Source organism: Pseudarthrobacter naphthalenicus (genome assembly GCF_029076445.1).
GTDB classification, from domain to species: domain Bacteria; phylum Actinomycetota; class Actinomycetes; order Actinomycetales; family Micrococcaceae; genus Arthrobacter; species Arthrobacter naphthalenicus.
Genome location: NZ_JARESG010000007.1, coordinates 55,359 through 112,323, shown reverse-complemented (window position 1 = coordinate 112,323; position 56,965 = coordinate 55,359). Strand labels below are relative to the sequence as shown.

54 protein-coding genes, 3 tRNA genes and 1 pseudogene (2 of these 58 only partly in view) are annotated in these 56,965 nt (G+C 65.3%); 14 read left to right on the top strand and 44 right to left on the bottom strand.

The annotated features are described in order from the left end of the window. Both PY310_RS09110 and PY310_RS09105 read right to left on the bottom strand, forming a co-directional pair. Positions 1-294: the beginning of an endonuclease domain-containing protein gene (locus tag PY310_RS09110; protein WP_275214060.1), read on the bottom strand. 666 nt of this gene lie to the left of the window's left edge; 294 of the gene's 960 nt are visible here — the first part of the coding sequence; its start codon is at positions 292-294; its stop codon lies beyond the left edge, outside the window. A 132-nt stretch (positions 295-426) separates the two neighbouring features. After that, positions 427-1,074 (bottom strand): TrmH family RNA methyltransferase, encoded by a 648-nt coding sequence (locus tag PY310_RS09105; protein WP_275214147.1) that lies wholly within the window; start codon positions 1,072-1,074, stop codon positions 427-429. 196 nt (positions 1,075-1,270) lie between these two features. Here PY310_RS09105 and PY310_RS09100 point away from each other — a divergent pair, with 196 nt between their 5' ends. Then, positions 1,271-2,101 (top strand): HAD-IIA family hydrolase, encoded by an 831-nt coding sequence (locus tag PY310_RS09100; RefSeq protein WP_275214059.1) that lies wholly within the window; start codon positions 1,271-1,273, stop codon positions 2,099-2,101. Here PY310_RS09100 and PY310_RS09095 read toward each other — a convergent pair. The 21 genes and pseudogenes from PY310_RS09095 to PY310_RS08995 form a co-directional block, all read right to left on the bottom strand. Then, complete coding sequence (locus tag PY310_RS09095; RefSeq protein WP_275214058.1) at positions 2,098-3,147, bottom strand: thioesterase domain-containing protein; 1,050 nt, start codon at positions 3,145-3,147, stop codon at positions 2,098-2,100. The genes PY310_RS09100 and PY310_RS09095 overlap by 4 nt on opposite strands. Positions 3,148-3,229: 82 nt before the next feature. Further along, positions 3,230-3,871 carry a hypothetical protein gene (locus PY310_RS09090; RefSeq protein WP_275214057.1) on the bottom strand — a complete coding sequence of 214 codons (642 nt, stop codon included), beginning with the start codon at positions 3,869-3,871 and terminating at the stop codon, positions 3,230-3,232. 38 nt (positions 3,872-3,909) lie between these two features. Further along, entirely contained in the window at positions 3,910-4,725 is an 816-nt protein-coding gene (locus PY310_RS09085) for a GAF and ANTAR domain-containing protein (protein ID WP_275214056.1), read from the bottom strand. A 96-nt stretch (positions 4,726-4,821) separates the two neighbouring features. Then, on the bottom strand, positions 4,822-5,394 hold the full coding sequence (gene pyrE, locus PY310_RS09080) for an orotate phosphoribosyltransferase (protein WP_275214146.1): 573 nt from the start codon (positions 5,392-5,394) through the stop codon (positions 4,822-4,824). Positions 5,395-5,469: 75 nt separating this feature from the next. Then, positions 5,470-6,681: pseudogene (locus PY310_RS09075) on the bottom strand (FAD-dependent oxidoreductase); the annotation flags it as partial. A gap of 156 nt (positions 6,682-6,837) precedes the next feature. Then, positions 6,838-8,043 (bottom strand): fatty acid desaturase family protein, encoded by a 1,206-nt coding sequence (locus PY310_RS09070; protein WP_275214055.1) that lies wholly within the window; start codon positions 8,041-8,043, stop codon positions 6,838-6,840. 64 nt (positions 8,044-8,107) lie between these two features. Next, a complete protein-coding gene (locus tag PY310_RS09065; RefSeq protein WP_275214054.1) occupies positions 8,108-8,830 on the bottom strand; it encodes a TetR/AcrR family transcriptional regulator in 723 nt (240 codons plus the stop codon). Positions 8,831-8,976: 146 nt separating this feature from the next. Continuing rightward, entirely contained in the window at positions 8,977-11,283 is a 2,307-nt protein-coding gene (locus PY310_RS09060) for a gluconokinase, GntK/IdnK-type (protein ID WP_275214145.1), read from the bottom strand. Positions 11,284-11,353: 70 nt separating this feature from the next. Continuing rightward, the gene (gene manD, locus PY310_RS09055) at positions 11,354-12,583 is read right to left on the bottom strand and encodes a D-mannonate dehydratase ManD (RefSeq protein ID WP_275214053.1); all 1,230 of its coding nucleotides are present in this window, start codon (positions 12,581-12,583) and stop codon (positions 11,354-11,356) included. Positions 12,584-12,627: 44 nt separating this feature from the next. Beyond that, the gene (gene uidB / locus PY310_RS09050; RefSeq protein ID WP_275214052.1) at positions 12,628-14,046 is read right to left on the bottom strand and encodes a glucuronide transporter; all 1,419 of its coding nucleotides are present in this window, start codon (positions 14,044-14,046) and stop codon (positions 12,628-12,630) included. Between the two features lie 274 nt (positions 14,047-14,320). Next, the gene (locus tag PY310_RS09045; RefSeq protein ID WP_275214144.1) at positions 14,321-15,694 is read right to left on the bottom strand and encodes a mannitol dehydrogenase family protein; all 1,374 of its coding nucleotides are present in this window, start codon (positions 15,692-15,694) and stop codon (positions 14,321-14,323) included. Positions 15,695-15,801: 107 nt separating this feature from the next. Then, the gene (uxaC, locus tag PY310_RS09040) at positions 15,802-17,208 is read right to left on the bottom strand and encodes a glucuronate isomerase (protein WP_275214051.1); all 1,407 of its coding nucleotides are present in this window, start codon (positions 17,206-17,208) and stop codon (positions 15,802-15,804) included. Between the two features lie 84 nt (positions 17,209-17,292). After that, positions 17,293-18,351, bottom strand: coding sequence for a LacI family DNA-binding transcriptional regulator (locus PY310_RS09035; protein WP_275214050.1), 1,059 nt, complete (start codon positions 18,349-18,351; stop codon positions 17,293-17,295). A gap of 107 nt (positions 18,352-18,458) precedes the next feature. Further along, positions 18,459-19,625 (bottom strand): Gfo/Idh/MocA family protein, encoded by a 1,167-nt coding sequence (locus tag PY310_RS09030; protein ID WP_275214049.1) that lies wholly within the window; start codon positions 19,623-19,625, stop codon positions 18,459-18,461. A 43-nt stretch (positions 19,626-19,668) separates the two neighbouring features. Further along, positions 19,669-20,538: a sugar phosphate isomerase/epimerase family protein gene (locus PY310_RS09025; protein WP_275214048.1), complete on the bottom strand. Its 870-nt coding sequence runs from the start codon at positions 20,536-20,538 to the stop codon at positions 19,669-19,671. Positions 20,539-20,587: 49 nt separating this feature from the next. Then, positions 20,588-21,493, bottom strand: coding sequence for an ATP-binding cassette domain-containing protein (locus PY310_RS09020; protein ID WP_275214047.1), 906 nt, complete (start codon positions 21,491-21,493; stop codon positions 20,588-20,590). Next, positions 21,490-23,355: a dipeptide/oligopeptide/nickel ABC transporter permease/ATP-binding protein gene (locus PY310_RS09015; protein WP_275214046.1), complete on the bottom strand. Its 1,866-nt coding sequence runs from the start codon at positions 23,353-23,355 to the stop codon at positions 21,490-21,492. Before PY310_RS09015 ends, PY310_RS09020 begins: the two co-directional genes overlap by 4 nt. Further along, positions 23,352-24,293, bottom strand: a complete 942-nt coding sequence (locus tag PY310_RS09010; protein WP_275214045.1) for an ABC transporter permease — start codon at positions 24,291-24,293, stop codon at positions 23,352-23,354. Before PY310_RS09010 ends, PY310_RS09015 begins: the two co-directional genes overlap by 4 nt. 102 nt (positions 24,294-24,395) lie before the next feature. After that, positions 24,396-25,922, bottom strand: a complete 1,527-nt coding sequence (locus PY310_RS09005) for an ABC transporter substrate-binding protein (RefSeq protein WP_275214044.1) — start codon at positions 25,920-25,922, stop codon at positions 24,396-24,398. Positions 25,923-26,139: 217 nt separating this feature from the next. Further along, the gene (locus tag PY310_RS09000) at positions 26,140-27,153 is read right to left on the bottom strand and encodes a Gfo/Idh/MocA family protein (RefSeq protein WP_275214043.1); all 1,014 of its coding nucleotides are present in this window, start codon (positions 27,151-27,153) and stop codon (positions 26,140-26,142) included. Further along, on the bottom strand, positions 27,150-28,010 hold the full coding sequence (locus PY310_RS08995) for a sugar phosphate isomerase/epimerase family protein (protein ID WP_275214042.1): 861 nt from the start codon (positions 28,008-28,010) through the stop codon (positions 27,150-27,152). The genes PY310_RS09000 and PY310_RS08995 overlap by 4 nt, the downstream gene beginning before the upstream one ends. A gap of 215 nt (positions 28,011-28,225) precedes the next feature. Here PY310_RS08995 and PY310_RS08990 point away from each other — a divergent pair, with 215 nt between their 5' ends. From PY310_RS08990 to PY310_RS08980, 3 genes are all read left to right on the top strand, one after another. Then, on the top strand, positions 28,226-29,242 hold the full coding sequence (locus PY310_RS08990) for a LacI family DNA-binding transcriptional regulator (protein WP_275214143.1): 1,017 nt from the start codon (positions 28,226-28,228) through the stop codon (positions 29,240-29,242). A gap of 92 nt (positions 29,243-29,334) precedes the next feature. Further along, on the top strand, positions 29,335-30,156 hold the full coding sequence (gene nadE, locus PY310_RS08985) for an ammonia-dependent NAD(+) synthetase (RefSeq protein WP_275214041.1): 822 nt from the start codon (positions 29,335-29,337) through the stop codon (positions 30,154-30,156). A 92-nt stretch (positions 30,157-30,248) separates the two neighbouring features. Then, positions 30,249-30,755 carry a MarR family winged helix-turn-helix transcriptional regulator gene (locus PY310_RS08980; RefSeq protein ID WP_275214040.1) on the top strand — a complete coding sequence of 169 codons (507 nt, stop codon included), beginning with the start codon at positions 30,249-30,251 and terminating at the stop codon, positions 30,753-30,755. Positions 30,756-30,757: 2 nt separating this feature from the next. On the opposite strand, the gene PY310_RS08975 is transcribed toward PY310_RS08980, so the two are convergent. The 5 genes from PY310_RS08975 to PY310_RS08955 form a co-directional block, all read right to left on the bottom strand. Beyond that, positions 30,758-31,537 carry an enoyl-CoA hydratase gene (locus PY310_RS08975; RefSeq protein WP_275214039.1) on the bottom strand — a complete coding sequence of 260 codons (780 nt, stop codon included), beginning with the start codon at positions 31,535-31,537 and terminating at the stop codon, positions 30,758-30,760. 47 nt (positions 31,538-31,584) lie between these two features. Next, positions 31,585-32,508 (bottom strand): 3-hydroxyisobutyrate dehydrogenase, encoded by a 924-nt coding sequence (gene mmsB, locus PY310_RS08970; RefSeq protein ID WP_275214038.1) that lies wholly within the window; start codon positions 32,506-32,508, stop codon positions 31,585-31,587. Beyond that, positions 32,501-33,577, bottom strand: coding sequence for an enoyl-CoA hydratase/isomerase family protein (locus tag PY310_RS08965; RefSeq protein ID WP_275214037.1), 1,077 nt, complete (start codon positions 33,575-33,577; stop codon positions 32,501-32,503). Before PY310_RS08965 ends, mmsB begins: the two co-directional genes overlap by 8 nt. Beyond that, positions 33,577-35,076 (bottom strand): CoA-acylating methylmalonate-semialdehyde dehydrogenase, encoded by a 1,500-nt coding sequence (locus PY310_RS08960; RefSeq protein ID WP_275214036.1) that lies wholly within the window; start codon positions 35,074-35,076, stop codon positions 33,577-33,579. The genes PY310_RS08965 and PY310_RS08960 overlap by 1 nt, the downstream gene beginning before the upstream one ends. Positions 35,077-35,169: 93 nt before the next feature. Continuing rightward, positions 35,170-35,958, bottom strand: a complete 789-nt coding sequence (locus tag PY310_RS08955) for an IclR family transcriptional regulator (RefSeq protein ID WP_275214035.1) — start codon at positions 35,956-35,958, stop codon at positions 35,170-35,172. A gap of 199 nt (positions 35,959-36,157) precedes the next feature. On the opposite strand from PY310_RS08955, the gene PY310_RS08950 reads away from it, so the two are divergent. The 4 genes from PY310_RS08950 (at position 36,158) to PY310_RS08935 (ending at position 39,246) form a co-directional block, all read left to right on the top strand. Next, complete coding sequence (locus PY310_RS08950) at positions 36,158-36,874, top strand: CoA transferase subunit A (RefSeq protein WP_275214034.1); 717 nt, start codon at positions 36,158-36,160, stop codon at positions 36,872-36,874. Positions 36,875-36,902: 28 nt separating this feature from the next. Continuing rightward, positions 36,903-37,598, top strand: coding sequence for a CoA transferase subunit B (locus PY310_RS08945; RefSeq protein ID WP_275214033.1), 696 nt, complete (start codon positions 36,903-36,905; stop codon positions 37,596-37,598). Beyond that, a complete protein-coding gene (locus PY310_RS08940; protein ID WP_275214032.1) occupies positions 37,595-38,791 on the top strand; it encodes an acetyl-CoA acetyltransferase in 1,197 nt (398 codons plus the stop codon). Before PY310_RS08945 ends, PY310_RS08940 begins: the two co-directional genes overlap by 4 nt. Positions 38,792-39,042: 251 nt before the next feature. Next, positions 39,043-39,246 carry a cold-shock protein gene (locus PY310_RS08935; RefSeq protein ID WP_013599688.1) on the top strand — a complete coding sequence of 68 codons (204 nt, stop codon included), beginning with the start codon at positions 39,043-39,045 and terminating at the stop codon, positions 39,244-39,246. A gap of 100 nt (positions 39,247-39,346) precedes the next feature. On the opposite strand, the gene PY310_RS08930 is transcribed toward PY310_RS08935, so the two are convergent. After that, on the bottom strand, positions 39,347-40,480 hold the full coding sequence (locus PY310_RS08930; RefSeq protein ID WP_275214142.1) for an acyl-CoA dehydrogenase family protein: 1,134 nt from the start codon (positions 40,478-40,480) through the stop codon (positions 39,347-39,349). A 161-nt stretch (positions 40,481-40,641) separates the two neighbouring features. Between PY310_RS08930 and PY310_RS08925 the strand changes: the two genes are divergently transcribed. From PY310_RS08925 to PY310_RS08915, 3 genes are all read left to right on the top strand, one after another. Continuing rightward, the gene (locus PY310_RS08925; RefSeq protein ID WP_275214031.1) at positions 40,642-42,438 is read left to right on the top strand and encodes an AMP-binding protein; all 1,797 of its coding nucleotides are present in this window, start codon (positions 40,642-40,644) and stop codon (positions 42,436-42,438) included. Between the two features lie 93 nt (positions 42,439-42,531). Further along, positions 42,532-43,338 carry an exodeoxyribonuclease III gene (locus PY310_RS08920; protein WP_275214030.1) on the top strand — a complete coding sequence of 269 codons (807 nt, stop codon included), beginning with the start codon at positions 42,532-42,534 and terminating at the stop codon, positions 43,336-43,338. Between the two features lie 34 nt (positions 43,339-43,372). Next, positions 43,373-44,320, top strand: a complete 948-nt coding sequence (locus PY310_RS08915; protein ID WP_275214029.1) for a DUF8083 family protein — start codon at positions 43,373-43,375, stop codon at positions 44,318-44,320. Between the two features lie 36 nt (positions 44,321-44,356). On the opposite strand, the gene PY310_RS08910 is transcribed toward PY310_RS08915, so the two are convergent. From PY310_RS08910 to PY310_RS08890, 5 genes are all read right to left on the bottom strand, one after another. After that, on the bottom strand, positions 44,357-45,409 hold the full coding sequence (locus PY310_RS08910) for a LacI family DNA-binding transcriptional regulator (RefSeq protein ID WP_275214028.1): 1,053 nt from the start codon (positions 45,407-45,409) through the stop codon (positions 44,357-44,359). A gap of 100 nt (positions 45,410-45,509) precedes the next feature. Continuing rightward, a complete protein-coding gene (locus tag PY310_RS08905) occupies positions 45,510-45,779 on the bottom strand; it encodes a hypothetical protein (RefSeq protein WP_275214027.1) in 270 nt (89 codons plus the stop codon). After that, positions 45,776-46,672: a carbohydrate ABC transporter permease gene (locus PY310_RS08900; protein WP_275214026.1), complete on the bottom strand. Its 897-nt coding sequence runs from the start codon at positions 46,670-46,672 to the stop codon at positions 45,776-45,778. The genes PY310_RS08905 and PY310_RS08900 overlap by 4 nt, the downstream gene beginning before the upstream one ends. Next, positions 46,669-47,706, bottom strand: coding sequence for a carbohydrate ABC transporter permease (locus tag PY310_RS08895; RefSeq protein WP_275214025.1), 1,038 nt, complete (start codon positions 47,704-47,706; stop codon positions 46,669-46,671). The genes PY310_RS08900 and PY310_RS08895 overlap by 4 nt, the downstream gene beginning before the upstream one ends. A 6-nt stretch (positions 47,707-47,712) precedes the next feature. Next, entirely contained in the window at positions 47,713-48,999 is a 1,287-nt protein-coding gene (locus PY310_RS08890; RefSeq protein WP_275214024.1) for an ABC transporter substrate-binding protein, read from the bottom strand. A 103-nt stretch (positions 49,000-49,102) separates the two neighbouring features. Here PY310_RS08890 and PY310_RS08885 point away from each other — a divergent pair, with 103 nt between their 5' ends. Beyond that, positions 49,103-50,950 carry a glycoside hydrolase family 13 protein gene (locus PY310_RS08885; protein ID WP_275214023.1) on the top strand — a complete coding sequence of 616 codons (1,848 nt, stop codon included), beginning with the start codon at positions 49,103-49,105 and terminating at the stop codon, positions 50,948-50,950. A gap of 29 nt (positions 50,951-50,979) precedes the next feature. On the opposite strand, the gene PY310_RS08880 is transcribed toward PY310_RS08885, so the two are convergent. The 8 genes from PY310_RS08880 to PY310_RS08845 all read right to left on the bottom strand — a co-directional run bounded on the left by PY310_RS08880 (position 50,980) and on the right by PY310_RS08845 (position 53,789). Further along, the gene (locus tag PY310_RS08880) at positions 50,980-51,591 is read right to left on the bottom strand and encodes a hypothetical protein (RefSeq protein ID WP_275214022.1); all 612 of its coding nucleotides are present in this window, start codon (positions 51,589-51,591) and stop codon (positions 50,980-50,982) included. Further along, entirely contained in the window at positions 51,588-52,157 is a 570-nt protein-coding gene (locus PY310_RS08875) for a DUF6286 domain-containing protein (RefSeq protein WP_275214141.1), read from the bottom strand. The genes PY310_RS08880 and PY310_RS08875 overlap by 4 nt, the downstream gene beginning before the upstream one ends. Positions 52,158-52,231: 74 nt before the next feature. Next, positions 52,232-52,612: a hypothetical protein gene (locus tag PY310_RS08870; protein WP_275214021.1), complete on the bottom strand. Its 381-nt coding sequence runs from the start codon at positions 52,610-52,612 to the stop codon at positions 52,232-52,234. Then, positions 52,609-52,800, bottom strand: a complete 192-nt coding sequence (locus PY310_RS08865; RefSeq protein ID WP_275214020.1) for a hypothetical protein — start codon at positions 52,798-52,800, stop codon at positions 52,609-52,611. The genes PY310_RS08870 and PY310_RS08865 overlap by 4 nt, the downstream gene beginning before the upstream one ends. Then, complete coding sequence (locus tag PY310_RS08860; protein WP_275214019.1) at positions 52,797-53,267, bottom strand: Asp23/Gls24 family envelope stress response protein; 471 nt, start codon at positions 53,265-53,267, stop codon at positions 52,797-52,799. The genes PY310_RS08865 and PY310_RS08860 overlap by 4 nt, the downstream gene beginning before the upstream one ends. 160 nt (positions 53,268-53,427) lie before the next feature. After that, positions 53,428-53,503, bottom strand: a tRNA-Phe gene (locus tag PY310_RS08855). Between the two features lie 48 nt (positions 53,504-53,551). Next, positions 53,552-53,625: transfer RNA gene (locus PY310_RS08850), tRNA-Asp, on the bottom strand. A 91-nt stretch (positions 53,626-53,716) separates the two neighbouring features. Beyond that, a tRNA-Glu gene (locus tag PY310_RS08845) sits at positions 53,717-53,789 on the bottom strand. Positions 53,790-53,957: 168 nt separating this feature from the next. Between PY310_RS08845 and PY310_RS08840 the strand changes: the two genes are divergently transcribed. Then, positions 53,958-54,977, top strand: a complete 1,020-nt coding sequence (locus PY310_RS08840) for a PHP domain-containing protein (RefSeq protein WP_275214018.1) — start codon at positions 53,958-53,960, stop codon at positions 54,975-54,977. Positions 54,978-54,986: 9 nt separating this feature from the next. Here the strand turns inward: PY310_RS08840 and PY310_RS08835 are convergent, their stop codons facing one another. Continuing rightward, positions 54,987-55,712 (bottom strand): DsbA family protein, encoded by a 726-nt coding sequence (locus PY310_RS08835; RefSeq protein WP_275214017.1) that lies wholly within the window; start codon positions 55,710-55,712, stop codon positions 54,987-54,989. Positions 55,713-55,835: 123 nt separating this feature from the next. Here PY310_RS08835 and PY310_RS08830 point away from each other — a divergent pair, with 123 nt between their 5' ends. After that, positions 55,836-56,777 (top strand): DMT family transporter, encoded by a 942-nt coding sequence (locus PY310_RS08830; protein ID WP_275214016.1) that lies wholly within the window; start codon positions 55,836-55,838, stop codon positions 56,775-56,777. On the opposite strand, the gene PY310_RS08825 is transcribed toward PY310_RS08830, so the two are convergent. Then, positions 56,774-56,965 carry the 3' portion of a class I SAM-dependent methyltransferase gene (locus PY310_RS08825; protein WP_275214015.1) on the bottom strand. 438 nt of this gene lie beyond the right edge of the window, so only the last 192 of its 630 coding nucleotides appear in the window; the start codon falls outside the window, past its right edge — the gene reads right to left on this strand; its stop codon occupies positions 56,774-56,776. The genes PY310_RS08830 and PY310_RS08825 overlap by 4 nt on opposite strands.

Sequence of the window (56,965 nt, the reverse complement as noted above, 5' to 3'; positions counted from 1 at the left end):
ACCGCGGCGCCTTGCCAGATGGATACGCCAGTCGCCTTCCTGTGGAGCCGGCACCGGTATCCCTATCATCCGCGCGGCTGAGCAAAGGGCGAGTATCGATGCGTCATCCACATCCGTATAGGCCCGCAGCGCGTCAGCACCGGATGGCTGTGCGGACAGCGGAACCCGTATCCCGCGGGACACCGGCACGAGATCCTTTGCCCTGGTCCGGGTGCGTGTCACGCCTGCTTTGTCCGACGTCCGCAGGGCAAAGGCCACGCCCTTGAGATGGTCTGGCAACTCAGCTTTGCGCATGCCTCCAATTGTTGCCCTGGCGCACTGCCTCGCAGGAGTTATCCACAGCCTTGGGCTCGTCGGGTGGAACGAAAGCGCACTTCGCGCTGGTCCAGGGCAACTCGACTAGCGCGAAGTGCACTCTCGGCGAGGTTAGACATGCTGGTTGAACACGTGCCGGCGGATCCAGGCGTGCATCGCGATGGCCGCTGCCGAAGCAGCGTTGATGGACCGGGTGGAGCCAAACTGCTCAATGGACAGGGTGGCCAGCGCGGCATCGTGGACCTCCGGGGTCAGGCCCGGACCCTCCTGCCCGAACACCAGGACACAGTCCCTGGGGAGTTCGTAGGTCTCCAGCGGCACGGAGTCCGGAAAGATGTCGATGCCGATAATCGCCAGCCCCTCGCCCTGCGCCCATGCCACAAAGTCCTCCACCGTGGGGTGGTGGCGGACATGCTGGTAGCGGTCGGTCACCATGGCCCCGCGCCGGTTCCACCGGCGTCGGCCGATGATGTGGACTTCCTTGGCGAGGAACGCATTGGCGGTCCGCACCACGGTCCCGATGTTCATGTCGTGCTGCCAGTTCTCGATGGCGATGTGGAAGTTGTGCCGCTTGGAGTCGAGGTCCGCCACAATCGCGTCATGCTTCCAGTACCGGTACTGGTCCACCACGTTGCGCCGGTCCCCGTCCGCCAGCAGCTCTTCGTCCCAATGGTCCCCTTCGGGCAGCTCACCTTCCCAGGGGCCGACGCCGATCTCCGGCTTCGGCGCGTATTCCTCCTCAGGAGGTGGCACGGGCAGGGGCGTTGGGGAATGGGTTTGGGGGTGGTCAGTCACCCTTCAACTCTAGCCGGGGTCAGCCTCCCGGCATCCAGCGGTTGGCCTGGCGGGAGTCGGCGCCCGGCGCTGGCCGTTTTGTTTGCCGGCAACGCGTGCTCCGGGCCCAAAGAATGACAGACTGGACCAGCGAACAGCGCCTATCTTGTGGAGGTAAAACGTGGCAGACGCAGACGAGGTAACCGGAAACCCGGCCGTATACCGCAGTGGCCAGGAGATCGAATGCTGGCTGACGGACATGGACGGTGTGCTCGTTCACGAAAACCATGCTGTGCCGGGCGCCGCGGAACTGATCCAGCGCTGGGTGGATACGTCGAAGCGCTTTTTGGTGTTGACCAACAACTCCATCTTTACCCCGCGCGACCTTGCGGCCCGGCTGCGTGCCTCCGGCCTGGAAGTTCCCGAGGAGAACATCTGGACGTCCGCGCTGGCCACCGCGCAGTTCCTCAAGGACCAGGTGCGGGGCTCAGGTTCGGGGAACCGCGCCTACACCATCGGCGAAGCAGGGCTTACGACGGCGCTGCATGAGGCCGGCTTCATCCTCACCGATCAGGACCCGGACTTTGTGGTGCTCGGCGAAACCAGGACGTACTCCTTCGAGGCAATCACCATGGCCATCCGGCTGATCCTTGCAGGGGCCCGCTTTATCGCCACCAACCCGGACGCCACCGGCCCCTCCAAGGACGGGCCGATGCCCGCCACAGGCGCCATCGCCGCGCTGATCACCAAGGCCACCGGGCGCGAACCTTACATTGTGGGCAAGCCGAATCCCATGATGTTCCGTTCCGCCATGAACCAGATCGACGCCCATTCCGAAACCACCGCGATGGTCGGCGACCGCATGGACACGGACATTGTTGCCGGCATGGAGGCCGGGCTGCACACGGTGCTGGTCCTCACCGGCATTACGCAGCGGGAGGATATTGCGGCGTTCCCGTTCCGGCCCAACCAGGTGCTGAACTCCGTGGCTGACCTGAAGAACCAGATCTAGAAGACGCTGACTTTCGAGCCGCCGCGGGGCAGCGGGAAGAATTCGTCCATCAGCTTTTCCACGATGGGCCGGTAAACGAGCGGACTCCAGCCCGGGCTCGCGTGTGCCGGTAGGGCGCCTTCGGTCTGCAGGTCGGTGGACACCATGTTGCCTGCGAACGCGACGGACCACGCGCCCCTGGCCGCCGGGTACCGGACGGTACGGTCATTCGGGTTGCCGATGTACGCCATCCGGGTGCCTCCCAGCCGGTCCACAAAGCGGCTGCCGTCAAAGTGGTAGATGTACGCGGATTCAGACTGGATCAGCACGCTGGAGGGAGCGATCGGAGACAGCTGCTCCCACGACTGGTCAATGATCTGGCGCCAGGTCCGCTCGTCCTTGTGGATAACGCGCTCGCCCAACTCGTAGCCGCCGCGGAGCACGGACGGAAACCGGAAGCCGCTCTCGTAGAGGAGCACCACGCCGTCGAACCAGCTCTCGTCGAGCACGTCGCTCCGGCTGTACGGGGTGGAGTCCAGCAGGATGAACTCAACCTCAACCCCGTAGAGCTCCCGCAGCCGCGCGGCCACCTGGGTGGCCACCATGCCGCCGAAGCTGTGTCCGTAGAAGTAGAGCTTGGTGAGCTTCCTGGCGCGCACGTACTCGATGACCGCGGTCACCACCCGGTCGATGTCCAGGCCCTGGTTGGAATAGCCGACGGCGGCGAGCTGGCCCCGCTTGTTCAGCGCCCCCCGCAGGGCGTTCAGGATCCACTGCGCTTCTTCCCAGCTGGTCTTGAAACCGGGAAAGAGGAACCAGCTGGCGTTCGGATAATAGGCGTCGGCGAAGTCGTCCGGCACCTGCAGGATCTTGTTGACCCGCCGCTCCGCCTGGACCCGGCGGGTGAAGAGCATGTCCGCGGCGAGCACGGTTGACAGGCCCGCCCCGGTCAGGAAACCGCGGCGGGAAAACCGCTTGAGGGCAGCGGCATCGGCAAGCAGCCGGGCTTGTTCAGCTCCCGGCCGCCTGCGCTCCTCCAGCGGTTCTGCTTCCTCCCTGTACGGCACATCTCTACCGTAGCCACAGGAGAAGCCGCCCCCGCAACCCGGTTTCCATCTTGCTGATCTCCGGGCAGGGGGCGAGGCACCGTCAGCTGGCGGCTTGCCGCTCGCCGGCGGGGTTCAGGAGCTCACTGAGCGGGGTGCGGCGCAGAATTTCCTGCCCAATGTCGTTGTACCGGCCCAGGAGGTCCGGGCCGCCCACGGCCTCGGGATCGTCAAGCAGCGAAAAGACTTCGTCGCTGGCGAGGAAGAGCTCCTCGTCGGTGTATTCCTCAAGCGGGCGGAGGGACAGCGGCACAGGCGGCCGTTCGCTGGTCCCGTTACCACTTGCTTCAGCTGTCGCGGCTTCCACGGCAGTGGCAAATTCGGCCTCGAGTTCCGCGGAGATTTCCCGCAGGGCCACCACGGTGTGGTCTTCCGACTGTTCGGCGTCAACGCCGGTCAACACCAGGGAGACGCCGCCACCGAGCGTTCCCGGGGCGCCCTCCATGGCGTTCAAATCGCTGCGAAGACCCGCCAGCGCGGCTGACTCCACGCGGACGGCAGCGGACAGGTCCACTCGGATGTGGGATTGGATTCCCCGGCTGCGGAGCCTTTGAATCATGGTGACGAGGGACGGCCGGGTTGCGTGGTCGAGGCTTCCCAGGACGTCGATCCGGACGGTGTCTGTCGGCTCGTCACGGTTGGTGGTGGCCTGAAGGCCGGCGCTGCCTTGTGAGGTGCGGTCCATAGGTACTCCAAATAAAGGGGGTGTCTATGGCCGACGGCTCAACCTCCGTAAGCGTAACCTTCGGATTGACCCTGCACAAGCACAGTCGGCTCGCGGGAGCCGGCCGGCGCCTGGCCCGGCTGCTGGTAATGGGTGCGGGTGCCGGTTCCGCCCACGGAATCCACAAGGGCCTTGGCAATGTCCCGCAGCTTGGTATTGCTGTTGCTTGAGGCGTCGGTCAGGATCTGGACCGCTGCATCCTGGCTGCAGCGGTTCTGCGCCATCACCACGCCAATCGCGATGTCGATGACGGTGCGGGATTCCAGCGTGGCGCGGAGGTTGGTGGCGTTGTCGCTGTGGACGGCGAACCTGACAGCCAGCTGCAGGGCCTGGGAAATCTCCCGGGTGAATCCGCGGGCTTTGGCTGCAGCATGTTCATCGAACTTGTGCGGCACGTCCGAGTATAGGTTCATGGCTGCCCGCGCCTCGCCCTGAAGGTTGAAGGGCACCGAAAGAACTGACCGCAGCCCGTGGGAGGCCACGGCATCGGCGTAGGCCGGCCCCCAGCGGTCCTCCTCCAACAGGTCCGGCACGTTCACTTCCCGCTGTTCCTCGGCCGCCGTCAGGCAGGGACCCTGTGCCAGGGAGTACTGGATCTGGTCCACGTCGCGGGCGTCGTCGCTGCTCCAGCCGATGGTGGCGGCCTTGCGGTCACGGAGCAGCGTGATTCCGCACAGGGCGTCATCGCCGTCGCCTGCCATCTGGTGGGCTGAAAGCCTGGCAAGCTCGTTGAGGAACTCCTCGAAATCAGCACTTTCCAGGATGAGGCCCTGGATCTGTTCGGTGGTGTTCAAGGGTGCGTCGGGTGAGAGCATGGTGCATTTCTCCAAATGGTGCGAAAAGGCCTGAGAATATGATACCGGCCCCTCGCGCTTCTCCGCCCTGCTTCCCCCCTCGTGATGCTGCGGCTGTTAGGAAAGTCCCAACTCGTCCTTGCCGAACGCGAACAGGTACGGCACCCCGGTCTCGGCCTCAATTTTCTCCTTGGCCCCTGTGTCCCGGTCAACAATGACGGCCACAGCGACCACATTGCCGCCTGCTTTGCGCACGCCTTCGACGGCGGTCAGCGCCGACCCGCCGGTGGTGGACGTATCCTCGAGCACCAGCACCTTGCGCCCCTCAACGGACGGCCCCTCAACCTGGCGGCCCATACCGTAGGACTTCTGGGCCTTGCGGACCACAAAAGCGTCCACCGGCCGGCCGGCGTCAACGGCTGCATGCATCACCGCGGTGCCCACGGGGTCAGCACCCATGGTCAGGCCGCCGGCGCACTCAAAGTCGATCCCGGCGTCGTCGGCCAATGCCAGCATGACCTGACCCACCAGCTTGGACGCTTCGTGGTGCAGGGTGATGCGGCGCAGGTCAATGTAATAATCGGCCTCGGCGCCGCTGGACAGGGTCACTTTGCCGCGGACAACGGCAAGTTCCTTGATCAGTTCCAGGAGGCGGGCATGTGCGGCTGCGGCATCAAGAGGGGAAGTCATGGTGTCCACTTTAGTGGTTTCCGGGTATGTGACGGCGCGCCCGGGTGCGGCCGGCAACGGACTGCGGCGGGCAAAAGCCGGCGCATGCTCGGGCCTGGGCCCGAAGGCGATCATCCGGGGCATGAGCCGCCGCGCCACTGGAACATGCCGGACCACAAACAGCACGAACGGCGGCACCCCGGTGCGTTTCCCGGCGAACAGCGGAACGAACACCGTCCGGTGCATGAGGCGTTGGACGCTCTGAACAACAACGGTGGGCATCCTCCGCCGCCGCTGCACCGCAGCCAGGTCCTTCACCGGCACACGCCCCCGGAGCAGCGCCGGAGCCAGCCTGGCCGCCGCCGCGACGGCATCCTGGATGGCAAGATTGATGCCCACACCCCCGGCCGGCGACATGGCGTGCGCGGCGTCCCCGATGCACAGCAGCCCGTCCACGTACCAGCGCTTCAGCCGGTCCAGGCGCACATCCAGCCAGTGCAGGTCCTCCACTGAACGGATGGCATCGACCCGGTCGGCGAGGTCGGGACGCAGGGCGGCAACCCGCTCCCTGAACCGCTCCACGCCCTCAGCCCGGATTTGCGCGTCCATGCCTTTCGGACCGAGGTATCCCATCTGGTAATAGTCGTCACGGAACAGGGCAATCATGGCCTCCCGGTCCCGGAATGCGGGCACGATGCCGGCCACCTCGCCTTTCTCGGAGGCAAAGCGGGGAAGCCTGAACCACCACGTATCGAACGGCACCGGGTACTCCTTCGGCTGCAGCCCGGCATCGCGGCGGACCACCGAATGCCGGCCGTCGGCGCCCACCACCAGATCCGCGGACAGTGTCCCTTCACCGCCATCACCTGTCCGGTAGCGGACACCGGTGACGCGGCCGCCGTCGAAGGTCAGTGATACCGCCTCATGCTCCATCAGCAGGGTGAAGGTCGGTTCGCGCGCAGCCGCGCGGGCCAGGAAGTTCAGGAAGTCCCATTGCGGCATCATGGCGATGTAGTTATACGGGGGCTCGAGGGACGCGAAGTCGCCGAAAATGAGAAGACCGGCGCCCGGGACAGGCAGGGCAACAGTGTTCAGCCGGCTCTGCGGAAGTTTACGGAATCCGTCGCCGAGTCCCAGTTCGTCGATCAACCGGATAGTGGAGGCGTGGACGGTGTCGCCGCGGAAATCCCGGAGAAAGTCGCCGTGCTTTTCCAGGACCGTGACGTTCACCCCGGCCCGGGCCAGCAGGAGTCCCAACATCATGCCTGCCGGGCCTCCGCCCACAACAGCGCACCCGGTTCGCTCCATGCCCTAACGCTACGCCTGGGAGCCCACGCTGGGTATGGGCCCCAGGTGCCGTTTTGTCGAGCCGTCTTTAGGTGTGGGCGGCAACTCCCCGACCTGTCGCCCTGGCACGCATTCGTGTCCAGACAGGCTTGAGTCTCACCGCAGAGTCTTTCTCAGTCAGGCTTTGCGCGGCGGCAGTGCGAGCTTGCAGACCTTCGCCCAGGTAGAGCCGACCTGCTTCCAGATGGGGCCGGTGGTGTAAATCAGGCCGTAGCGCTGGCATATTTCGCGGACCTGTGGCGCGATCTCGGCGTACCTGTTCGAGGGCAGGTCCGGGAAGAGGTGGTGTTCGATCTGGTGCGAGAGGTTGCCGGTCATCAGGTGCATGAACTTGGATCCGGAGATGTTGGCGGAGCCGATGATCTGGCGGACGTACCAGTCGCCGCGGGTTTCGCCTTCCACCATGTCTTCGGTAAAGGTGTCCGTGCCCTCGGGGAAGTGGCCGCAGAAAATCACGGCGTGCGCCCAGAGGTTACGGACGGCGTTGGCCGTCAGGGTGCCGTAGAGGGCCTGTTTGCCGGAGCCCGTGAGCATGGCGACGACGGGCGTGGCCGCGTAATCCTTGGTGGACTGGGTGACCACCTTGCGGCCCAGTGCTTTAAGGTCCTTGAAGAGGGCTTCCTTGGTCTTCCTGCCTTCCTTGAATTCGGTCAGCTCAAGGTCATAGATGGCGATGCCCCATTCGAAGACGGGGGCCAGGAGTGCGTTGTAGAGCGGGTTGCCCAGGTTGTAGGGCGTCCACGGCTGGTTCTCGTCCATGCGGAGGAGGTTGAATCCGACGTCGTTGTCTTTGCCCACGACGTTGGTCCAGCGGTGGTGCGAGTCGTTGTGGGTGTTCTGCCAGGCGCGCGAGGGGGTGACGAAGTCCCATTCCCACGTGGTGGAGTGGATGTCCGGGTCCCGCATCCAGTCCCATTGCCCGTGCAGGATGTTGTGGCCAAGTTCCATGTTTTCCAGGATCTTGGCCAGGCTCAGGAAGGTGGTGCCGGTGACCCAGGCTGCCTTGTTCTTGCTGACCAGCAGTGCCGCGCGGCCCGAGATCTCCAGTCCGCGCTGGATCTTGATCATGCGCCGGATGTAGGCGGCATCCGCAGCGCCACGTTTGGCCAGGATGTTGTCGCGGATGGCGTCGAGTTCCCGGCCCAGCTCGGCGACCTGCTCGTCAGAGAGGTGCGCCGCGGACGGCGGCCTCCGCGTGGGGCCGCCGGACTTGGCGAGGGCGCCGGGCCGGATTTTCGCCGCAGCGGGCGCCTTCTTCGTGTGGGCATCGTTCGGCACTGCACCGTCCCCGGAAACATCAGGCTTGTTGGTAATGATCGTCATGTACTGGTACTCCTCAGAGGTCGAGGTTCACGGGGTCCGGCAGTTGCCGAAACGCGCGTCTGGATTAGTTGGTCCGGTCCGCATGGACCTCGCCGGGGCCCGCGTCACCGGAATGGCTGGCCCGAAGCGAAGAAGAGGTTGGCTGCTCGCTGTCTGTGGTTGCGGCCCTGCCGTCCGCGTAGAAGAGCCAGGGCGGCATGAAGCTCACGAGTTCGCGCGCCAGATCGTGGGCGGTGGAGGGCTGGCCGGTGCTGAAGGCGTGCATCACTCCACTCACGATTAGCCCGCCGATCGAGCTCGCCATGAGGTCGATTCTCGCTTCCGGCCACTGTGGTTGGGAGATCGCAATGATCGGACGGGCGCCCCGGGCGAACCCGTTGATGGCTCTCGCTACTATGCCGCCGGTGCCCTCGGAGAGCAGCAGGTGCTCGTAAAGCTCCCCGTGCTCGAAGACTGACTGGAGAATGAGTTCGAGGGCGAACTCGGAGACAGCTCGTCCCTTGGCACCGCGCACGGTCCGGGCCTCAAGGTCGAGGGCACCAATCTCGAGGATCAGGTCGTCAAGGATGAACAGTGCGAGCTCGTCGACGCTGGCGAACTGCTCGTAGAACCCGCTCCGGCTGAGTCCCGCGTCGCGCGCGATCCGGGTCACGGACGCGGCGCCGAAGCCTTCCGCCTTAACGACCGCCGTCAGCGCTTCGACTAGACGGCGCTGCGATGTGATGGCCCGGGGATCGGTCGATCCCCTCCTGGTCATGCGGGCGTGACTGCGTCCATGCTGTGCCATAAACCCATTCTAAAGGCATTTACAGCACATGTGTGCAGTAGTCTGCGGGGAGGAAAATGGCAGGTGATGCGGAAATGGCCTGGCCCTGCGCGTGTCCGCGCAGCGCCAGGCCAGTTGCGTTTCCTCCAGTACGGAAGCCCGTTGGGTCAGAGCCGGGTGTCGAAGGAATCGCAGAAGACGTTCTCATTGAACGTCCCCTGGAACTCGGACCTGCCCATGATCTTTTCGATCGTGGCCCGGATGGCCTCCACGGAATCGGCGTGCGTGTGGATGGCGGTCTTGACCATCGGCACATCGATGAGGTGGTTGGGCTGGTTCAGCGACACCAGCACAGTGGGAACCTCGGTGACGTACCACGGGATCTCGGCCGCCATGGGGGTGGACCACTTGATGCGGATAGCCGCTTCCTGGGCGAAGCCCTTGACGTTGGCGAAGACGAACGCGGCGTCATACTTGTCCGCGTAATCCCCTGTGGCTTCCTCGGAGATGACGGTCATGAAGTTGATGCCGGTCTCCCCCGCGGCTTCACGCTGGGCTGCGGTCTTGAACAGGTGCACCTCGAAGCCGGCTTTCTCCAGCTCAACCTTGACCTTGTCCAGGTAGGCCAACGGGTCAGCGCGGGTGAAGTCCGAGTCACCGGAGATGCCGTACAGGCGGATCCGTTTGTGCGTTTCCGGCGTGATGGGCAGGTTGTTCGCGGTGTCCTTGACGAGGGTGACGGTCTTGTCCGCCACCTCGGCGGCAACGGCACGGTGTGCCGCGCTGCCGATCCTGGCCAGGGCCTCCACCGGCGGAACCAGTTCGCTGCGTTCCTTGCGGTGCAGCCCCAGCGAGGCCTTCAGCGCCAGGATGCGGCGCAGGGCGTCGTGCAGGCGCTGCTCGGTGATGATGCCGGACTTGTAGCCGTCCAGCATGTACTGGAAATCCTCCGCCGGGTTGCGGAAGAACAGGAACATGTCGCACCCCGCGGCGATGGTGGCAGGGACCAGGTCCTTGCGCTTCATGGCCTGGGTCAGCCCGATCATCTGCGAGGCATCCGTCAGGATCAGCCCGTTGAAGCCGAGCTCGCCGCGGAGCAGGTCCTGCAGCAGTTCCGGGGCCAGCGTGGCGGGCTTGATGTCCTTGTCCGCCATGCCCGGACGGAAGTGCCGGGACAGCCCGGGCGCGCCGATATGGCCGATCATGATCGACTGCACGCCGCGCCCGATCATCTCCCGGTACACGTGCCCGTAGGTTTTGTTCCACTCCTCATAGCCGAAGGTGTTGTAGGACGTAACCACGTGCTGATCGCGCTCGTCCACACCGTCGCCGGGGAAGTGCTTCATGGCGCAGGCGGTGGGTGACTCAGTGATGCCGTCGAAGTACTCCTTAGCGCGCTCCACCACGATTTCCGGGGTGTTGCCGAACGACCGGGTGGAGATGACCGTGTTGCGCCAGTTGTAGTGGATGTCCACGATCGGCGCGAAAGCCCAGTTGCAGCCCAGGGCGGCAGTCTCAACCCCGGCCACCTGTCCCATCTTGCGTGCGATGGACTTGTCCGGGTGCGATCCGGCCTGCAGGTGCGTGGACACAAACGTGCCGTCATCGCAGCTTCCGGCGCCACCCATTTCCGGGTTGGACGCCACCAGCAGCGGCACTTTGGACTTGGACTGCGCGTAACGGATGTGCTCCTGGACAGCGCCCGAGGGCCCCGGCCGGTAACGCATGCCGCCCACGTGGTAGTTCTCCAGCACACCGTCGAGGTACTCCGGGGAGTAGTCGTTGTTGTGGTTGATGAAGAGCTGGCCGATCTTCTCCTCAAGCGTCATGGATTCCAGGGTGCTGTTCACCCACTCAACCGCAGCGTCATCGAGGTTGAACGGCGCGGCCTTAAGGTCGACGTCGAACTGGCGGGCCTGGGTGCCGACGGCAGCGGGGGTGCCGCTCCCGGAGGTACCTGCCGGGCTCCCGACGGCGGGGCTGCCGCTGGCTGCCTTCGCTGCGGTGGCGATTCCCGCCAGCGCGTCGGCCATCACCTGGGTCACCGGCCCGGCGATGTCCACCACAACGCCCACCTCGTCCGCTTCCAGCGGTTCGAGGGTGGCGAGCTGTGATTCGAGCAGGGCAGGCGGCATGAAGTGCCCGGAACGGCCTTCGGTGCGGGCTTTCAGGACCTCTTTGCTGCCGTGCAGGTGGAGGAAGATCGTGTCCGGCGCCTCGGCGCGGATGGCGTCCCGGTAGCTGCGGCGCAGGGCCGAGCAGGCCAGGACCAGTCCGCCGCTGCCGGCGGCCGCCAGTTCCGAACCCACCGTGGCGAGCCACGGCCACCGGTCCTCGTCGGTCAGCGGGGTGCCGGCGGCCATCTTGGCGACATTCTCCACCGGGTGCAGGGAGTCGCCGTCCAGGAACGGCACCCCCAGTTCACGGGCCACAAGGTCACCGATGGTGGTCTTGCCGCAGCCGGAGACGCCCATGACGATGACGCGCGGGCCCGGCCTGCCTTCGGGGGCAGGGGCGGTGTTGTTGCTGATCACCACGGGTGCCTCACCAGTCATGCACAGTGCCGTCAACCAGGCGGTTGTATGGCAGGTAGGCCTGCTGGTACGGGTAGGCCGCTGCGGCTTCCTCGTTGAATTCGACGCCGATGCCGGGCTTGTCGCCCGGGTGCAGGTAGCCGTCAACGAATGTCATGGACTGTTCGAAGACCTCGTTGGTCTTGTCCGAGTGCTGCATGTATTCCTGGATGCCGTAGTTGTGGATGGCCAGGCCCACGTGGAGCTGGGCCGCGAAGCCCACCGGGGAGATGTCCGTGGGGCCGTGGAAGCCTGACTTGATCTGGTACTGGGCCGCGAAGTCCATGACCTTCTTCAGCGGGGAGATGCCGCCGAAGTGGGTGGAGGCTGCGCGGACGTAGTCAATAAGCTGTTCCTTGATGATGGTCTGGTAGTCATACACGGTGTTGAAGATTTCACCGATGGCCAGCGGGGTGGTGGTGTGCTGGCGGACCAGGCGAAGGGCTTCCTGGTTTTCGGCCGGGGTGCAGTCCTCGAGCCAGAAGAGGTCGTACGGTTCCAGGGCCTTGCCGAGCTTGGCGGCCTGGATGGGGGTCATGCGGTGGTGGCCGTCGTGCAGGAGCGGCAGTTCCGCGCCGAACTCGTTGCGCACGGCTTCGAAAACGGTGGGCAGGTGGCGCAGGTAGGCGCGGGTGTCCCAATCCTCTTCCACCGGGAAGGCACCGCGGCCGGCGGGCTCGTAGTCGTAGCGTTCACCTGAGGCTTGTGCCTGCGCAGCAACACCGTAGACGGCCTTGATGCCGGGGACGGCGGTCTGGATGCGGACGGACTTGTAGCCCAGTTCCAGGTGCTCGCGGACGGAGTCGAACAGCGACTCGATGTCCGAGCCGGATGCGTGGCCGTAGGCGCGCAGGCCGTTGCGTGAGGCACCGCCGAGGAGCTGGTAGACGGGCATGTTGGCCATCTTGCCCTTAATGTCCCACAGGGCCATGTCCACGGCGGCGATGGCCGCCATGGTGACCGGGCCGCGGCGCCAGTACGAGCTGCGGTACAGGAACTGCCAGGTGTCCTCGATCTTGTGCGGATCCTTGCCGATCAGCAGCTGTGCAACATGCTCCTTGAGGTAGGCGGCGACAGCCAGTTCGCGGCCGTTCAGCGTGGCGTCACCGATGCCGGTGACTCCATCGTCCGTTGTGATGCGCAGGGTCACGAAGTTACGCGACGGGCTTGTCACGAACACCTCAGCGGCAATGATTTTCACGGCAGATCCTTTCGGGGACAACAGGTAGTTGGTCGTGGGTGGAGTTATCGGCCGGCGGGCGTGCCGGCGTGGGCTGGGGTGGCAGCATCGGCCGGCTGGCCGGCGTCGGCCGGAGTGCCGGCAGATGCCGTTTTGGTGCGGCGGGACTGGATTTCCTGGAGGATTTCCGCGTGCTTGGCGTCAGTGAGGGTGTACTTGGTCATGACCAGTACCGCAAGGATAGTCAATACGGCCGGGAGCGCACCGGCAGCAATCTGGATGCCGAACACGGCATCGGCAGTCTGCGTCGCGCCGCCGGACTTGTAGCCGCCCAGGGCGAGGGCGTAGGCGGCGAGGGCGCCTCCCACGGCCTGGCCGGACTTACGGGTGAAGGAGAACAGTGCGTAGGTGATGCCCTCGGTGCGGACGCCGGTCTTCCATTCGCCGTATTCCACGGTGTCCGCTTCCAGGGCCCAGACCACGATGTTGACCGCCAGGACGCCCACCACGCTGATGACCAGGCCGCTGAAGCCGAGCCAGACCTGGCTGGCCGGGGTGAAGAAGATGATCGCGCCGCCTGCCACGCTGATGAGCGAGGAGTAGATGTAGACGCGCTTTTTGCCGACATTGCGGACCAGTTTGGGCATGAACGCGGCGAGCACGAAGGTCAGGGCCAGCTGAATGATGGACAGGACGGGGTAAAGGTCCAGCCGGCCCAGGACGTCGCGCAGGTAGTACAGCTGCACGGACGTGAGGGCCAGGTAGCCGGTGAGGAAGAAGAAGGAGCTCAGGCACAGCATCAGCAGGGGCTTGTTGGTCTTGAGCGTGTCCAGGCTCTGCTTGAGGGTCACGTTGGGGACCTCGCGGTGGACGCGTTCCTTGGCGGTCAGTGCCGTGAAGAAGTAAAGCGCCGTACCGATCACGACAAAGACCAGGGTGATGGTGGTGAACGTGGTCTGGAGGTCGGCGCCGGGCTTGATCAGCGGTGCCACGAAGATGCCCAGGCCGGAACTGACCAGCAGGGCACCCACCATGCGGGCCGAGCCGAGTTTGGCGCGCTCACCCGGATCCTGGGTCATGGCGCCCGCCAGCGAACCATAGGGAATGTTTACGAGGCTGTAGGCCAGGCCAAGGGCGGCGTAGGTGACATACGCGTACAGCAGGGCGCCGGATTCACCGATCTGCGGGACGGAAAAGACTGCCATGCTCAGCAGGAGCAGCGGAATGGAGCCGAACATGATGAAGGGGCGGAACTTGCCGAAGCGCTTGCTGTAGGTCCGGTCCACGATCCGGCCGGCGAAAACGTCAGCGAAGGCGTCAAACAAACGGACCACAAGCAGCAGGGTTCCGGCGGCCGCTGCGGAGATACCGGCGACATCCGTGTAATACACGAGCAGGAACATGGTGGCCGTAGTGAAGGCGAGGTTGTTTGCGGCATCACCGGCGCCATAGCCGACAATGCTGAGCTTGTTTAGCTTTTTCATGATTGGGCTCCTTTACCCTTGCCGCCTTGGGGGCCGGCGAATTTTGAAATGCTATGCAGCGGTGAACCCTCGGCCATGCCTCAACCGGAAATCCACGGGGGACGGCAGTGCCGCCGCCTGTAACTCGTTGTTGTAATCCTAATCACTTGGCAATCAAATGGCAAGCGGTTGCCATAAATTTCTGTTGAAAGTTCATGAAACTGCAAGTCAGCAGAAACAGCTCTGCCCGGTCCGTAACTCCGGACCGGGCAGAGCCATTCTGTTGGACTCCTGGCTAGGAGCCTGCGGTGAAAGTTCCGAGCAGGCCGGCAACGAACTCCACCACGGCCTCATCGGCAGCCAGGGCCGGATCAATGAGCGCCAGCAGGGCCCCAACCCGTTCGGCGCCTTCGAGCGTGTTGGCCGCCGAGACCTCGGCCGCGAGCGGATCATGGAACGCCTCGGCTGCTGCGGTGAAGTCCATCCAGGCGGCAATCATCAGTGCGGCAGCAGCTCCGGACCGTCCTTGGGCGCGCTCGGCCAGCAGCACCGGCACCGCCCGCATCCGGAGTTTGGTACTGCCGTCCATCGCGATCTGGGCCAGGTGGTGGGCGATCCGTGCATTGCTGAACCGGGCCAGCAGGGCGTCGCGGTAGGCCGGAATCTGCAGGTCGGCGCCGGCGGCTGCCGCGCCGGACAGGTTGCTCTCCGCCTCGTCCCAGAACGATTCCACGGCCTTTCGGCACTCCGCGTCGGCCAGGGCTTCGGCCACGGTGGTGTGGCCGCGGAGCTGACCGGCGTACGCCAGCAGGGAATGGGCGCCGTTCAGGAGCCACAGCTTGCGGTTCTCGAAAGGCTCGATGTGGTCCACGAACACCGCGCCGGCATCTTCCCAGCGCGGCCGCCCGGCCGGGAAGTCCCCGCTGAGCACCCAGTTGGTGAAAGGTTCGGCAACAACCGGCGAGTTGTCGTGGTACCCGCATGCGGCCTCGACGGCGGCGATGTCGGCTTCGGTGGTGCGCGGCGTGATGCGGTCCACCGACGTGCTGACAAAGCTGACGTTCGCCTCAATCCAGGCGGCGAGGTCCGCGTCCCAGGCAGCGGCGAGGCCGGTCACGGCGTTGTGGGCAACGGTGCCGTTGTTGGCGAGGTTGTCACAGCAGACCACCGCCATGGGTCCGGTTCCGGCAGCCCGGCGGGCGGCGAGGGCAAAGACCAACCGGCCCAGCGGCGTCGACGGGTTTCCGGTGCCTGACTTCAGCAGCTCAAGGTCCGCCGCGACGTCGGACGCGTTGACATCAAGCTGCCCGTCGGCACCGAGCCGGTACGCGGCTTCGGTGACGGTCAGCGTGACCATGGCGGTAGCGGGTGCTGCAACCAGTTCGGCGAGCCGCGGCACGTCCGCGCCGTCCACCGCTTCGGCAATGCTTCCGACGACGGCGAACGAGTCGCCGCTGTCAGCGCGCTCCACCAGCGTGAAGAGTCCGTCCTGCTCGGCAAGTGCCAGGGCGGCGTCCGGGCGGCGTCCCGTGAAGGCCGCGATGCCCCACTCCGCGGCGTCGCCGGCCTGGCTGGTGAACCAGGCCTGGTGCGAGCGGTGGAAGGCGCCGAGCCCGAGGTGGACGATCCGGACCGGCGGCTTGGGGGCCGCGTGGAGGGTCCGGTTCAGCTGCGGAAGGTCTTTCGATCCGGCGGCTGAACTGACCTGGTCGGGGCTGACATGGTCGGTGCTGGTCTGGTCGGGACTGGTCTGGTCGGGACTGGTCTGTTCGGTAGTCACAGTTTGAATACCCTTCGCGGGGACGAATCGACGATGTCCACGATAATTTCGTGGGCACGGTCCTCACTGACACGGTGCTCGGCCACGAGCCGGGCCAGGAAAGCGGCTTCGATCCGGCGGGATGCGTCGTGGCGGGCGGGGATGGAGCAGAAGGCGCGGGTGTCATCGATGAAGCCGGAGGAGCGGGAGAACCCGGTGGTCTCCGTGACGGCGGAGCGGAAGCGCAGCATCGCATCGGGAGCGTCCAGGAACCACCACGGTGCACCAAGGTAGACGGACGGGTAGAAACCCGCCAGGGGCGCGAGTTCGCGGGAGAACACGGTCTCGTCCAGCGTGAACAGCACCAGGTGGAAGTCCTTCGCCGTGCCGAAGTCCTGCAGCAGCGGGCGGATGGCCTCGGTGTAGTTCACGGCGTATGGGATGTCATGGCCGGTGTCGGCGCCGAATGCCTCGAACGTGGGCGTGTGGTGGTTGCGGAAGGAGCCCGGGTGGATGGTCATGACCAGCCCGTCCTCCACCGACATGCGGCCCATCTCGTACATCATGTGGGCTTCGAAGGTGTTGCGGTCCTCAGCAGTGGCCTTCCCGGCCCGGGCGAGTTCGAAGATCCGCTCAGCCTCGGCACGCTCCAGCTTCAGCGTGGCGGGGGTGGCCACGCCGTGGTCGGCGGAGACGGCGCCGTGCTCCACGAAGTACCGGCGGCGGTTCTCCAGGGCCGTGATATAGGCGCTGTAGCCGGTGGCGCCGTCGCCGGCGGCGTCGATCAGCCGGTCCACGTTGGCGCCCCAGGCGGGGTGCGCGATGTTCAGGTACTGGTCCGGGCGGAACGTCGGCAGGACCCGGCCGGCGAAGGTCGGGTCCTCGGCGATCGCCTTATGGCTGGCCAGGTTGTCCAGTGGATCGTCGGTGGTGGCCAGGACCTCGATGTTGAAGTCCTTGAAAAGCTGGCGCGGACGGAACCCGGGCTCAACCAGCTTGGCGGCAATGGCGTCGTAGCTTGCGTCAGCGGACATCTCGCCGAGGTCTGCGCCCAGCTCGAAGACGCTGTCGAACTGGGTGCGCAGCCAGTAGCCGGACGCCGTGCCCTCGAAAAGCGGCCACGCTGCAACGAAGGTGCGCCAGATATCCCTTGATTCGGGCGTGCTGGTTCCGCCCGCGCGGAGCTTGTCCAGGGGGACGCCGCTGGCGTGGATCAGCCGGGTGACGTAGTGGTCCGGGCTGACCAGCAGCGCCGCCGGATCAGGAAAGGAGGTGTTGTTTTCGATGACAGCAGCGTCAACGTGGCCGTGCGGGGAGATGATGGGGAGGTCCTGGACGCGCTGAAGAAGGTCGCGCGCGATGCTGCGCGTTCCTGGATCCGCGGGCAGGAGCCTGTCTGGGTTGGCAGCAATCGACTGTGACATAGGTCAATAATCCGGCCTGGTCCCCGCTTTTGTCAACCGGTTGCCAAAAATTGCCAAGTGAAGCTTGCGGCCGCCCTCGGGTGGTCAGGCGGACAGCATCCGTCCGCTCGAACCGCGGAGGACAAGCTCCGTCTCCACACTCAGGGTGCCGGCCGGTTCGCCGGTTCCGTGCAGCAGATCCAGGAGGCGGGTGGCGGCGCCGGCGCCGCACTCCCCCAGCGGCGAACGCACGGTGGTCAGTGGCGGCGTCGTGAAGTCCGCACCGAAGATGTCATCGAAGCCAACGATGCTGATCTGGTCCGGCACCGATATCCCGGCGGCCTGGAGTTCCTGCATGAGGCCAATCGCCAGAAGATCGTTGTATGTCAGCACTGCCGTGGCACCGCTGGCGCGGACATCACGCGCCGTCTGCCGGCCGCCGTCGACCGTTGGTTTGGTGGATTCCAGCCGGACTGCCTCGAGCCGGGACCATTCGCTGGCCGCCTGCACGCCTTCCCAGCGCCGCTCGGACATCCAGGACTCCGGCGGCCCCGCAACGTAGGCGATCTTGTGGTGGCCGTTCCCGGCCAGGCTGCGGACTGCCTCGCTGAGCCCCTTGTGCACGTCCGGCACTACGCACGGCACACCCTCCACTTCGCGGTTGATGACCACTACCGGCTTGTCCCGGGCCAGGGCGCGGATATTGTCGTCGTCCATGCGGGGGCTCGCCAGGATGAGGCCGTCCACGGTGGCCATCAGGCGGCGGGCGGCGGTCAGTTCCGTTGCCGGGGACTCGGCCGATTCGGCAAGCACCAGGGTGTAGTCACGGTCCGTCGCGGTGGTTTCCGCGCCGCGGATAATGTCGAAGAAGGTGGGGTTGGTGATGTCCGCGACGATCAGGCCGAAGGTGTTTGTCTTCCCGGTGGGAAGGGCGCGGGCAAACGGGTTCACGTGGTAGTTCAGCTCGGCGGCCGCATCCTCGATCAGCTTCTGAGTTTTGGGACTCACCCGGCCGGGCTTGCTGAGTGCCCGTGAAACCGTGGAGGCGTTGACGCCGGCAATCCTCGCGATGTCGTAAATCGTTGCGTTGGATTTTCCGTCCCGGCCGTGTTTTTTGGCCGCGCCGGCAGCGGTGCCGGCATCCGGGGTCTTGGGTTCAGTCACCGGCCCATCTTAGCGATGAAAGCGCTTAACGCGACGGCGGCTGCGGCCCGTTTTGAGGTTCCAAAACGGGACGCAGCCGCCGCGAAGTGCCGCTGTTCAGCCCGGCGTCAGGCGCGCTGCGGGAATTTGCCCTCTTCGGCGATGCGCTTGTTGAGCTCCGCGAGGAACTCGTTTTCGTCGAAGTCCAGTCCCACTTCCTTGCCGGTCCAGGCGGAGAGGTGGATGGCGTTGGCCAGCCGCACACCGTTGATGCCGTCCGAGCCCGGGGCCAGCAGGGGGGTTCCGTCCAGGATGTTGGCGGCGAAGTTCTCCAGCACGCCGGAGTGCTGGGCACCCCAGGCGGACTCAAACTCGATGACCTCGGTGGTGTAGTACTGCTCCGGGTTCAGCTCGCCCATAAAGAGCTTGCGGACATCGTCCATGTCCATGCCTTCGCTGAGCTCGCGCTCGGGCTTGTGCAGCCGGGTGACGGTGGCCGTCTTGCTGTTTTCGACCACGATCTTGCCCTGGTCGCCCAGGATTTCGAAGCGGTCCGTGCCGGTCAGATCGTGTGTGGCCGTGACGAAAACGCCGGTTGCGCCGTCGCCGTAGTCCACCACTGCCGTCACTTCATCCTCGACGGCGATGTCGCGCCGGAAGCCGAACGCCACCTTCGCGTACACCGACTTGGGCACGCCGCAGATCCACTGCCACAGGTCCAGCTGGTGCGGTGCCTGGTTGACCAGGACGCCGCCGCCCTCGCCGCCCCACGTTGCACGCCACGCACTGGAGTTGTAGTAGCCCTGCGGCCGCCACCAGGTGGTGATGATCCAGTTGGTGCGGCGGATCTTGCCGATCTCGCCGTTCGCCACAATCTCCTTGAGCTTCTGGTACAGCGGGTTGTTGCGCTGGTTGAACATGATGCCGAACGTCAGCTCCGGCTTGGTGGCAGCGAACTCGTTGAGTTCCTTGACCTGCTTGGTGTACACGCCGGCCGGCTTCTCCACCAGGGCGTGGATGTTGCGCTTGAGCGTCTCGATGCCCATCTCAGGGTGCAGGAAGTGCGGAACGCAGGTGACGACGGCGTCCACGTCACCACTTTCCAGCATGGTGATGTAGTCCTCGTAGAAGGGCACGTCCGGGTAGGTGGAAGCTGCAAGCTCCTTCTTGGCCGGGTCGATGTCGCAGATGGCGCCGATCTCCATGTTGGGGACCAGTCCGTCCGTGATGAACTTGGCGTAGGCGCCGCCCTGCTGGCCCAGGCCGATGATGCCGAGGCGTACTTTCTTGCTCATGAATTGAATCTCCTTTTTCTGTGGTGCGTCGTCGGGGACGGGGTTAGAAGAGTTCGGACTGGCCCAGCGCAACGAGGTTGTCGTAGGAGGTCTGCAGCGCTTCCCAGACGGTGCGGCCGTAGAGCTCGTCCTGTTCCACCAGGAGGTACTCGGCGCCGGCGGCCTGCGCGGCCGGGATGATGGCGGCAAAGTCAAGGTTGCCCTCGCCTACTTCGGCGAACTGGACAACGTTCTTGAACTCGGTCATAAAGCCGGCGAAATCCCCGGCATCCAGGAGCCCCAGTGCGGACTCCGGCATGACCCCGATCCGGTAGTCCTTAAGGTGCACCATCGCCGTGCGGCCGGCGTACTTTTCCAGGGTGCGGACCGGGTCCAGGCCGCCGCGCTGGACCCAGTGCACGTCAATTTCCATGCCCATGGCCGGGGAGTTCTCGGCGATGATGTCCAGCATGTACTTGCCGTCGAACTTCGCGAACTCGATGTGGTGGTTGTGGTAATACAGGCCCAGGCCCTGCTCCTGAAGGCGTTCGGCGTAGTCGTTGGCCTGTTTGGCGAAGTCAACCACCGCCCCGATTGAGGTCATGGCCGAGAACGGCAGCATGCCGATCCGCAGCAGTTTGGAGTCCAGCCGCTTGGCGTCCTCAACGATCTTGTCGAAGTGCTCCGCCAGCGAGTCGCCCGGGCGTCCCTTGGGGGTCTCCATGGCCACGGACAGTGCCGCGATGTCCATGCCCAGTTCGGTGCGGGACCGGTCCAGCTCAGCCACGTTCTCCGGCGTCATCGGGATCTGGGAGATCTCGACGGCGTTGTAGCCGATTTCGCTGACCTTGCGGAGCGTTTCGAATGCCCCGGCTTCGGCGAAGCTGTCCTTCAGCATCATTGCCTGTACGCCAATTTTGGCTGATGTGGCCATGTTAGCCCTCCATTGTTGTTTGCTGCTGTTGAGTTGGTTGCGGGACGGCCTAGGCGGGGACGCCGGCCTGTTCGGCCTGCTGCCGCTGTTCTTCGAGCAGGCGGTGGCGGTCAGCGCGGCGCTTCTCCTGGCGGTCCGGATCCGGCACCGGGGAGGCGAGGAGCAGTCGCTGCGTGTAGGGGTGCTCGGGGCTGCGTGTGACAACCTCTGCCGGCCCCTGCTCCACGATCTCTCCACGGTACATCACGGCCACACGGTGGCTGATGTGGCGGACCACGTCAAGGTCGTGGGAGACAAACAGGTAGGAAACGCCGGTGTCCTTCTGGATCTGCAGGAAGAGATCCAGGACGCGGGCCTGCGTGGAAAGGTCCAGTGCACTGACCGGTTCGTCGCAGACGATGAGCTTGGGAGACAGCGCCAGTGCACGGGCAATCGCTACGCGCTGGCGCTGGCCGCCGCTGAATTCACGCGGCAGGCGGTGGATGGCGTCCGAGGGCAGGCCAACCTGGTCCAGCAGTTCCTGCACACGCTTCCTGGCCGCTGTGCCTTCCATGCCCTGCACGCCCAGGGGCTCGGCGAGGATCTCGCCGATCTCCAGGGCCGGGTTCAGCGAGGTGTAGGGGTCCTGGAAGACCACCTGCATGTCCCGGCTCAGGACGCGGCGCTCCTTCCGGCTGGCATGGCTGATGTCCTTGCCCTCGAAGGTGATCCTGCCGCCGCTGACCGGGGCCAGGCCCAGGACCGCGCGGCCGAGGGTGGTTTTGCCCGAACCGGACTCCCCCACCAGGCCCAGGGTCTCACCCTGGCCGATATGAATGTCGATGTCCGTCAGGGCGCGGAACTTCCGGGCCCGGAAGCCCTTGCCCGCATAATCCACCACCAGGTTTTCCACGCGCAGGAGTCCGTCGCGTGCCGGGACGGACTCCGCGGCATTGAGGGCTACAGTTTCGGTCACAGCACGTTCTCCTTTGCCATTGAGGGCACCAGCATGGTCATCGGTTCCTTGCCTTCGAGCATGGAAGCCAGCAGCGTCTGGGTGTAGCGTTCCTTCGGTTCGTGCAGGATCTCCCGGACGGGGCCTTCCTCCACCAGGCGTCCGTTCTGCATGACCACCACGCGGTCGCACAGGTCAGCCACCACACCGAAGTTGTGGGTCACCAGGATGACGCCGACGCCAAGGCGGCGCTGGAGGTCGCGGATGAGGTCCAGCACATCGGCCTGCACCGTCACGTCCAGGGCAGTGGTGGGCTCGTCCGCGATGATGAGGTCCGGTTCGCAGCTGATGGCACCGGCGATCAGCACGCGCTGGGCCATGCCGCCGGAGACCTCGTGGGGGTAGGCCTTGAATGTCCGCTCGGGGTTGACGATGCCAACGTCCGAGAGCAGCTTCATGGCACGGGTGGTGGCTTCCGCCTTGGAAATTCCGAGGACCCGCACCATGGGGGTGACCAGTTGGTAGCCGATGGTGAAGGCCGGATCCAGGTTGCTCATCGGTTCCTGCGGAATGTACGAAATCCGCTTGCCGCGCAGCTTGGACAGCCGGCTCTGGTTGACTTTGTCCTCCCCCGGCGCCACCGTGTACTGGCCATCGAACTGGATGGCACCGGCCACGATCCGTGCAGTGTCCGGCAGCAGGCCCAGGATCGAGAAGGCGGTCTGGGACTTGCCCGAACCGGACTCGCCCACGATGCCGAGGATTTCACCGCGGTCAACGTGGAACGAAACGTCGTCCACCACCTTCTTGATGGAACCGTCGGCCTGCGGATAGCCGACGCCCAGGTTGGTCACCTTGACCAGGTGGTGTTCCGTGCCGGCCTCTACGGCGGCAATGGTCTTGCGTGCTGCCTTGGCGGCGCTGGCGGCAGCCGCGTCCCGGGCCGCGTACGTTTTCTTCCTGCGGTGCCTGATCTTCTCGCCGTCTTCAAGGGCATCGCGGACTGCGTTGCCGAGCAGGACCAGGGCTCCGATGGTCAGGGCCATGGCGAAAGCTGGCCAGAAGAGCAGGGACGGGGTGAGGTAGACGTTTTTGAAGCCTTCGCTCAGCATCACTCCCCAGGTGGCCTTGGCCGGGTCGCCCAGCCCCAGGAATTCCAGCGCGGACTGGATGGCAATGGCAACGCCGGTGATGGCTGCGGTCTGGATGATGATCGGAGCACGGACCACGGAGAAGATGTGGCGGCTGATGATCCGGACGTCGGAAAGGCCGGAGACGCGGGCTGCGTCAACATAAAGCTCGTTGCGTACCGACTGCACGGCGGAGCGCACCAGGCGGAAGTACGACGGGCTGATCAGGACGCCGAAAGCGATCATGGCAATCCAAACCGACGGGCCAAAGGCGGAACGGATGGTCATCAGCACGATCAAGCCGGGAAGGCTCATCAGGATGCCCACGATCCAGTTGGCCACCGCTTCGAACTTTCCGGCATAGTAGCCGGCCACGAGGCCGGCGGGCAGGCCGATCAGGATGGCGACGGCGGCGCACAGAAGCGCCGAAAGGAGCGTTAGCTGGGCTCCGTAAAGGAGCCGGCTCCAGACGTCGCGGCCGGAGCTGTCCGTACCGAGGATGTTGACCCCGTCGGGGGCGGCCAGTGTTTTGGAGATGTTGGCGAAGTTCTGGTCGAACGGCGCGAGCACATTTGCGAACGCTGCGAGCAGGATCACGCCCAGCAGGATGACCAGGGCAACCACACCCAAGGGGTTCTTCAGGATGCGTTTGAAGGCTGAGGACCGGACCACGGTGCCGGTCTGACCGGACGTTCCTGGTACGGGACTGCCTGGGGGCGGCGTGAGGGCTGAGGTTTCGACGGACTCGGTCACGAGACACGCACCTTCGGGTTGAGCCAGCCGTTGAGCAGGTCAACAATCAGGTTGACCACAATCACCACGGCGACGGTGTACATAACGACGCCCATGACCACCGGCTGGTCGCTCTGGATAGTAGCGGTGACAGCCATGGGGCCCATGCCGGGCAGGGCAAAGATCGATTCGAGGATGACGACGCCACCGAGCATGCCGATCAGTTGGAGGCTCAGCACGGTCAGCCCGGCAGGAGCGGCGCTGCGGAGCACGTGCTTGAACAGGACCTCCCGCTCGCCGATGCCGCGGCTGCGCAGGGTGCGGACGTAGTCCCGTTCGAGCTGCTTAATGACGGCGCTGCGGATCTGCTGCGCACCGCCGGTAACGCCGTTGATGAGCAGGGCGATCACCGGAAGGGTCAGCGACAACACCCAGGTGGATGCGTCCACGCCGGGTGCAATGGTGCTGGTGGCGGGGAACAGGCCCATCTGGATGGCCAGGATGGTCACCAGGATGATGCCGATGACGAACCCGGGGATCGAGTCGCCGATGATGGCACCGATCTGGACCACACGGTCCACCCATCCCCGCTTGACGGCCGCGGCCACGCCAATGAGGGTAGCGATGATGGAGATGAGGATCATGGCCACCACCACCATGGTCATGGTCACGGGAATGCGGGTGGCCAGGGCATTGGCAACAGGTTCGGAAGTGAACCAGGAGGCACCCAGGTTGCCGCCCAGGGCGTCCGTCAGCCAGCTGATGTAACGCGTGATGATGGGCTGGTCAAGCCCCAACTCGGCTTCCTTGACGGCCAGCTGCTCGGGTGTGGCCTGGTCGCCCAGGATGTTCCGTGCGATGCTGCCGCTCGATACGTAGAGCAGGGAAAAGGTGAGGATCGAGACGGCAAGCAGCACTACGACTCCGCTGCCGAGGCGTTTGAGGATGAAGGGGATCATTGCTGGCTCCATTGAACAGGCATGGTATTGAGTGCCCGGTCCGGCGGCCCGCCGTGAAGCGGACCGCCGGACCCGCGCCGGTTTGAGGCTGCTGGCCCGCTGCTAGGAGGCGGGAGCGTAGTTGTAGATCGAGGGAACGGCCTGCTGAATCTGAGGCGTCACCGTGACCTTGGAGTTGTGGTAATACATCTGATTCACGCGGAACATGGGTGCGAACCAGGCCTGCTCCACCACGTACTTGTTGACTTCCTGGGCCAGCTTGCCCGCGTCCTTGCCGCCGGTCTGGACGGCATCGATCTTGGCCTGCAGTTCAGGGGTGGTGTTCTTGAACGCGTTGTACAGCGCCTTGGTGGAGACGATCTGGTTGATGGCCACCCACGGCTCGCCCTGGAAGAGCGAGAAGTACATGGTGGTGAACTTCTGTGCTGCGATGTCCGAGGTGAAGGTGTTGGTAAGGGCAGAGCCTACGTTCAGCGTGATCCCAACGTCAGCCAACTGCTGCTTGACGACCGCGAGCTGGGTTTCGAAGCCCGGAACCGAGGGGACTTCGAGCGTCACTCCGGTTTCGTAGCCCGCTTCCTTCAGGAGCTGCTTGGCCTTGGCCGGATCGTAGGAGTAGTAGTTTTCAAGTTCCTCGGTCCAGGCTCCGCTTTCCTTGCCGAAAGGCTGCGAGGTTGGTGTGCCCTGGCCCAGCAGGACCTGCTCAAGGATGGTCTTGCGGTCGAACGCGTAGTTGATGGCCTGGCGGACCTTCACGTTGCCGAGCGGGGCGTTTTTGGCACCGTCGCGGTCCATCAGCAGCAGTCCCTGCCAGTCGACCTGGTTCGCGGCGAGGGTCATCTTGGCGCCCTCGGCCTGCTTGCCCGTCTTGGGGTCCAGCAGTGTGGCATCCACCTGGCCCGAGACGAGGGCGTTGGTGCGGGCAGTCAGGTCGGTCAGGGTCTTGAAGGTGACTTTCTGGAACTTCTGGAGGTCCTTGTTCCAGTAATCCTTGCGTGCGGTGAACACGGACTGGGAGTCCTTGACCGTGGCGGCCTTGTCCATGACGTAGGGGCCGGAGCCCACTGGTTCGGTCTTAATGGCTTCGGTGCCGAGGGCCTTGGGGCTGCCCATCAGGCCGGCAGCCTGGCTCAGGTAGAACTCCAGCGAGGGGTCCGGGGTGGTGAGGTTGAGCTCGATCGTGTCGGCATCAACCACCGTGACGCCGGTGACAGCGGTCAGCTGGGCCATCTGCGGGCCGTTGGCCGTCTTGAAGTGGTCCAGGTTGGCTTTGGCGGCTTCGGCGTCGAACTTGGCTCCATCGCTGAACGTCACGTCCGTGCGGAGGTCCAGGGTGAGCTTGGTGTTGGTGTCGTTGTACTTCCACGCGGTGGCCAGCATGGGGCTCAGCTTGCCGTCCGGCTGCCTCAGGAGCAGGGAGTCATACGCTGCCTGGTAAGGCTGGAGAATGTGGCCCACGTGAGCCTGCGCCGGGTCCCAGGAACGGATTTCCTGGACGGTGCCCAGCGTCAGGGTGGTCGTCTTGGCTGCGGCCGGGTTGGCGCCCGTGGCGCCGCCTCCGCAGGCGGTCAGCGCCAGTGCTGCACTGACGATAAGAGCGGCTGCTGCCGCCTTGGGACCTAACTTCATTGTTGGCTCCTGAATCTGTGGAACGTGAGAGAGACGAATCCGATCGGTGTGGCCTGGACCACACCGACCTTGCGAGATTCAGAGTACGCATGATTGCCACGTTTGGCAACCGATTGTCACTAATGTTGCACGATTGGAAATTTAAGGAGTCAGGATGCACGTAAAGGCAACCTACAATCGGTTGCCCTGACTACGGTGCAGCTGCCGGGACCGCCCGTTAGGAGACCTTATCCAGGGCGTCCGGATAGCTCTGCCGGTAGATTTCCTTGACGATCCGCAGGGACTTTTCTGCCTCTTCCGGGTCTATCCAGAAGTGCCCCGCTTCACCGAGCCTGCTGTAGAAGTCGGCGATGAGCAGCTCGTGTGAAACGCCCCAATAGGCACGTCCGCCGGACTCCACCACACGCTCGGGCACCACGTCAACGCGGCCGTCCGCGTGGGAGACGGTCAGGTCCCCGCGCAGGCTGAGTGTGGCTTTTTCCGTGACGATATCCAGCGTGACGGGCGCGTTCACGGCGTTGGCCAGCGTGGCATAGAAGGCACTGCGGACGCCGTTGGCATGCTCTGCCACGAATTCCGCCGTGTCCTCCACTTCAATGGTGTCGGCCAGGAACCTCGTGGCCGCATGGCCGGACAGGGAGACGACATCGCCCACCAGCCACTGCAGCAGGTCCACCGTGTGGATGGCCTGGTTCATCATGAGGCCGCCGCCGCCGCCCGCCCAGGTGCCACGCCAGGGCCGGCTGCGGTAGTAGTCGGCGTCGCGGTGCCACATCACGGTGGCCGAAGCGCCCACTACCGCGCCAAGCTCACCGGAGGAGAGCAGGGCGTGCATGGCCTGGGCGGTGGCGTTGTAGCGGTTCTGGAAGCAGACGGCAATCTTGGCGTCGCTTGCCTTGGCAGCCGCCACCAGCCGGCGCCCCTCTTCAAGGGTGTGTGCCAGCGGCTTCTCCACAATGACGTTGACGCCCCGGCCGAGGCAGTCCGCTGCAATCGCGGCATGCGTGTTGTGCGGGGTGGTGATGTGCACAACGTCCGGCCCCACGGCATCAATGAGGCTGGCGTGGTCGGAGAATCCCGGCACGCCGTGGGCGGCCACGGCGGCGGCGAGACGGCCGGGGTCGGTGTCGCACACCGCGGCCAGCCGGGCGCCGTCGAGCTTTGCGATGGCTTCGAAGTGAACCGCGGAAACGTCCCCGCAGCCGATGACCGCAGCCTTGAGTGCCGTCACGAAAGTTCGATTCCGTTCTTGGCCGCGAGGGTGGCGAAGGCGCGTGCGGCGACGCCGAAGGCAACCGGTCCGGAGAAGCCGCCCAGCTCATGCTGGATGGCCAGGTGCGGCTCCAGCGAGGCGAAGCCAGCATAGCCGTCTGCCTTGAGGGCTGCGATGGTGGCGTCCAGTTCGCCGTCGCCTTCGCCGGAGGGCACAACCTCGCCCGTGGCCATAATGGCGTCCTTGACCTGCAGGTACTCAAGGTAGGGGCGGAGCATGGCGTAACCGTCGGTGTACGGGCGGACGCCCACCTGGACGAAGTTGGCGTTGTCCCAGGCAACACGCAGGGCCGGGGAACCCACCGATTCCATGATGTCCAGGACGCGCTCCGGCGTGTCGCCGTAGATGTCCTTTTCGTTCTCGTGCAGGAGGACGACGCCGGCACTTTCGGCTTCGGCGGCGAGGGCCCGCATGCGGGTGATGACGTCGTCGCGGATCTCTTCCGGCGTCTGGGTTTCACCCCGGTAGAAGGAGAAGATGCGGATGTATTTGGTGTCCAGGCCCCTGGCCACGGAGATGATCCGGCGCAGGCGCTCCACCTCGTGCTCCACGGGCAGGCTGATGTCCACCTTGCCGATGGGGCTGGCCACCGCGGACACCTTCAGTCCCTTGGCGTCGAGGATTCCCTTGAGCTCGGTCACCTGCTCCGGCGTGAGTTCGGAGACGTTCACGCCCCAGGCGCTGCGGACCTCAATATGGCTGGCGCCCAGGGCCAGCATGACTGCGGCCTGGACCGCCGGATCGGGATCCACTTCGTCGCCGAAGCCGGAGAGCTGCCAGGCGGTGGGTGATGCTGCGCTGGATGGTGCGGACACGGGGATCTCCTTAGGTTTGCCACGGCCGGACGGCTTGGAGCCGCGCCGGCGCGGGTGACTTGGTTCACAAAGTTTCTGCACTAAGTCTAGACACCGGCACATTCGATGACAACCGATTGCCAAATGTTGACATCCTGTGGCAATCTAGGAGCATCAGGGCTGTGGCTATGGTCACAGTGCCCGTATTGTCCCGTTCAGAGAGGAACGCCATGGCGATGCAAACAGCCGGAACAGAGCGTCCTGCCACCATTCATGACATCGCCGCCATGTGCGGAGTGGCCGCGTCCACTGTTTCACGCGCACTTTCCACCCCGGACCGGGTCAACATCCGTACCCGCGCACGCATCGAAGCGGCGGCCGCGGAGCTGAACTACACTCCCAACAGCCAGGCGAAAGCCCTGAGCTCGGGACGGACGGGCGCCGTGGGCGTCCTGGTACCGGACATCACCAATCCGTTCTACTTCGACCTGATCAGGGGCACCCAGCTTCAACTCAAAGCGGCGGGCTACACCCAGCTGCTGGTGGATACCGAGGAGTCCGACGAGGTTGAAGCCAGCAGCATGGAGCAGCTGCGCAAGAGTGCCGACGGCATCATTGTGACGGCATCAAGGCTCAGTGACGAGGCGCTGCTGGCGGCCGCCGCGAAGATTCCCATCGTTACCATCAACCGGGATGTGGCGGGGGTGCCGGCGGTGGTCATTGACACGCCCTCGGCCACCAGCCAGGCCCTGGACCACCTGATCTCGCTCGGCCACACCCGCATTGCCTACATGGCCGGCCCCCTCACGTCACAGTCGAGTACTTTGCGCTGGAATGCGCTCGCCACTGCGGCCGAGGACCGCGGGGTTGAAGTGCGCCGGCTCGGTCCCTTTGCCCCCAAGACCCAATCGGGTGCTGCAGCTGCCGACGCCGCGGTGCACTCGGGGGTCACGGCGTGCATCGCCTTCAACGACCTCATTGCCATCGGCATGCTCCAGCGGCTGCGTGAACGCGGCATCCGCGTGCCCGAAGACATGAGCGTGGTGGGCTGTGATGACATCTTCGGGGCAGACTTCTGCAATCCGCCGCTGACCACCATGGCCTCCCCGATCGAGCAGGCAGGCCGCGTCTCCGTGTCCATGCTGCTGGCCCAGCTGAACCCTTTGGCCGGCGGCGGCAGCCGCAGCCGTTCCCTGATGCCCACCCACCTCACGGTGCGCGGCTCCACCGGACCGGCGCCGCAGCCTGTGTAACCCCGTGATCCCGGGAAGGCCGGCCTTGCGACACGCCACCGACGCAGGGACACAGTTGAGCGTTGTTGACACCGCTGACTAGGCTGGATGACATGCGCGAACTCCAGGCCACCATCATTGAAGAAATGGGCGTGCAGCCCCGGATCGATCCTGCCGGGGAGGTGCGCAAGCGGGTGGATTTCCTGAAGGAGTACCTCCGGGCAACCCAGACAAAGGGCTTTGTGCTGGGCATCTCGGGCGGGCTGGATTCGTCCCTCGCCGGGCGGCTGGCCCAGCTGGCCGTGGAGGAGCTTGAGGCTGAGGGTGTGGAGGCGAACTTCGTCGCGGTCCGTCTGCCGTACGGCGTCCAGCACGATGAAGACGATGCGCAGGCGGCCCTGGACTTCATCCAGCCCAAAACAGAGTGGACCTTTAACATCTCCGCCGCGGTGGATGGCTTCGAGGACGAATTCGAGAAGACCGTGGGCTCCGAGATATCGGACTTCCACAAAGGAAACACCAAGGCGCGGACCCGCATGATCGCCCAGTACGCCCTCGCCGGCGAACACAATTACTTGGTGATCGGCACGGATCACGGCGCCGAGTCCGTCACGGGGTTCTTCACCAAGTACGGCGACGGCGGCGCGGACATCCTGCCCCTGTTCGGCCTGAACAAACGCCAGAACCGCGAACTCCTGGCTGAGCTGGGCGCCCCCGCCCGGGTCTGGGAGAAGGTGCCGACGGCGGACCTTCTCGACGACAAGCCGGGCCGCACCGACGAGGACGAACTGGGTATCTCCTACGACCAGATTGACGATTACCTTGAGGGCCGGGAGATCCCGGAAGCCGCGGCCGAACTGATTGAACAGAAGTACCTGCGGACCCGGCACAAGCGCACCGTCCCGGTCACCATCTTCGACACCTGGTGGAAGTAGCCCCGCGGCACCTTCCATACCCTTGGAAGTCCTAGTATATTGCTGGTGAGACACATGACGCGGCCGTAGGCCCAGCAATGTCAGGAGGTACCGTGGGCAGCCCGCTCCCCCGCGATCCCATCGCCGAGGCCCGGCAGAACTGGGAACGCCACGGCTGGGGCGATGTGGCCGCACCCATGGCAGCCATCACCGCCATTATGCGGACCCAGCAGATCCTCCTGGGCCGGATCGAGACGGTACTCAAGCCGTTCGGACTGACGTTCGCACGCTATGAACTGCTCGCGCTCCTGAGCTTCGCCCGCAGCGGCGCGCTGCCCATGAACAAAGCCAGCGCCCTGCTGCAGGTACATCCCACCTCGGTGACCAACGCCGTCGACCGTTTGGAGCAGGCCGGCCTGGTGGCGCGGTCCCCGCATCCCACGGACGGACGGACCACGCTGATCGAGCTCACCGCGGCAGGCCGCACCCTGGCCAAACGGGCGACGGCGGCGCTCAACGCCGAAGTTTTCGGCAAGTCCGGGTTCGCGGACGACGACGTGGACCACCTGCTCCGCGTGCTGGGCAACTTCCGCAAAGCCGCCGGCGACTTCACGGACTGATTTCAGCGGTGTTTGAACTCCGGCTGGCGCTTTTCGCTGAACGCCGCCATGCCTTCCTTCTGGTCCTCCGTGGCGAACAGCGAGTGGAACATCCGGCGCTCAAACAGCACACCCTGCGTGAGGCCCAGCTCAAAGGCGGCATTCACGGCTTCCTTTGCCAGCATTGCTGCCGGCTTGGACTTGGACGCAATCACCTCGGCGGCTTTTACCGCTTCCTCCACCACCGATGCTGCCGGCACCACGCGTGAAACCAGTCCGGCACGCTCTGCCTCGGCGGCGTCCATCATCCGTCCGGTGAGGACCATGTCCATGGCCTTGGCCTTGCCCACCGCATGGGTCAGCCGCTGCGAACCGCCCATCCCGGGGATGACGCCAAGGTTGATCTCGGGCTGGCCGAATTTCGCGTTGTCGCCGGCGATGATGATGTCGCACATCATCGCCAGTTCGCAGCCGCCGCCCAGGGCGAAGCCGGACACCGCCGCCACGACCGGAATGCGCAGCCGGGTCAGGCTTTCCCATTCCCGGAACCAGTCTTCGGCATACATGTCCACGTAGCCCTTCGAGGACATTTCCTTGATGTCCGCCCCTGCGGCGAAGGCCTTCTCCGAGCCCGTAATCACCACCGCCCCCACGGCGGGATCGGCGTCCATGGCGGTGACGGCGGCCACAACCTCCTCCATCGTGGCCTTGTTCAGCGCGTTAAGCGCCTGCGGACGGTTCAGGGTCACCAGACCCACCCGGCCGCGGTGTTCCACCAGAATGTTCTCGAACTGCTGCGCCAACCTGTGCCCCTTTGGTTCCGTCAATGAAAAATGTGTCCCTGCCAACGCTACGTGGCTGACTTGTCCCGGATGTCCGTAATGATGCCGGAGAAGTCACGGCCGGCGCCGTCCCCCGCGGCGAATTCGTCGTAAATCCTTGAGGCCAGCGGCCCCATCTGCGCCGCCACGCCAGTGCTTTCCAAGGCGTTGAGGGCAAGCCGCAGGTCCTTGGCCATCAGCGCGCCCGCGAAACCCGGCTGGTAATCCCGGTTGGCCGGGCTGGTGGGGACGGGTCCCGGGACGGGGCAGTTAGTGGTCAGCGCCCAGCACTGGCCCGAGGCGTTGGCAGCGACGTCGAACAGCGCCTGGTGCGTCAGGCCAAGCTTCTCGCCGAGCACAAACGCCTCGCTGACGGCAATCATGGACACGCCCAGGATCATGTTGTTGCAGACCTTCGCGGCCTGCCCTGCGCCGTGGTCCCCGCAGTGCACGATGCGTTTGCCCATCCGCTCCAGGATCGGCTTGACGGTTTCGAAGTCTTCGGGGAGGGCGCCCACCATAAACGTCAAAGTGCCTGCCTCCGCCCCCACCACTCCGCCGGACACGGGCGCGTCCACGGAGCGGTGCCCGGCCTCCACGGCAATCGCTGCAGCCTCGCGGGCCTCGTCCACGTTGATGGTGGAGCAGTCCAGGAACATGGTGTCCGGCCCGGCCACTGAGAGCAGGCCGGGTGCCCCGTTGCCCCCGCGGTAGGCGTCCAGGACGTGCTGTCCGCTGGGCAGCATGGTGAGCACCACCGCGGCACCCGCCACGGCCTCCGCCGCGGAAGCAGCCATGGGGATGCCGTGTGCCTTGGCCGCTTCAACGGCGGCCGGCACGGGATCATAGCCCAGCACGCTGTGGCCGGCCTTGATCAGGTTGGCCGCCATGGGACCGCCCATGTGGCCGAGGCCCAGGAAGGCGATGGTGCCGGATGCTGCGCTGTCAGACATGGTCGGACTCCTTTAACTGAAGTTTGAGCTCACGCTCACCCAGGGGCGCGAAGTAGCGCTCGACGTCGGCCGCGGTCACCTCGGCGAGGGACGCCGGCTTCCAGTGCGGATTGCGGTCTTTGTCCACCACCTGCGCCCGGATGCCTTCACGGAAGTCCGGCCCCTCAAGGCAGCGGAGCCCCACCCGGTACTCCTGCGCCAGAGCTTCCGGGAGCGAGAGCCCGCGCACGCGCCGGAGCGATGCGAGGGTGAGCTTCACGGCAGTGGGCGACTTCGCTTCGATGCTGGCGGCAGCTTCGGCCGCCGCACCGCCGGCGGCGCGCAGCCGGCGCACAATCTCCTCGGCGTCATCGGCGGCATAGGCGGCATCAATCCACTCCCGCTGCTCCGCCAGCGCCGAGGCCGGCGATTCCTGGACAAAGCGCCCGACGGCGGCATCCGGCGTCGCGCTTTCCAGCGCTTCCGCGAGCGCAGGGAGGCTGCCGGAGGGCACAAAGTGGTCAGCGAGCCCGAGGAACAAAGCGTCCGCCCCGCTCAGGTGGGCGCCAGTGAGCGCGGCATGCGTGCCGGACTCCCCCGGCGAGCGGGACAGCAGGAGCGTGCCGCCGACGTCAGGGACAAAACCGATAGTGGTTTCGGGCATCCCGGTGCGGGTGCGCTCGGTGACAATGCGGACCGAGCCGTGCGCCGAGATCCCCACGCCGCCGCCGAGCACCAGGCCGTCCATGAAGGCAACGTACGGCTTGGGATAGCGGGAAATGAGCGCGTTGAGCCGGTATTCAATGGTCCAGAACTCCGGGGCCTGGCCGGTTCCCTCCACCATGTCGCGGTAGATGGCCACAATGTCCCCGCCCGCACACAGGCCGCGGTCGCCGGCGCCCTGGACCAGGACGGTGGCCACGGCGTCGTCGTCCGCCCAGGCGGTGAGCTGCTCCAGGATGGCCGTGACCATGCCGAGGGTGAGGGCGTTGACGGCTTTGGGCCGGTTGAGGGTGACGATGCCCAGGTGGCCGCGGCGTTCAAACAGGACGTCGGCTGTTTGCGGCTTCGCTTCGGGGAAACCGCCCATCAGCTGCCGGCCGGCATCACGAAGCTGGCGCCCTGGCGGATGCCGGACGGCCAACGGGTGGTGACCGTCTTGGTCTTGGTGTAGAAGCGGAACGCGTCGGCGCCGTGCTGGTTGAGGTCCCCGAAGCCGGAGGCCTTCCAGCCGCCAAAGGTGTAGTACGCGATGGGGACCGGGATGGGGACGTTGATGCCCACCATGCCCACCTCCACGCGGCTGGCGAAGTCGCGGGCGGCGTCCCCGTCCCGGGTGAAAATCGCGACGCCGTTTCCGAACTCATGCTCGGAGCAGAGCCTGAGCGCCTCGTCGTAGTCGGCTGCGCGCAGGACGCTGAGTACCGGGCCGAAGATCTCTTCCTTGTAGATCTTCATGTCCTTGGTGACGTTGTCGAAGAGCGTGGGGCCTACCCAGAACCCGTCCTCGTAGCCATCCACGGTGAGGCCGCGGCCGTCAGCCACCAGCGTTGCGCCCTCGTCCACGCCGGACTGGATGTAGCCTTCGATCCTGTCCTTGGCGGACTGGGCCACCACGGGGCCGAAGTCCGAGTCCTTGTCCAGGCTGGGGCCCACCTTCAGGGCCTTGACCCGCTCGGTCAGGTTGGCCACCAGTGCATCGGCTGTTTCCTTGCCTACCGGGACCGCGACGGAGATAGCCATGCAGCGTTCACCGGCGGAACCATACCCGGCACCGATCAGCGCATCGGCAGCCATCTCAAGATCGGCGTCGGGCATGATCACCATGTGGTTCTTCGCGCCGCCGAAGCACTGGGCGCGCTTGCCGTGGGCCGCCGCCGTGGCGTAAATGTACTGGGCGATCGGGGTGGAGCCCACAAAGCCGATGGCCTTCACCCGCGGGTCCGCCAGGAGCGCGTCCACCGCTTCCTTGTCCCCGTTGACCACGTTGAACACACCGTCCGGGACGCCGGCTTCGCTGTACAGTTCGGCGAGCCGCAGCGGCACCGAGGGGTCGCGCTCCGACGGTTTGAGAATAAAGGCGTTGCCGGCGGCGAGCGCGGGGCCGGACTTCCACAGCGGGATCATGGCCGGGAAGTTGAAGGGGGTGATCCCGGCGACCACACCCAGGGGCTGCCGCAGGGAGTGGACATCGATGCCCGTGCCGGCGTTGTCCGAGAACTCGCCCTTGAGCAGGTGCGGGGCATTGGCGGAAAACTCCACCACCTCGATGCCGCGCTGGATATCGCCCTTGGCATCCGGGAAGGTCTTGCCGTGCTCGGAGGAGAGCAGAGTGGCCAGCTCGTCCATGTTCTCGTTGACCAGGTCAACAAACTTGAGCAGGATCCGGCCGCGGCGCTGCGGATTCATGGCCGCCCACTCAAGCTGGCCCTTCTCAGCATTGGCGACCGCGTTGGCCACTTCCTCCTTGTTTGCCAGCGGGAGCCTCGCCTGGACCTGGCCCGTGCAGGGGTCGTAGACATCGCTGAAACGCCCGGAAGTGCCGTCGACCCGCTGGCCGCCGACGTAGTGTGAAAGCTCGTGCACCATCGAATGCTCCTTTGCATGCGGTCATCTTTGAACCCGAATCTACTCGGACTTCCTACTAATTTCTAGGGGGCTTCCTGGTGGGCGCGCCGGGCCTTAGACGGCCGGTGCAGGCCTGCCGGTCGGAAGCCTGGCGGTCATCCGGTGGGCTTCCTCCATCAGGAGTTTGCCCAGGAACTCCTGCCGCGCCGGCCGGAACCGGGGCTCGATCCCGGTCAGCGACAGCGCGCCGACGGGACGGCCCTGCTGGTCGAACACGGCGGCGCCCATCCCCCAGCTGCCCTCAAGGATCAGGCCGGGATTCACGGCATAGCCGTGCAACCGGGTCTGCTCGAGGTTTCCGGTGACCACATCCCGGCGGTGGCCCGTGGCGAAGGCGCCGGCGTGCTGGTCCCAGTCCGACAGGATGGCCGCCTGTTCCCCGTCCGGCAGGAACGCCATCATGGCGGTCCCGGCTGAGGCCACGCCCAGCGGAAACCGGACCCCTTCATGCAGGACGAAGGAGCGCACCGGGAAGCTGCCCTCCTCACGCAGGACGCACACCGCCTCCTGGCCCCGGCGGATGGAGTAAAAGGCACTTTCGCCCGTCTCCTCGGCCAGCCGGCGCAGGCTGGGGCGGGCGATGTCCTCAAACGGGAACCGGGCCGCTGCGACCGATCCCAGCAGGAACATTTCCGGGCCCAGGATCCAGTTGCCGTTGCCGGCGTCGTGGTCCAGGAGCCCTTCGGCGGCCAGGGACGTGAGGAGCCGGTGGACGGTGGGCCGGGTCAGGCCCGATTCCCGGACCAGGCCGGCGAGGGAGCTGCCGCCCGGCTTCCGGCCCACCAGGCGCAGCAGTGCCGCCACCCGCCCCACCACCTGCGTTCCCTGGACCGGACTGGTCATTCAAGCCTCCCGCTGGAAAGAATTGCTCCACAATGTGGACACCGCCCAGCCTAACGTCCACGACGTGAAATATCCGCTTTACGCAGGCTTTCACCTCATTGACCTGCCCTGGCGTCATCCCTAGGCTCCTAGATCAGGCCCCTTGTCCACAAAGTGGATACCGGGCAGGCGCTGACCAACTCAACGACGAGGAGACGGAATGTCCAAACTTAAATCCAACGCCGGCGCTGTCCTGCAGGAACTGCTCCAGGACGGCATGACACTGGCTGTGGGGGGTTTCGGCCTGAGCGGCATCCCGGCGGACCTGATCGAAGCCGTCCGCGATTCCGGGGTCCGGGAACTGACCGTGGTGTCCAACAACATGGGCGTGGACGGCAAGGGCCTGGGCATCCTGATCGAGGCTGGCCAGGTCCGGAAGGTCATCGCCTCCTATGTTGGCGAGAACAAGCTCTTCGCCGAGCAGTACCTCGCCGGAAAACTCGACGTGGAGTTCACCCCGCAGGGGACCCTGGCCGAGCGCCTCCGCGCCGGGGGCGCCGGCATCCCCGCGTTTTACACCAGGACCGGGGTGGGAACCCTGGTTTCCGAAGGCAAGCCGCTGGCGGAGTTCGACGGCGAAACTTTCGTCCAGGAGCGCGCCATCAGGGCCGACGTCGCCCTCGTCCACGCGCACACCGCGGACACGGACGGGAACCTGATCTACCGCTACACGGCCCGGAACTTCAACCCCGTGGTTGCCACCGCCGGGGCGGTCACCGTCGCCGAGGCCGAAGTCATCCTGCCTCCGGGGGCCCTGGATCCCAACCACATCATCACCCCCGGCGTGTACGTCCAGCACCTGGTCCAGGCAAGCGGCCGGGTCAAGGACATCGAGCAGCGCACCGTCCGGCCCCGCACCGTGCTCGCGTCCGCCTAACCGCCCGAATCTACCTAAGGAGAACCCCATGGCCTGGACCAGGGATGAAATGGCCGCCATCGCGGCCGAGGAACTGAACGACGGCGACTATGTAAACCTGGGCATCGGCATCCCCACGCTGGTGGCCAACAACCTGCCCGAGGGTGTCCGCGTGGTCCTGCAGAGCGAAAACGGCCTGCTCGGCATGGGCCCCTTCCCGTACGAGGGCGAGGAGGACGCCGACCTCATCAACGCCGGCAAACAGACCGTCACCGTGCTCGACGGCGGCAGCATCTTCGACTCCGCCACCTCCTTCGGCATGATCCGCGGCGGCCACGTCAAGGTGGCCATCCTCGGCGCCATGCAGGTCTCCGGCAACGGCGACCTCGCCAACTGGACCATCCCCGGCAAGATGGTCAAGGGCATGGGCGGCGCCATGGACCTCGTGGCCGGAACCCCGCGGGTGGTGGTCCTGACCGAGCACAACGCCAAGGACGGCACCGCCAAGATCGTCGCAGAATGCACCCTGCCGCTCACCGGGCTGAGCTGTGTGGACCGGATCATCAGCGACCTCGCGGTCTTTGATTTGCATAAGACGGACGACGGCGGCGGGCGGCAGCTCACACTGACCCGCCTCGCGCCGGGCGTCAGCGTGGACGAAATCCGCGAGAAGACCGAGGCCGCGTTCGTCGTCGCGCTGGACTCTGACCTGGACGAATCCGCCCTCGAAGGAGCCACGGCATGAGCCTGAAGGAACAGTTCGGCAAGGATGTCCTCCTCACGGGCTGGGGCCACAGCCGCTTCGGCAAACTGACCGACGAAACCCTGGAGTCCCTGATTGTCCAGGTGGCCACCGACGCCATCACGAACGCCGGCATCGAAGCCGGCCAGATCGATGAGATCTACCTGGGACAGTTCAACTCCGGCATGATGCCGCTGGCTTTCCCGTCCTCCCTGGCCCTGCAGGTCTCCCCGGACCTGGTCAACGTGGCCGCCACCAGGGTGGAAAATGCGTGCGCGTCGGGTTCGGCCGCGTTCCAGCAGGGCACCAAGTCGCTGCTCGCCGGCACGGCCAAAACCGTCCTGGTCATCGGTGCGGAGAAGATGACCCAGGCAGGGGCCGACGTGGTGGGGGCCGCGCTGCTGGGCGCGGACTACGACATGGCCGGGAAAGCTTCCACCACGGGCTTCACCGGCCTGTTCGCCGAGGTCGCGAAACACTACGGGAAGCGGTATGGCGCCAGCGCAGGGAACCTCTCCGACGTCCTGGGCACCATCGCGGCCAAGAACCACCGCAACGGAGTGGACAACCCCTATGCCCAGCTCCGCAAGGACCTCGGCGAGGAATTCTGCCGCACCGTTTCGGACAAGAACCCCATGGTGGCGGACCCGCTCCGCCGCACCGACTGTTCCCCCGTGTCCGACGGCGCCGCCGCCGTCGTGCTCTCCACCTCGCCCACCGGCGGGGCAACTGCGCCGGTTCGGCTGGCGGGATTCGGTCATGCGAATGACTTTTTCCCGGCGGAACGCCGGGATCCCACGGCTTTCGCGGCCACGTGCATGTCCTGGCAGCGCGCCCTGGCGATGGCCGGCGTCGGACTTGATGACCTGGACTTTGCCGAGCTGCACGACTGCTTCACCATCGCCGAGCTGCTGATGTACGAGGCAATGGGCCTGACGGAACCGGGCGAGGGCGCCCGCGCCGTGACCGAGGGCTGGGTGTTCAAGGACGGCAGGCTGCCCGTCAACGTCTCCGGTGGCCTCAAGGCCAAGGGCCACCCCGTGGGCGCCACCGGCGTGTCCCAGCACGTCATCGCCGCCATGCAGCTCACCGGCACGGCCGGTGACATGCAGCTGGGCCGCGCCCGCCGCGCAGCAGTCCAGAATATGGGCGGCGTGGGCATCGCCAACTACGTCAGCGTCCTCGAGGCCGTCTAACAAAGCAACACGGGGTCAGATAATGCCCTTCCAGGTCGGATTATCGGGCCGGATGTGACTCCGCGTTGCACTGTTACGGTCCTATCCGCCCCGGGAACACGGACACCATTTAATAACATGAGTGACTGGATGATGACCGTAGCTATTGCACGGCCACCGAACAGCCCCTAGGTTTGAGAGTGCGGACCACAGTTTCCGCGTCTGCCTGCCGTCCGAGCAGGACCAGAAAAGGGTTACAAAGGAAGTTAGCAATGGCAACAGGCACAGTTAAATGGTTCAACGCTGAAAAGGGCTTTGGCTTCATCGCTCCGGACGACGGATCCGCCGATGTTTTCGCGCACTACTCCGCAATCGCCAGCAGCGGCTACCGCTCACTGGACGAGAACCAGAAAGTCGAATTCGATGTGACCCAAGGTCCCAAGGGCCCGCAGGCAGAGAACATTCGCCCGCTGTAAGGTTCTGATCAACTGCCCTGGCCGTGCTGCGAAGCATGGCCAGGGCAGTTTTTTGTTAAGCGAATAGTGCTTACTGAAGCAATGCTTTGCGCCTTCCGAACTAAACGAAGGCGGATTTACCCGTGACGGCCCGCCCTACGATCAGCGAATTGATTTCGTAGCTGCCCTCATAGGTATAAAGGATTTCGGCGTCACCAAAAAGCTTGCCCATTTCGTAGTCGGCACTAATACCGTTGCCGCCCAGCAGCGACCGTCCCATGGCAACGGAAGAGCGCGCCAGCCGGGTGCAGGTTGATTTCGCCATGGCGGCCTGGGCCATCTCCAGTTTCCCGTCCGCCTGGATCCGGGCGAGCTGGGCCATCAGCGCCAGCGAGGCGGACGCGTTGCCCAGGATCTCCGCCAACTGCTGCTGGACCAGCTGGAAGCGGGCCAGCTCCTTGCCAAACTGCCGGCGTTCCAGCGCATACGCCCGGGCGATGTCGAATGCGGCCAGCTGGATGCCGGCAGCCTGCCACCCGACCCAGGCCCGGGAATCCCGCAGGAGGTCGTTGGCTTTGGCGAAGTCGGTGGCGCCCGGCAGCAGGTTGGACGCGGGAATCCTGACGTTGTCCAGCACAATGTCGGCGTTCTGCATGATCCGCAGGCCGATCTTGTTGGCAATCCTGGTGGCCCGGTAGCCGGGGCGGTCGGTCTCCACAATGAAGCCCTTGATCTGGCCGTCCGCCTGGTCCCTGGCCCAGACCAGGGCGAAGTCCGCGATGGTGCCGGAGCCGATCCAGCGTTTCGCGCCGCTGATCACCCACTCCCCGCCGTCCAGCCGCGCGGACGTTTCAAGCCCGCCGGCGATGTCTGAGCCGTGCTCCGGTTCCGTCAGGGCAAACGCGCCCAGCTGTGTGAACGTTGCCAGCCCCGGCAGCCAGCGCTGCTTCTGCTCCTCGGAGCCCAGGGCGTCGATCATGCCCACGATCAGCTCGTTGTGGATTCCCACCAGAGCGGAGAGGGAAACGTCCGCCCGCGCAACCTCCACGTACATCAGGCCCTTGAACAGCTTCGAGGTGCCGTCCGTCTGCAGTTGTCCCAGCCCGCGCTTGCCCAGTTCAGCCACCAGGCCGAAGGGGAATTCCTCCCGGTTCCAGTAGTCGATGGACGCGGGCCGCACGGCGGATTGGAGAAACTCACGCATGTCCGCGTACCGCTCCCGCTCGGCGGCCGGCAGCAGGTCTGCGATGTACATCAGATCGGCATCGGCAAACGGCGGAAGGTCTGTCACATCACGCCCACGTCCTGGTGACTCCACGGTCCTCGTCCCTTCGGTCTTCCAAACTCTTGGATGTCCTAGTATATTGCAGGGGTTGGATATTAGTGATGGCAATCACGTGGGCGAAAGGTCTCTCCTTGTCAGTGACCGATGATTTCCGGGAAGCACGGGACCACCTGCTGGCCCTCCGTTCCGATTACCACCGCGCCAGGCGGGAGTTCCGCTGGCCACAGTTCGCGGAGTTCAATTTCGCCCTCGACTGGTTCGATCAGATCGCTGCTGATCCGGCGAAGGCCAACAATCCCGCCCTGGTGATCGTGGAGCAGGACGGCTCGGCGACGCGCCGGAGTTTTGCCGACCTGGCGGCCCGGTCAAACCAGGTGGCCAACTGGTTGCGGAGCCAGGGCGTGCGCCGGGGCGACCGGATGATTGTGATGCTGGGCAACCAGGTGGAGCTGTGGGAGCTGATGCTTGCCGGGATCAAGCTCGGCATTGTCCTGATCCCCACCACAACGCTGATGGGTCCCGCCGACCTGGCCGAACGGGTGGAGCGCGGCGAGGCGCGGTGGGCCGCCGTCGGGCATGCCAACATTGGCAAGTTCGCCGGCGTTCCCGGCAACTACCGCCTGATTGAGATCGGCGGCCCCGGCGCATCCGAACAGACACCGGCACCGGAATCCGCTCCGGCGCTCCACTACGCGGACTCGACGACGGCGCCCGCCACCTTCGAACCCGGCGCCCCCACGAGGGCAGATGAGACGCTCCTGCTCTACTTCACGTCCGGGACCACGTCCAAGGCCAAACTGGTGGAGCACACGCACACGTCCTATCCCGTGGGGCATCTGTCCACGATGTACTGGATCGGCCTGGAACCGGGGGACGTCCACCTGAATGTCGCCTCCCCGGGATGGGGCAAACACGCGTGGTCCAACTTCTTCGCACCGTGGATCGCGGAGGCATGTGTTTTCGTCTACAACTACGAGCGGTTCGATGCCCGCGCCCTGATGGAGCAGATGGACCGTGAAGGCGTCACCAGCTTCTGTGCCCCGCCCACGGTATGGCGCATGCTGATCCAGGCGGACCTGAAGCTGCTGAAGACTCCCCCTTTGAAGGTGGTGTCGGCCGGTGAGCCGCTGAACGCCGAGGTGATCGACCAGGTGCAGCGCGCCTGGGGCCAGACCATCCGCGACGGCTTCGGGCAGACCGAAAGCACGGTCCAGGTGGCCAACACGCCGGGCCAGCCGGTAACCATCGGTGCCATGGGGCTGCCTCTGCCGGGCTACGACGTGGTGCTGGTGGACCCCAACACCGGGGAGGAAGGGGACGACGGCGAGCTGTGCCTTCGGCTTGATCAGCGGCCCGTCGGCCTGATGAAGTCCTACTACGGCGACGCCGCGAAGACCGCGGACGCGTTCCGCGGCGGCTATTACCACACGGGCGACATGGCCAGCAGGGACAAACGGGGAACCATCACCTACGTGGGCCGGGACGATGACGTCTTCAAGTCCTCGGACTACCGGCTCTCGCCGTTCGAACTGGAGAGCGTGCTCCTCGAACACCCGGCGGTAGCCGAGGCGGCGGTGGTGCCATCGCCTGATGCCCTGAAGCTTTCCCTGCCCAAGGCCTACGTGGTTCTGGTGGCCGGGCTGGAGCCGGGACCGGAACTGGCGGAGGACATCCTGCGGTACTGCCGGGAGCACCTGGCACCGTTCAAGCGCATCCGGCGGCTCGAATTCGCGGAGCTGCCCAAAACCATCTCCGGCAAGATCCGCCGCGTGGAGCTGCGGCATCGCGAGGAAGCCAGGCACGGCACGGGAACCGGCACGGGCACCGGCGGCGGGGAGCCGGCGGGCAAGGCCGGGGGCACCGCAACCGCGGCTGCCGGCTATGGAGTCGAGTACTCTGACGCGGATTTCCCGGGGCTGAAGGGCTGACACGCCGGGCTGTGAGGCCCGCGAACCGGTGCGGGGCGGGATGCCGGGGCAGGGCTTTACCCGCACCTGCACGGCCAAGGTAAGTTAGGGACTGTGAAGATTGCTACCTGGAATGTGAACTCCCTCCGTGCCCGCGCCGACCGTGTGGAGGCCTGGCTGCAGCGCAGTGACTGCGATGTCCTGGCCATCCAGGAAACCAAGTGCAAGGACGAGAACTTCCCCTGGGAGCTGTTCGAACGCATGGGTTACGAGGTGGCCCACTTCGGCGTCAACCAGTGGAACGGTGTGGCCATCGCGTCCCGGGTGGGCCTGGAAGACGTGGAGCGCACGTTCCTGGACCAGCCCGCGTTCGGCAAGGAAGGCAAGGATCCCGTGCAGGAGGCCCGCGCCATGGCCGCCACCTGTGCCGGCATCCGGGTCTGGAGCCTCTATGTTCCCAACGGCCGGTCGCTGGACGATGAACACATGCCCTACAAGATCAAGTGGCTTGAGTCCCTGAAGACCCATGCCCAGAGCCTGGTCACCGCCGACCCCGCCGCTCAGGTTGCGCTGATGGGTGACTGGAACATTGCGCCGTTCGATGAAGACGTCTGGGACATTGACCTTTTCGTGAACAACAGGCTGACCCACGTCAGTCCGCCCGAACGTGCTGCGTTCCACGCGTTCGAGGAGGCCGGCTTCAAGGACCTCGCCCGCGAGTACACCCCGGGGCCCGGCGTCTACACCTACTGGGACTACACCCAGCTGCGGTTCCCGAAGAAGGAAGGCATGCGCATCGACTTCGTGCTGGGCTCCCCCGCCCTGGCCGCCCGGGTCACGGGCGCGTCCATCGACCGCGAGGAACGCAAGGGCAAGGGCGCCTCGGACCATGCCCCCGTCATTGTGGAACTGACTGACTGATGGCCGCTGCCGGGAGCCGGGAAGGGGAAACGCCGTGACGGGAAACCTGTACCGGGGCCAGGCCGGCCTGCCGTTTTCCTCCACGCTCCGGGTCTACGAACCGCTGGAAGCCTTCCCCGCAGGCCAGCGCGAAGCCATCCGGGCCGCCGGCGCACGCGCTGCCTCCCGGGCCGCCGTCGAAAACGCCGAGCTCCTGGCTTCGCTGGGCCGGATCACCCGTGCCGGCGGGGACCCGTTCCCGACCGGGCGAACGGACCTGGTCAGGGTGACCAGCGCGCCCGGAGCGGGGCGTCACGCCGCTGCGCGCGCTGAGGCTCCGGAGGCGGGAACTTCCGACGCCGGTGCTGCCGCCGCGGGTGATGAGTCCCGTAAGGGCGGTGCCGAGCGTGTTTTGCTGTACTGCCCGAGTCAACTGGTCCTGCGCGCGGGCCTCGCCGCGAACGCCCTGATGGAGGGAATCCACGGCCCGCTGGCCGAGATGCTGATACCCGAGGAACAGCGGGACAAGCACCAGGAACGGATCGACCAGGTCAAGGCCCGCGACGGCAGTATCCGTGTGCACACCCGCGCTTCCACCTGGGGCATACCGTTCAGTTGGTTCTCATTGTTTGCCGAGGGCGACCATAAAGATGTGGTGGAATCCGGCGGGCGCATCCTCACGGTCAGGGTGTGGGCACCCATCACGGAGGCCATGGAGCGGGCACGGTACGCGGTGGCAAACCTGGCGCTGGCTGCCCCGGACCTGGACATGCTGGATGATCTCGCCCAGCTGACCGAGTGGCTCGAGCTGTTCCACGTGAACTCCATGGTGGAGCTGGACTACGGCGCCGTCGCGGACAAGGTGTATCCGGATGAGTCGCCGATGGACATCCGGCTGGGGATCGAGTGCCTTGCCGAGGGGGACATGACGGGCGCCGCGGCGGCCTACCGCCGGCTCGCGTCGCGGTGGATCCCCATCCGGCAGCTGGCGCGCGCCTCCTGACCGGAACTCCCCCCGCCCCCTGGCGGGTGCGCTGCCCTAGGACGGAGGCGCCGCCGTCGTGCGCCTGACGATGAGCTGGTGGGGAGCGACGGCGGAACGAACGGCTCCTGCCACACCGTTCAGTTCGTCGAGGAGCATCTTGGTGGCCAGTTCGGCCTGTTCATCCGGCCGTTGCCGCACCGTGGTGAGGCCCATGGCGTCAGCGAAATCGTGATCGTCAATGCCTACCACGGACAGGTCCTGCGGCACGCAGACCCCGGCCCGGGCGGCTTCAAAGATAACGCCCATGGCCATTTCGTCGGAGGCGCAGAAGATGGCGGTGGGTTTGGCGCCGGGCCGCTCCCACAGGCGCCTGAAAGCCTCCTGGCCGCTGCGGACCGTGAAGTCACCCCATTCGTCCCACTCAGGGCGGATGGGCAGACCCGCCTCGGCCATCACTTCCTTGAAGGCGAGGATCCGCACGCGGGGAACGTCGAAGTTGAGATCGGTCTCGTCGTCACCGTGCAGCAGGGCAATATCGCGGTGCCCGAGGTCGATCAGGTGCCGCACGGCCGTGGAGGAGGCCGCATAATCGTCGATCCCGATATACGCGCACTCCTCCACGTGCCCGCCGACCACAATCAGCGGGATATCGATCTTCTGCAGGTGGTCCAACTCATCGGGGGTGAGCGCCATACACAGGACCAGCAGGGCGTCGATCTGCTTGTAGACCATGGTCTTGCTGAAGAGGCGCTCCCTGTGACTGCCGTGCCCGCCGAGGTTAAAGAGCGACAGGTTGTACTGCCTGGCATGAAGCTCGCGGTCGGCTCCCTCGATGGCCTTGGAAAAGAACCACCGGCTCACAAAAGGGGCCAGCACACCGATCGTCTTGGTCCGGCCGGTGGCCAGACCCGAAGCGGACGAAGACGCCACATAGCCCAGGGCCCCCGCCACCTCCAGGATCTTCTCCCGGGTGGCGGGCGAAACCCGGGGCAGCCCGCGCACTGCCCTCGACACGGTGGCAGTGGACACTCCGGCCGCCGCGGCCACGTCCTCAATACTGACGCCGCTGTGGCCGCCACGTTGCGACCTTTCCGTAATGCGTGCCACAGACTACCCCCTTTGCAGCTTTGACAGATCCTTGCTGCCCGCTGCCCCGGCCGCAGCAAGCCAGTCTATTCTGCCCGGCCGTTGGCTCCCGGGTCAGCCCCTAGTTCTTACGCGTGGCGGTTCTTGCCGGCAGCCGGCGGCGAAGCCGGACCATTCCGTAGATAGCCGCCAGCAAAGCCAGCAGACCCAGCGCCCAGCCGAGTGCCGGCTGGGCGGTGACCTCCATCCAGACGGTAACCGCCAGCAGGACGAGGGCCCAGAAGCCGAGGAATCCGATGATAATGTCGAAGTCCTCCCCGGAACGGGCCCGCCGGTGCTCGCTGCGGACCAGCCCCTGGTTCCGCTCGCCGTCCGCAGCAGCACCTTTCACTTGACGGCGCCCGCGGTAAGTCCGGCAACGATCTTGCGCTGGAAGACCAGCACCAGGATCACCAGCGGAATAGTAACGATCGTTCCCGCGGCCATGATGGCCGTGTAAGGGATCTGGTTCGGCTGCGCGCCCGCAAAGCTTGCGATGGCAACAGTTACCGGCTGGGTGGCGTCACTGGACAACTGGCTGGCGATCAGGAATTCATTCCACGAGGAAATGAACGCCAGGATTGCCGTGGTGAAAATGGCCGGAGCGGCCAGGGGCAGGATGACCTTCCGGAATGCCTGGCCCTGCGTGCAGCCGTCCACGCGTGCTGACTCCTCAAGTTCCCACGGCATTTCGCGGAAGAAGGAGGTCATGGTGTAGACGGTCAGGGGAAGCACGAAGGAAATGTTCGGGATGATCAGCGCCTGGTAGGTGCCCATCCAGCCGATATTGGTGAAGAGCTGGAACAACGGGGTGATGAGGGCAACGCCCGGGAACATGGAAGCGCCCAGGATGAAGCCCAGTACCAGGAACTTGAACCTGAAGTTCAGTCGGGCCAATGCGTAGGCGGCGAACACGCCGATCAGCAGGGAGACCACCGTGACCACGCCGCCGATGAACACGCTGTTCAGCAGCGCCTGCCCAAAGTGGTTGCCGAAGGACGTGTCGAACGCGGTATTGAAGTTATCCAGCGTGACGTGGGTGGGCAGGATTGAGGTGTCGTAAGTGAAGCCGACTTCGCGGAACGCCGTCACCACCATCCAGTAAGCCGGCGCCAGGCACCAGATCAGGATGACGACGGCGCTGATATACGTCCGGCCCTGCGCCCACTTTTCCTTGTTCTGGGCAGCCTTCCTTCCTCTGTCCTGCTGCGCCCGGAGGTCTGTGGTGGCTGTCGCGGCGCTCATTTCTTCCCCTTACCGGTAGCTCCGCTTTGTTCCACGACATTTGCACCCAGGAAGCGCACAAAGATGAACGCCACCAGGAAGATGATGATGAACGTGATCGTGGACAAAGCTGCCGCCGCGTTGAACCCTTGCCTGATCTGGTTGATGACCAGGATGGACAGCGTGGTGGTGTTGTTGGCACCGCCGGTGAGGATGTACGGGAGGTCGAACATCCGCAAAGCATCGAGGGTGCGGAAGAGGACAGCCACCATAAGCGCCGGCTTGACCAGCGGAAGGGTGATCATCCGGAACCGCTGCCAGGTGCTGGCACCGTCAACTTTGGCGGCTTCATAGACATCCGCCGGAATCATTTGCAGGCCGGCGAGGATAAGCAGCGCCATGAAAGGCGTGGTTTTCCAAACGTCTGCGATGATGACAGCCCATTTGGCGGGCCATTCGCTGCCCGTCCACAAAATGGTGGTGTTGAACAGCTTGTTGGCGATCCCCTCGAAAGCGAAGATGAACAGCCACAGCTTGGCGGTGACTGCAGTGGGTATCGCCCAGGGAACCAGGACTGCGGCCCGGACCAGGCTGCGGCCACGGAATGTCCGCGCCATGATGAGTGCCATCCAGAAACCCAGGACCGTCTCCAGCGTTACGGTGACAATGGTGAAGAAGAACGTTGTGGCCGTGGCCGACCAGAACTGGCCACCGAGGGTACCAGGCGGGCACGCAACAGTTCCGCCGCCGGGAGCGGCGCACTGCTGGGCAAGCCAGTTGACGTAGTTTTGGAAACCTGCCGGGCCTCCGGCGGTGAAGAGTCCGGTCACCGGATCGAGCCCGGCGTCCTTTTGGAAGGACATCACAATTGCGCTGATGATCGGATAAACAATCACAACCGCCAGGGCGATGATGGTGGGAGCAAGAAGCCAGGTAGCCCATTTGCCCTGGCTCAGGATCTTGTTGTCCTCACCAACCCCTTTAGGTGCGTGATGGACGGGGGTACCGCCCGACGCCGGCGACTTTACCGGCGTCGGGCCCAATTCGGTTGCCATGACTGGCTACTGTCCCGCGCTCGCGGACTCGATGGACTTTTGCATGTCTGACAAAGCAGTTTCCACGGATTTCTCCCCCTTGATGGCAGAGTAGGCATTTTCCTGGATGGCCTTGGTGACCGCCGGGTAGAACGGCGTCACCGGACGCGGCACGGCATTCTCGATCGACGTCTTCAAGACCGGCAGGTACGGAAGCTTGGCGACGAGGTCCTTGTCTTCGTACAGCGAACCCAGGACCGGGGCCAGCGAACCCTGGGTGGCGTAGAACTTCTCAGTTTCTGCGGACGTCATGAACTTCAGGAAGTCCAGGGCGGTGGCCTTGTTCTTCGAGTAGACGCTGACGGCCAGGTTGTGGCCACCCAGTGACGAGGCACCCGGACCGTCCTTGCCCGGAAGGGCAGCCAGACCCAGGACGTCCTTCACCTTGGAGGATCCTTCCGTGACGGCCAGGTTGTAGACGTAAGGCCAGTTGCGCAGGAACAGGAGCTTGCCGTCCTGGAAGGCCTGCCGGCTTTCTTCTTCCTTGTAGGTGATGGCTTCCTTCGGAATGTTGCCGTCGGCATATGCCTTCGCAAGGTTTTCCAGCCCTGCCTTGGCTTCACTCGTGTTCAGGCTGGGTTTACCGTTCTTGTCCAGCACGGAGCCACCCGAGGAGTTGATGGCCTCCGACGCGTTGACTGTCAGGCCTTCGTACTTGCTGTATTGGCCCGCGAAGCAGCCAATGTTGTTGGCTTTGGCGATGGAGCACATGCCCATCATTTCGTCCCACGTCTTGGGCGCGTTGGGAACCAGATCCTTGCGGTAGTAGAGAATGGCGCCGTCGGAGGTCTGCGGGGCGGCGTACAGCGTCCCCTTGTAGGTACCGCTTTCGACGGTCGGCTTGAGCATGGCACTGGTGTCGATCGCCATCTTGTCCTTGAGCGGCTGCAGCCATCCCTTGGCGGCGAACTCGGCTGTCCAGACAACGTCCACGTCCACGACGTCGTAGCCGGCGTCTTTCGCCTGGAAGTGCTGGACAAGGTCGTCATGCTGCTGGTCGGCCTGGTCTGTCTGTTCCTTGAACGTGACCTTCTCATTCGGGTGCGCGGCGTTCCACTTGTCGACCAGGGGACGGACCACGTTGCTGTTGTCCTTGCCCTGTACGTAGGTGATGGGACCGCGGCCGTCGAGGCCCTGTTCGGCGTCACCGCCGCCCCCGCCGCCGGTGGTGCCGCCGCCCCCGCCGCAGGCGGAGAGGGTAATGGCCAGGATGCCGGCCGCGGCGGCGGGCAGTAGGAACTTAGGGGATTTCATGTAGGAGACTCCTCGCTGAGTTTCGAGCAAATCGGCGGTGCAGTTGAAGTGGTGAGGATCACACTAGTAAGGTTACTGCCGGAAATGCAAGCGTTTACACTCAATGTTTACGGAAAGGATATCTTTGCCGAACAGCTCCCTCTCCCCTGCAGGCTCCTCCACCCAGGCATGGTGGACCAGCGCCGTTATCTACCAGATTTACCCCCGCTCCTTTGCAGACTCGAACGGCGATGGCATGGGCGACCTCAACGGGGTGACGGCTCGGCTGCCCTATCTCCACCGGCTTGGCGTGGACGCGATCTGGCTGTCACCGTTCTACAAGTCTCCCCAGGCGGATGCCGGTTACGATGTGGCGGACTACCGCCAGGTTGACCCACTTTTCGGGTCACTGGCCGATTTCGACGCGATGCTGGAGGCGGCGGCCACGCTGGACATCAAAGTCATTGTGGACCTGGTGCCCAACCACACGTCGGACGAACACACCTGGTTCCAGGAAGCTCTCGCCTCAGCTCCAGGATCCGACGAACGGAACCGGTACATGTTCCGGAAAGGTAGCGATGAAGCCGCGGGCAGCGGCGACGGAAACCTCGCCCCCAACAACTGGAAATCCATCTTTGGCGGACCCGCCTGGAGCAGGGTGACCGAAGCCAATGGCCGCGCCGGGGAATGGTATCTGCATCTTTTTGATACCAAACAGCCCGATCTGAACTGGGACAACGCTGAGGTCAAAGAGGAGATGCGTTCTGTGATGCGTTTCTGGTTGGACCGGGGTGTTGCCGGTTTCCGCGTCGATGTTGCCCATGGGCTGGTCAAGGAAGCCGGGTTACCGGACTGGGAAGGCGTGGCCGCCATGGTGGAAGGCACCGGGGAGGCTGCCGACAAGGGACATTTGCCGCCGGGAGATGCTCCGGGTGGCCATACGGAAGCCCAGGAACCTCACCGCGCTGTGTCGCCGCAATACCCGCCGTCGCCGTTCTTCGACCAGGACGGCGTGCATGACATATACCGGGACTGGAACCGATTACTGGCCGCTTATGACGGCGACCGGATGATGGTTGCCGAGGCATGGGTGGAACCGGCAGAGCGCTTGGCCAGGTACGTTCGCAAGGACGAAATGCAGCAGGCTTTCAACTTTGATTTCCTCCTCGCGGGGTGGGACGCGGAACGCATGGCCGAAGCAATCCAGGACTCCCTCCATGCGGCCGCGTCCGTCGGAGCGCCATCCACCTGGGTGCTGAGCAACCACGACACCGTCCGTCATGGCACCCGGTTTGGCCTGCAGGATCCCACCACATTCCCCAAGGGCATCGCCGCCGCGGATGAGCAGCCGGACGCAGCCCTGGGCCTGGCGCGCGCCCGCGCGGCCGCCATGATTTCCCTTGCGCTGCCGGGCTCGGCCTACATCTATCAGGGTGAGGAACTGGGCCTCCCTGAGCACACCACCCTGCCGGACGAGGCCCGGCAGGACCCGACCTTTTTCCGTACCAACGGTGTGGAGGTGGGCCGCGACGGGTGCCGGGTTCCCCTACCCTGGCGGGCGGACGAACCCGGGTATGGCTTCGCGGAGGCTTACACCAGTGAGGGCGGCGCCGGCGTCAGCGGTCCCGCCGCGCCGTGGCTGCCCCAGCCGGAGTCCTTCAGGGACCTCGCTGCGGACCGGCAGGAGGACGTGCCCGGTTCCACCTTGGAGCTGTACCGCTCAGCGGTCGCTTTCCGTTCGGCCAACGGCCTGGGGTCCGGAACGTTCCAGTGGGCCGGCCTTCATCAACCGGCCAACGGTGTCTTGGCGTTCACCAACGGCAGCGTCCTGGTCCTCGGCAATATGGGTTCCGCAGCGGTGCCGGTCCCCGCCGGCTACAGGGTGGCACTGGTAAGCGGATCCGGACCCGGGGCCGGCGAGGCCGCCGCGGAGCTGCCGCCGCACAGTGCGGCCTATCTGGTTCCCGCGTAGCTCCCCACGGCAGCGCGCTCCGTCGAGTTTTAGCGGACGCGTTCGGCGCGGCTGAACCGTGTCCTGGCCCCGGCGCCGATGTGGATCAGGACCGGCGTGGATTTTCCCACCACCGCGTCCAGAGCCGCCACAAGGCCGGTGACTTCCGCGGCCAAGTGGTGCGGCGCCACGCCCTGGCGCGGCTGCAGCCGAATCTTCAGTGCCGGCGTGCCGCGGACGTCGTACGTGGCCACTGTGGCTCCGGCGAGATCCGGACGTTCCGCCAAGGCATGTTTGAGTGCCTGCTCTGCCACTCCCCCGCTGATGCGTACGTCGCCGGGGACGTCGCCGGGATCGAATTCGGCCACCAGGAGGTTGCTGCGGCCCTTGCCCTGCTGGGCCACCCAGGCAACCATCAGGGCGATCAGGATCACCAAGGCGACGGCCATCATGATCCACAGCCAGCTTTCGGGGCGGCCGGGAAAACGGGTCCCGTCAAAAGCCTGGTTCACGCCGTTCCAGGCGGCACCGGACCACCCGTGCCACCACGTTCCGACGGCGGGAACGGTGGCCAGCAGCACCAGGAGGATCCCTACCGCAAAAAGTTTAAGCCCAAGGATTCCGAGCAGGATCCGGTTGAGAACCGTGGGTGTGCTGGTCATGCGCCGATCACCCCCGCAGTGGAAATGTTCACGCGGACTTCCGGGACAGGATCCAGTGCCATCTCCGTGAGTTCGCTTTCGACGGCGGCAAGCACCGCCTGTTCCGTCACCGGCACACCGGAGGTGGGCCGGACGTTGACCACGACCTGCCGCTGCGAGACCACCACCATGACCTGTTCGGGGGTGACGTTGGCCGCCAGCCGTGCACTGCGGGCCAATGCCGACGCGATGACTTCGTCGTCCACCACCACTGCGACGGCGGAATCGCCGCCCTTGAGTACGTGCCTCGCCCGTCTGCCGGGGAGCACGGCGTTGAGCAGGAAAAAGAGTCCGGCCATCGCAACCACGGCACCCCCGGCACCGAGCAGCAGCGGCGGCAGCCCGGCCGGCAGGGCCACGATGCGTTCGGCCGCCAGTTGGGGTTCGATCAGCCAGGCGGGTTGCCCGATGGCGTGCACAGCCGATTCGAGCAGGCCATAGCCCGCCACCACCATCACCAGCACGGCCGCCACTGTTGACACCGCGGCCCGTGATGAATGGGTTTCCCGGTGCACCACCCTGTGCATGTCCAACCGGGGACCCTCGGGCGCCGGGGCGGCTTCCCTGGGGGCCGTCAAATTCCCGTTGTCGAGTTTGTGGCTCACTGGACCCTGCCTCCCTCGCTTGGCTTGACACCGCTGATACGGATATCCACTCTGCTCAGGCGCGCCCCGCTCAGCGCGGTGACGGTATTGAGGATCCGGCTCTTGGCCTGCACCGTCCGGTCCCGGATCGGCCCTCCGAACGCGGCAACCCTGCCGGCATCCCGCAGCACCGCTGCCAGGGGCGGCACCCTGATGGGTGCCACGAGCGCTAAAGCCAGCAGGCCGTCGTCGTCCGACCAGTCCGCACGCACGTCATGCGCTTCGACCCCCAGGGCCTCGGCTGCGGCTGCCTTGGCAAGGCTGGTCAGGGCCTGTGTGCTGATCCTGTTATGACCATGCAGCCCCTGTGGAGGGAAGGACGGTACGGCCGCGGTCATGATGAGGAGCGCCGGCCGATGATCGCATCCATGACGCCGCGCAGGTCCAGTTTTCCTTCCGCAGCGCGGCCCAGCAGGGCCCCGATGGCCATGAAGAGGAGCGAAACCAGGAAGCCCCACAACCCGAACTGGAAGGACATAAACGCGACGAATGCGCCCACAGCGATGCCCACGACGGTCAGGTTCACAGCAGTGCCTCCCGCTCTGTAGCTACAGGAGGCGCGGCCTTGGGCGGCGGGGCCACGTAGACATCCGTTATTTCGACGTTTACTTCGATGACCTGCAGGCCAACAAGTTCCTCAACGGCGCGGTACACCGAGGCCCGGACCTGGTTGGCGAGGGAGTGGAGGGGAGTGCCGTAGGAGGCCACCAGGCTGATGTCCACGGCAACCTGGGTTTCGCCGACCTCGGCCCGGACACCTGCGGCGTGGTCCGAGCTGCCAACCGCATCCCGGATGGCCCCCAGGGCCCGCGACGGTACGGAACCGAGGGAATAGACGCCGGGCACGGAACGGGCAGCGATGCCGGCGACCTTGGCCACGGCTGTTTCAGAGATCACCGTGCGGCCATGGCCGGGCGCTGCCGAAGCGGCAGCGAGCTGGCCGGCATCAAGCTGGCGACCGGCCGGATCGGGTTGTGGGTTCTGGTATTCCATCAGGCACTTCCCCTTCTGTTGTTTCCAACCCTATCCCTTGGCCGTGACAACATGCGGTAATTTTCCGGCTGCCGCCCGCGCAGCTTCGTAGGCGGCTCCCAGCCTGCCAACGCCGGTTAAAGAAGAAAAGCACCAGTTCCGAAGAACTGATGCTTCCCAGTGGTGGCTCCGACCGGCGTCGATCCGGTGACCTTTCGATTTTCAGTCGAACGCTCTACCAACTGAGCTACAGAGCCTAGGTGACATGTCACCATGACCGCCGAAATCTCTTCCGGCAACCAGAGCGACCCTGACGGGACTTGAACCCGCGACCTCCGCCGTGACAGGGCGGCGCGCTAACCAACTGCGCTACAGGGCCTTGCGTTTCTTGCTTCGCAGTATGCCTACCGCGTTTTTTCAAGGCTCCTAGCTTACCAGACATTTTCTGCCTGCCAGACCAGTTCCTTGCGTACCCCCAACGGGATTCGAACCCGTGCCGCCGCCGTGAAAGGGCGGTGTCCTAGGCCGCTAGACGATGGGGGCCAGAACCCGTTCGGAACAAAAGAAAAGGCTTCGGGCCGAGGCCGTCAGTCTTTGCCGTTTGGTGTTTCTCCGAACTGGACTCTAAAACTATAGGGCCTTGGATGGAATATTCCAAAATCGGGCCGGGAAGGACTCAACGAAGCGGCCGGGACAAGCGAAGATGGACGGATGGATGCCGTCGCCGCGCTCAACGAGATCGCCTTTTGGCTGGAGCGCGGACGCGCTGCCACCTTCAAGGTCCAGGCCTTTCGGAAGGCAGCCGGGGTCATCGCCGGCCTGGCCCCTGCCGAGGTGGAGGCACGTGCCCGGGACGGCAGGCTCAAAAGCATGAAGGGAATCGGCGACCGCACCTACCAGGTGGTGCGCCAGGCGGTGGACGGCGAGGTGCCGGACTACCTCGCAGACCTTCGGCTGAAGGGGCAGGAGCCTCTGGACGACGGCGGGACTGAGCTGCGGAAGTCGCTGCGCGGCGATCTGCACAGCCACAGTGACTGGTCCGACGGCGGTTCCCCCATCCAGCTGATGGCTGCGGCGGCGCAGGTGCTGGGGCGCGAATACCTGGCCCTCACCGACCACTCACCCAACCTGACCGTCGCCAACGGCCTCAGCGTGGAGCGCCTCACAGAGCAGCTCGATGTTGTGGCAGGGCTCAACGCGGGCAACACCAACGGTTTTCGACTCCTTGCCGGCATCGAGGTGGACATCCTGGAGTCCGGCGAGCTGGACCAGACTCCGGCGATGCTGGACCGGCTGGACATCGTGGTGGCCAGCGTGCACTCCAAACTCCGCTCGGACCGGAGCACCATGACCGAACGCATGCTGGGTGGCATCCGGGATCCGCACACCAACGTCCTGGGCCATTGCACCGGCCGCCTGGTGGAAGGATCGCGCGGCACCCGGCCCCCGTCCGAGTTTGATGCCAGGGAAGTCTTTGCCGCATGCGCCGAACACAACGTGGCCGTGGAGATCAACTCGCGGCCCGAACGGCAGGACCCGCCGGACAACCTGATTCAGCTTGCCCTGGACGCCGGGTGCCTCTTTTCAATCGACAGCGACGCCCACGCACCCGGACAGCTCGACTTCCTCCAGTATGGAGCCGCCCGCGCCGCCCTGAACGGGGTCCCCGCCGAGCGGATAGTCACCACATGGCCCCTGGACCGGCTGCTGGCGTGGGCCGGGAAAGGCTGACGAAGCCGGCTACTTTACCGCGGCGGCCAGTTTCTGCCGGAAGTCCTGTTTGGTGGTCAAAGTCAGCTTCTCGCCGTTCAGGAAGAAAGTCGGAGTGCTTCTCACGCCCAGGGCCGTACCGTCCGCAACATCGGCACGGATGCGGTCCTTCGTTTTCTCATCGAGCACAACAGCGTCGAACGCGGCGAGGTCGAGTCCCAGGTCCGCAGCAAAGGTGCGGAAGAGCGGCGCCTGGGACTCGGGCTTTCCGTGCCACTGATCCTGGGTTTCAAACATCTTCGCGGCCATGGCTTCAAACTTGCCTTGCTGCGCGGCAGCTTCCACAGCGAGCGCGGCGGTGCCGGAGTTCGGGTGTGAAGGGAGCGGGAAATAGCGGTTGACGAAGGTGATGCTGTCGCCAAATTCCTGCTTCAGTTCCTCCGCGAAAGGATGGATGGAGCGGCAGGCTTCGCATTCAAAGTCCAGGAACTCCACCAGCTGCGCCTTTTCCACAGCCGGGGCGGTGAGCCGGTGGCTGTCCGCCCGGACCAGTTGTTCGGCGGCTTGAGAGGCTGGAGCGCCCGGACCGGCCGCGGCAGGCGGCGGCACGGCCGGGGCCGCGGGCTTGTTCAGCGTCAGCATCGCGTACCAGGCACCGCCGGCCACCACCATGACACCGAGCAGGATCCAGATGACCCGGCGGACCCTCTTGGCAGGGTCGGGGGCGGACCCGCGGGACGTAGAAGCTGTGACCATGGAACGCATCCTAACCGGCCCGCAGCAGTACCCGGCTATTCGCAGCCGGCCCATGACAGGAACTCGACCAGAGGTGCCCGATTTCCGCCAGCCGCCAGCCCGGTGCAGGGCTAGATTGGCAGCATGGCTTCCACCTCCCCCGTCGATTCTGCACACTCAGCACCCCCTCCCGCCGAGCACGGCCGCGTCAGCAAACCCGGCATCGCGGCTGTCCTGGTCACGGTGGTGCTGTGGGCATCGGCGTTTGTGGGCATCCGGGCGATCGGACCAAACTTTTCCCCCGGGTCCCTGACGCTGGGCAGGTTGGCGGTTGCCGCCGTCGTACTCGGTGCCTTGGTGCTGCCTCAACTGCGCAGGAGCAAGGCACTGCCGCGTGGCCGCGAATGGTGGCCCATCCTCGGCTACGGGGTGATGTGGTTCGGCGGCTACAACGTGGCGCTGAATGCGGCGGAGCACCTTCTGGATGCCGGCACCGCGGCCCTGCTGATCAACGTCAATCCCATCCTGGTGGCCATCATGGCGGGCCTCGTCCTGAGGGAAGGCTTCCCGCGCTGGCTGATCATCGGCAGCCTGGTGGCCTTCGGCGGGGTGGCGCTGATCGCGCTTGGTTCGGGCCCGTCTTCGGGTGAACGTTCGACGGCGGATGTTGCCGGCGTGCTGCTCTGCCTCCTCGCCGCCGTGCTCGCCGCGGTCAGTGTCATCATCCAGAAACCGGTGCTGCGGAAGGTTCCGGCTGCGCAGGCCACGTGGTTTGGCATCATGGTGGGCGCCATCTGCTGCCTGCCGTTTGCCGGGCAGCTGGTCTCTGAACTGCAGGCCGCGCCGGCGCCCGCTACGTGGGGGCTGGTGTACCTCGGCGTCTTTCCGACGGCGATCGCCTTCACCACGTGGGCTTACGCGTTGTCCCTCATCGAGGCCGGGAAGTTGGCTGCCACCACCTACCTGGTGCCCGGGACCACCATCCTGATCTCCTGGCTCCTCCTCAGCGAGGTCCCCTCCGTCTGGGGCCTGGTGGGCGGCGCTGTCTGCCTGGTCGGGGTGGGCCTCACCCGCCGCCGGGCCTAGCGATCCCCGGGCCGCAAAACCGCCGTACCCGCGATGACCGGAGTGGCCAGTGCAACAGCCGGTGGTTCAAACCTGCTGACTTCGGTGAAGTCGAACCCGGCCTCGGCAATGGCTGCAACCGTGTTCCGGTTGAGGTGGCACCCCGGCGCAACGAACCGGCCCCACAGGCCATCCAGCCTGTCCTGCCA

Coding starts and splice junctions, on each gene's coding strand:
- PY310_RS09090 (WP_275214057.1), bottom strand. CDS start 3,871: ATGGACCGCACCTCACAAGGCAGCGCCGGCCTTCAGGCCACCACCAAC.
- PY310_RS09085 (WP_275214056.1), bottom strand. CDS start 4,725: ATGCTCTCACCCGACGCACCCTTGAACACCACCGAACAGATCCAGGGC.
- pyrE (WP_275214146.1), bottom strand. CDS start 5,394: ATGACTTCCCCTCTTGATGCCGCAGCCGCACATGCCCGCCTCCTGGAA.
- PY310_RS09070 (WP_275214055.1), bottom strand. CDS start 8,043: ATGACGATCATTACCAACAAGCCTGATGTTTCCGGGGACGGTGCAGTG.
- PY310_RS09065 (WP_275214054.1), bottom strand. CDS start 8,830: ATGGCACAGCATGGACGCAGTCACGCCCGCATGACCAGGAGGGGATCG.
- PY310_RS09060 (WP_275214145.1), bottom strand. CDS start 11,283: ATGGGCGTCTCCGGCTGCGGCAAGACCACCATCGGTGACCTTGTGGCC.
- uidB (WP_275214052.1), bottom strand. CDS start 14,046: ATGAAAAAGCTAAACAAGCTCAGCATTGTCGGCTATGGCGCCGGTGAT.
- uxaC (WP_275214051.1), bottom strand. CDS start 17,208: ATGTCACAGTCGATTGCTGCCAACCCAGACAGGCTCCTGCCCGCGGAT.
- PY310_RS09030 (WP_275214049.1), bottom strand. CDS start 19,625: ATGAGCAAGAAAGTACGCCTCGGCATCATCGGCCTGGGCCAGCAGGGC.
- PY310_RS09025 (WP_275214048.1), bottom strand. CDS start 20,538: ATGGCCACATCAGCCAAAATTGGCGTACAGGCAATGATGCTGAAGGAC.
- PY310_RS09010 (WP_275214045.1), bottom strand. CDS start 24,293: ATGATCCCCTTCATCCTCAAACGCCTCGGCAGCGGAGTCGTAGTGCTG.
- PY310_RS09005 (WP_275214044.1), bottom strand. CDS start 25,922: ATGAAGTTAGGTCCCAAGGCGGCAGCAGCCGCTCTTATCGTCAGTGCA.
- PY310_RS08990 (WP_275214143.1), top strand. CDS start 28,226: ATGCAAACAGCCGGAACAGAGCGTCCTGCCACCATTCATGACATCGCC.
- nadE (WP_275214041.1), top strand. CDS start 29,335: ATGCGCGAACTCCAGGCCACCATCATTGAAGAAATGGGCGTGCAGCCC.
- mmsB (WP_275214038.1), bottom strand. CDS start 32,508: ATGTCTGACAGCGCAGCATCCGGCACCATCGCCTTCCTGGGCCTCGGC.
- PY310_RS08965 (WP_275214037.1), bottom strand. CDS start 33,577: ATGGGCGGTTTCCCCGAAGCGAAGCCGCAAACAGCCGACGTCCTGTTT.
- PY310_RS08960 (WP_275214036.1), bottom strand. CDS start 35,076: ATGGTGCACGAGCTTTCACACTACGTCGGCGGCCAGCGGGTCGACGGC.
- PY310_RS08955 (WP_275214035.1), bottom strand. CDS start 35,958: ATGACCAGTCCGGTCCAGGGAACGCAGGTGGTGGGGCGGGTGGCGGCA.
- PY310_RS08950 (WP_275214034.1), top strand. CDS start 36,158: ATGTCCAAACTTAAATCCAACGCCGGCGCTGTCCTGCAGGAACTGCTC.
- PY310_RS08945 (WP_275214033.1), top strand. CDS start 36,903: ATGGCCTGGACCAGGGATGAAATGGCCGCCATCGCGGCCGAGGAACTG.
- PY310_RS08940 (WP_275214032.1), top strand. CDS start 37,595: ATGAGCCTGAAGGAACAGTTCGGCAAGGATGTCCTCCTCACGGGCTGG.
- PY310_RS08935 (WP_013599688.1), top strand. CDS start 39,043: ATGGCAACAGGCACAGTTAAATGGTTCAACGCTGAAAAGGGCTTTGGC.
- PY310_RS08930 (WP_275214142.1), bottom strand. CDS start 40,480: ATGTACATCGCAGACCTGCTGCCGGCCGCCGAGCGGGAGCGGTACGCG.
- PY310_RS08900 (WP_275214026.1), bottom strand. CDS start 46,672: ATGAGCGCCGCGACAGCCACCACAGACCTCCGGGCGCAGCAGGACAGA.
- PY310_RS08895 (WP_275214025.1), bottom strand. CDS start 47,706: ATGGCAACCGAATTGGGCCCGACGCCGGTAAAGTCGCCGGCGTCGGGC.
- PY310_RS08890 (WP_275214024.1), bottom strand. CDS start 48,999: ATGAAATCCCCTAAGTTCCTACTGCCCGCCGCCGCGGCCGGCATCCTG.
- PY310_RS08885 (WP_275214023.1), top strand. CDS start 49,103: ATGTTTACGGAAAGGATATCTTTGCCGAACAGCTCCCTCTCCCCTGCA.
- PY310_RS08880 (WP_275214022.1), bottom strand. CDS start 51,591: ATGACCAGCACACCCACGGTTCTCAACCGGATCCTGCTCGGAATCCTT.
- PY310_RS08875 (WP_275214141.1), bottom strand. CDS start 52,157: ATGCACAGGGTGGTGCACCGGGAAACCCATTCATCACGGGCCGCGGTG.
- PY310_RS08870 (WP_275214021.1), bottom strand. CDS start 52,612: ATGACCGCGGCCGTACCGTCCTTCCCTCCACAGGGGCTGCATGGTCAT.
- PY310_RS08860 (WP_275214019.1), bottom strand. CDS start 53,267: ATGGAATACCAGAACCCACAACCCGATCCGGCCGGTCGCCAGCTTGAT.
- PY310_RS08840 (WP_275214018.1), top strand. CDS start 53,958: ATGGATGCCGTCGCCGCGCTCAACGAGATCGCCTTTTGGCTGGAGCGC.
- PY310_RS08835 (WP_275214017.1), bottom strand. CDS start 55,712: ATGGTCACAGCTTCTACGTCCCGCGGGTCCGCCCCCGACCCTGCCAAG.
- PY310_RS08830 (WP_275214016.1), top strand. CDS start 55,836: ATGGCTTCCACCTCCCCCGTCGATTCTGCACACTCAGCACCCCCTCCC.